General features: G+C 53.4%; 51 protein-coding genes, 1 tRNA gene and 1 riboswitch (1 of these 53 running past the window's edge). Of the genes, 17 read left to right on the top strand and 35 right to left on the bottom strand.

The window, feature by feature from the left end; genetic code table 11:
* Positions 1-188: 188 nt before the first annotated feature.
* The 12 genes from L215_RS0101800 to L215_RS0101855 all read right to left on the bottom strand — a co-directional run bounded on the left by L215_RS0101800 (position 189) and on the right by L215_RS0101855 (position 11,186).
* Positions 189-662, bottom strand: a complete 474-nt coding sequence (locus L215_RS0101800) for a DUF1896 domain-containing protein (protein WP_025884269.1) — start codon at positions 660-662, stop codon at positions 189-191.
* Positions 663-689: 27 nt separating this feature from the next.
* Positions 690-1,931: a site-specific integrase gene (locus tag L215_RS0101805; protein ID WP_025884268.1), complete on the bottom strand. Its 1,242-nt coding sequence runs from the start codon at positions 1,929-1,931 to the stop codon at positions 690-692.
* A gap of 360 nt (positions 1,932-2,291) precedes the next feature.
* Positions 2,292-2,376 (bottom strand) — tRNA-Ser (locus L215_RS0101810).
* Between the two features lie 141 nt (positions 2,377-2,517).
* A complete protein-coding gene (rsxA, locus tag L215_RS0101815) occupies positions 2,518-3,099 on the bottom strand; it encodes an electron transport complex subunit RsxA (protein ID WP_025884266.1) in 582 nt (193 codons plus the stop codon).
* Positions 3,100-3,163: 64 nt separating this feature from the next.
* Positions 3,164-3,754 (bottom strand): RnfABCDGE type electron transport complex subunit E, encoded by a 591-nt coding sequence (locus tag L215_RS0101820; protein WP_025884264.1) that lies wholly within the window; start codon positions 3,752-3,754, stop codon positions 3,164-3,166.
* Positions 3,755-3,763: 9 nt separating this feature from the next.
* Positions 3,764-4,909 carry an RnfABCDGE type electron transport complex subunit G gene (locus L215_RS0101825; protein WP_025884263.1) on the bottom strand — a complete coding sequence of 382 codons (1,146 nt, stop codon included), beginning with the start codon at positions 4,907-4,909 and terminating at the stop codon, positions 3,764-3,766.
* On the bottom strand, positions 4,906-5,895 hold the full coding sequence (locus L215_RS0101830) for an RnfABCDGE type electron transport complex subunit D (RefSeq protein ID WP_025884262.1): 990 nt from the start codon (positions 5,893-5,895) through the stop codon (positions 4,906-4,908). Before L215_RS0101830 ends, L215_RS0101825 begins: the two co-directional genes overlap by 4 nt.
* A 52-nt stretch (positions 5,896-5,947) precedes the next feature.
* Positions 5,948-7,300 carry an electron transport complex subunit RsxC gene (rsxC, locus tag L215_RS0101835; protein ID WP_027451251.1) on the bottom strand — a complete coding sequence of 451 codons (1,353 nt, stop codon included), beginning with the start codon at positions 7,298-7,300 and terminating at the stop codon, positions 5,948-5,950.
* 9 nt (positions 7,301-7,309) lie between these two features.
* Positions 7,310-8,239 (bottom strand): Fe-S cluster domain-containing protein, encoded by a 930-nt coding sequence (locus tag L215_RS0101840; protein ID WP_025884259.1) that lies wholly within the window; start codon positions 8,237-8,239, stop codon positions 7,310-7,312.
* Positions 8,240-8,255: 16 nt separating this feature from the next.
* On the bottom strand, positions 8,256-8,678 hold the full coding sequence (locus L215_RS0101845) for a SoxR reducing system RseC family protein (RefSeq protein ID WP_081780333.1): 423 nt from the start codon (positions 8,676-8,678) through the stop codon (positions 8,256-8,258).
* Between the two features lie 140 nt (positions 8,679-8,818).
* A complete protein-coding gene (locus L215_RS0101850) occupies positions 8,819-9,847 on the bottom strand; it encodes an aminotransferase class I/II-fold pyridoxal phosphate-dependent enzyme (protein ID WP_025884256.1) in 1,029 nt (342 codons plus the stop codon).
* A 28-nt stretch (positions 9,848-9,875) separates the two neighbouring features.
* Positions 9,876-11,186, bottom strand: a complete 1,311-nt coding sequence (locus tag L215_RS0101855; RefSeq protein WP_025884255.1) for a glycoside hydrolase family 3 protein — start codon at positions 11,184-11,186, stop codon at positions 9,876-9,878.
* Between the two features lie 447 nt (positions 11,187-11,633).
* Positions 11,634-11,911, top strand: a riboswitch (cobalamin riboswitch).
* Between the two features lie 249 nt (positions 11,912-12,160).
* Between L215_RS0101855 and L215_RS0101860 the strand changes: the two genes are divergently transcribed.
* The 12 genes from L215_RS0101860 to L215_RS0101915 all read left to right on the top strand — a co-directional run bounded on the left by L215_RS0101860 (position 12,161) and on the right by L215_RS0101915 (position 26,515).
* A complete protein-coding gene (locus tag L215_RS0101860) occupies positions 12,161-13,636 on the top strand; it encodes a 4-hydroxyphenylacetate 3-hydroxylase family protein (RefSeq protein ID WP_027451253.1) in 1,476 nt (491 codons plus the stop codon).
* A gap of 12 nt (positions 13,637-13,648) precedes the next feature.
* Positions 13,649-13,942, top strand: a complete 294-nt coding sequence (locus L215_RS0101865) for a NifU family protein (protein ID WP_025883674.1) — start codon at positions 13,649-13,651, stop codon at positions 13,940-13,942.
* Between the two features lie 143 nt (positions 13,943-14,085).
* The gene (locus L215_RS0101870; RefSeq protein ID WP_027451254.1) at positions 14,086-15,372 is read left to right on the top strand and encodes an acetyl-CoA hydrolase/transferase family protein; all 1,287 of its coding nucleotides are present in this window, start codon (positions 14,086-14,088) and stop codon (positions 15,370-15,372) included.
* Positions 15,373-15,387: 15 nt separating this feature from the next.
* Positions 15,388-16,503 (top strand): 4-hydroxybutyrate dehydrogenase, encoded by a 1,116-nt coding sequence (locus L215_RS0101875; RefSeq protein ID WP_025883675.1) that lies wholly within the window; start codon positions 15,388-15,390, stop codon positions 16,501-16,503.
* Positions 16,504-16,542: 39 nt separating this feature from the next.
* Entirely contained in the window at positions 16,543-17,901 is a 1,359-nt protein-coding gene (locus L215_RS0101880) for an aldehyde dehydrogenase family protein (protein ID WP_025883676.1), read from the top strand.
* Between the two features lie 271 nt (positions 17,902-18,172).
* Entirely contained in the window at positions 18,173-20,050 is a 1,878-nt protein-coding gene (gene mnmG, locus L215_RS0101885; RefSeq protein WP_027451255.1) for a tRNA uridine-5-carboxymethylaminomethyl(34) synthesis enzyme MnmG, read from the top strand.
* A gap of 27 nt (positions 20,051-20,077) precedes the next feature.
* Entirely contained in the window at positions 20,078-21,886 is a 1,809-nt protein-coding gene (uvrC, locus tag L215_RS0101890) for an excinuclease ABC subunit UvrC (protein ID WP_025883677.1), read from the top strand.
* Positions 21,887-21,898: 12 nt separating this feature from the next.
* Positions 21,899-22,351, top strand: a complete 453-nt coding sequence (gene dtd, locus L215_RS0101895; RefSeq protein ID WP_025883678.1) for a D-aminoacyl-tRNA deacylase — start codon at positions 21,899-21,901, stop codon at positions 22,349-22,351.
* Entirely contained in the window at positions 22,351-22,725 is a 375-nt protein-coding gene (locus tag L215_RS0101900; RefSeq protein ID WP_025883679.1) for a nucleotide pyrophosphohydrolase, read from the top strand. Before dtd ends, L215_RS0101900 begins: the two co-directional genes overlap by 1 nt.
* 24 nt (positions 22,726-22,749) lie before the next feature.
* Complete coding sequence (deoC, locus tag L215_RS0101905) at positions 22,750-23,616, top strand: deoxyribose-phosphate aldolase (protein WP_025883680.1); 867 nt, start codon at positions 22,750-22,752, stop codon at positions 23,614-23,616.
* A gap of 147 nt (positions 23,617-23,763) precedes the next feature.
* Positions 23,764-24,918 (top strand): DegT/DnrJ/EryC1/StrS family aminotransferase, encoded by a 1,155-nt coding sequence (locus L215_RS0101910; RefSeq protein WP_025883682.1) that lies wholly within the window; start codon positions 23,764-23,766, stop codon positions 24,916-24,918.
* Positions 24,919-24,928: 10 nt separating this feature from the next.
* Entirely contained in the window at positions 24,929-26,515 is a 1,587-nt protein-coding gene (locus L215_RS0101915) for a peptide chain release factor 3 (RefSeq protein ID WP_027451256.1), read from the top strand.
* Positions 26,516-27,033: 518 nt separating this feature from the next.
* Here the strand turns inward: L215_RS0101915 and L215_RS0101920 are convergent.
* From L215_RS0101920 to L215_RS0101980, 13 genes are all read right to left on the bottom strand, one after another.
* Entirely contained in the window at positions 27,034-27,978 is a 945-nt protein-coding gene (locus L215_RS0101920) for a hypothetical protein (protein WP_027451257.1), read from the bottom strand.
* Entirely contained in the window at positions 27,979-29,130 is a 1,152-nt protein-coding gene (locus tag L215_RS0101925; protein WP_025883683.1) for a glycosyltransferase family 4 protein, read from the bottom strand.
* A gap of 15 nt (positions 29,131-29,145) precedes the next feature.
* Complete coding sequence (locus L215_RS0101930) at positions 29,146-29,646, bottom strand: RNA-binding S4 domain-containing protein (protein ID WP_025883684.1); 501 nt, start codon at positions 29,644-29,646, stop codon at positions 29,146-29,148.
* Between the two features lie 7 nt (positions 29,647-29,653).
* Positions 29,654-30,214: an aminoacyl-tRNA hydrolase gene (gene pth / locus L215_RS0101935; RefSeq protein WP_025883686.1), complete on the bottom strand. Its 561-nt coding sequence runs from the start codon at positions 30,212-30,214 to the stop codon at positions 29,654-29,656.
* A gap of 54 nt (positions 30,215-30,268) precedes the next feature.
* Positions 30,269-30,982: a C40 family peptidase gene (locus L215_RS0101940; protein WP_025883687.1), complete on the bottom strand. Its 714-nt coding sequence runs from the start codon at positions 30,980-30,982 to the stop codon at positions 30,269-30,271.
* Positions 30,983-31,246: 264 nt separating this feature from the next.
* The gene (locus L215_RS0101945; RefSeq protein WP_025883688.1) at positions 31,247-32,908 is read right to left on the bottom strand and encodes a leucine-rich repeat domain-containing protein; all 1,662 of its coding nucleotides are present in this window, start codon (positions 32,906-32,908) and stop codon (positions 31,247-31,249) included.
* A 94-nt stretch (positions 32,909-33,002) separates the two neighbouring features.
* Positions 33,003-34,118 (bottom strand): ABC transporter permease, encoded by a 1,116-nt coding sequence (locus L215_RS0101950; RefSeq protein ID WP_027451258.1) that lies wholly within the window; start codon positions 34,116-34,118, stop codon positions 33,003-33,005.
* Between the two features lie 17 nt (positions 34,119-34,135).
* Positions 34,136-35,272, bottom strand: a complete 1,137-nt coding sequence (locus tag L215_RS0101955) for an ABC transporter permease (protein WP_025883689.1) — start codon at positions 35,270-35,272, stop codon at positions 34,136-34,138.
* Positions 35,273-35,358: 86 nt separating this feature from the next.
* On the bottom strand, positions 35,359-35,916 hold the full coding sequence (locus L215_RS0101960; RefSeq protein ID WP_238296499.1) for a DJ-1 family glyoxalase III: 558 nt from the start codon (positions 35,914-35,916) through the stop codon (positions 35,359-35,361).
* A 59-nt stretch (positions 35,917-35,975) separates the two neighbouring features.
* Entirely contained in the window at positions 35,976-36,761 is a 786-nt protein-coding gene (locus L215_RS0101965) for an energy transducer TonB family protein (RefSeq protein WP_027451259.1), read from the bottom strand.
* A complete protein-coding gene (locus tag L215_RS0101970; RefSeq protein WP_025883692.1) occupies positions 36,754-37,203 on the bottom strand; it encodes an ExbD/TolR family protein in 450 nt (149 codons plus the stop codon). The genes L215_RS0101965 and L215_RS0101970 overlap by 8 nt, the downstream gene beginning before the upstream one ends.
* A 31-nt stretch (positions 37,204-37,234) precedes the next feature.
* Positions 37,235-37,909, bottom strand: a complete 675-nt coding sequence (locus L215_RS0101975) for a MotA/TolQ/ExbB proton channel family protein (protein WP_025883693.1) — start codon at positions 37,907-37,909, stop codon at positions 37,235-37,237.
* A gap of 23 nt (positions 37,910-37,932) precedes the next feature.
* Entirely contained in the window at positions 37,933-38,661 is a 729-nt protein-coding gene (locus L215_RS0101980; protein ID WP_025883694.1) for a pyridoxine 5'-phosphate synthase, read from the bottom strand.
* Between the two features lie 160 nt (positions 38,662-38,821).
* Between L215_RS0101980 and L215_RS0101985 the strand changes: the two genes are divergently transcribed.
* On the top strand, positions 38,822-40,036 hold the full coding sequence (locus L215_RS0101985; RefSeq protein ID WP_025883696.1) for a porin: 1,215 nt from the start codon (positions 38,822-38,824) through the stop codon (positions 40,034-40,036).
* A 393-nt stretch (positions 40,037-40,429) separates the two neighbouring features.
* On the opposite strand, the gene L215_RS0101990 is transcribed toward L215_RS0101985, so the two are convergent.
* The 6 genes from L215_RS0101990 to L215_RS0102015 all read right to left on the bottom strand — a co-directional run bounded on the left by L215_RS0101990 (position 40,430) and on the right by L215_RS0102015 (position 48,111).
* Positions 40,430-41,767 carry an MATE family efflux transporter gene (locus tag L215_RS0101990; RefSeq protein WP_027451260.1) on the bottom strand — a complete coding sequence of 446 codons (1,338 nt, stop codon included), beginning with the start codon at positions 41,765-41,767 and terminating at the stop codon, positions 40,430-40,432.
* A 1-nt stretch (position 41,768) separates the two neighbouring features.
* Positions 41,769-42,671, bottom strand: a complete 903-nt coding sequence (rfbD, locus tag L215_RS0101995) for a dTDP-4-dehydrorhamnose reductase (RefSeq protein ID WP_025883506.1) — start codon at positions 42,669-42,671, stop codon at positions 41,769-41,771.
* Positions 42,668-43,246: a DUF4924 family protein gene (locus tag L215_RS0102000; protein ID WP_025883507.1), complete on the bottom strand. Its 579-nt coding sequence runs from the start codon at positions 43,244-43,246 to the stop codon at positions 42,668-42,670. The genes rfbD and L215_RS0102000 overlap by 4 nt, the downstream gene beginning before the upstream one ends.
* 10 nt (positions 43,247-43,256) lie before the next feature.
* Positions 43,257-44,465 (bottom strand): FtsX-like permease family protein, encoded by a 1,209-nt coding sequence (locus L215_RS0102005; RefSeq protein ID WP_025883508.1) that lies wholly within the window; start codon positions 44,463-44,465, stop codon positions 43,257-43,259.
* A 22-nt stretch (positions 44,466-44,487) separates the two neighbouring features.
* Positions 44,488-44,823: a 30S ribosome-binding factor RbfA gene (gene rbfA / locus L215_RS0102010; RefSeq protein ID WP_025883509.1), complete on the bottom strand. Its 336-nt coding sequence runs from the start codon at positions 44,821-44,823 to the stop codon at positions 44,488-44,490.
* Positions 44,824-45,087: 264 nt separating this feature from the next.
* Entirely contained in the window at positions 45,088-48,111 is a 3,024-nt protein-coding gene (locus L215_RS0102015) for a leucine-rich repeat protein (protein WP_027451261.1), read from the bottom strand.
* An 814-nt stretch (positions 48,112-48,925) separates the two neighbouring features.
* Here L215_RS0102015 and L215_RS0102020 point away from each other — a divergent pair.
* From L215_RS0102020 to L215_RS0102035, 4 genes are all read left to right on the top strand, one after another.
* Positions 48,926-50,971: an HsdM family class I SAM-dependent methyltransferase gene (locus tag L215_RS0102020; protein WP_027451262.1), complete on the top strand. Its 2,046-nt coding sequence runs from the start codon at positions 48,926-48,928 to the stop codon at positions 50,969-50,971.
* Between the two features lie 17 nt (positions 50,972-50,988).
* Positions 50,989-52,116 carry a restriction endonuclease subunit S gene (locus L215_RS10385; RefSeq protein WP_036871901.1) on the top strand — a complete coding sequence of 376 codons (1,128 nt, stop codon included), beginning with the start codon at positions 50,989-50,991 and terminating at the stop codon, positions 52,114-52,116.
* A gap of 5 nt (positions 52,117-52,121) precedes the next feature.
* Complete coding sequence (locus L215_RS0102030; protein ID WP_052343466.1) at positions 52,122-52,982, top strand: AbiJ-NTD4 domain-containing protein; 861 nt, start codon at positions 52,122-52,124, stop codon at positions 52,980-52,982.
* A gap of 158 nt (positions 52,983-53,140) precedes the next feature.
* Positions 53,141-53,593 (top strand): PepSY-like domain-containing protein, encoded by a 453-nt coding sequence (locus L215_RS0102035; RefSeq protein WP_036871904.1) that lies wholly within the window; start codon positions 53,141-53,143, stop codon positions 53,591-53,593.
* Positions 53,594-54,108: 515 nt separating this feature from the next.
* Here the strand turns inward: L215_RS0102035 and tsaE are convergent.
* The 4 genes in view from tsaE to gmd are tightly spaced (at most 26 nt apart) and all read right to left on the bottom strand, a layout consistent with a single transcriptional unit that may run on beyond the window.
* Positions 54,109-54,534 carry a tRNA (adenosine(37)-N6)-threonylcarbamoyltransferase complex ATPase subunit type 1 TsaE gene (tsaE, locus tag L215_RS0102040; RefSeq protein ID WP_004331939.1) on the bottom strand — a complete coding sequence of 142 codons (426 nt, stop codon included), beginning with the start codon at positions 54,532-54,534 and terminating at the stop codon, positions 54,109-54,111.
* A 13-nt stretch (positions 54,535-54,547) separates the two neighbouring features.
* A complete protein-coding gene (gene porX / locus L215_RS0102045; RefSeq protein WP_025883513.1) occupies positions 54,548-56,092 on the bottom strand; it encodes a T9SS response regulator signal transducer PorX in 1,545 nt (514 codons plus the stop codon).
* Positions 56,093-56,118: 26 nt separating this feature from the next.
* Positions 56,119-57,201, bottom strand: a complete 1,083-nt coding sequence (locus L215_RS0102050) for a GDP-L-fucose synthase family protein (protein WP_027451265.1) — start codon at positions 57,199-57,201, stop codon at positions 56,119-56,121.
* Positions 57,198-57,671 carry the 3' portion of a GDP-mannose 4,6-dehydratase gene (gmd, locus tag L215_RS0102055; RefSeq protein WP_025883515.1) on the bottom strand. 603 nt of this gene lie beyond the right edge of the window, so 474 of the gene's 1,077 nt are visible here — the last part of the coding sequence; its start codon lies off the right edge, out of view; it ends in the stop codon at positions 57,198-57,200. The genes L215_RS0102050 and gmd overlap by 4 nt, the downstream gene beginning before the upstream one ends.

A 57,671-nucleotide genomic window follows, 5' to 3' on the forward strand; every position in this document is an offset into this window, starting at 1 on the left:
ACTGTGCAGGTCTTTGTTCATGAGAGATCTATTCATATTCGGAGTCTTTTAGAGTTTTCAAGAGCAGAGCCAAGAGACTATGCGACATAAAGACAAGAGATAGAATATGCTCTTGACGTATGGAGCAGAGAGACTATCTTGGCTCTTGAAGCTCAAAAGGCTCACGAGATAGGGATAATCTACATTGTCTACTCTAATGCACTCACATCGCCTATCGTGGGAAGTTGATTAGCTTCGATAAGAAGTACAACTGTTCCTGTCAGTTCTGTGTAGAGCGTGTCATACTCAGGTGTTGCAACAAATTCATCCGTAAGGTTATACTTGTCAAATAGTTCTTGTATCGCCTTGTTCCCGAGAAGTATCTGAGAGAGTCGTTCGGGGAGTGGAGAGGGGAGTTCCTTTTCAAACTCATTCTCCAAGACGGACACAAGCGTGTCATATTTGGAGAAATGCAGGTCACGATACAGCACTTCACTTGCCATACTCTCTGCTTCGGGATACGAGAATCCTTCTTCTACAGCATCACAGTAGGTGGTAAGAGCTTCATCAGCTCGTGCCTTGATAAATGGTTTGTCTTCCATCTTTTCAGGGAAATGCTCACTAAGGTAGCTCTCCAGCTTTAAGCGGAAGTAGGATAGTTCTTTCTTATTCGTTGTCTTCATCTTTTTATTTGGTTTTAATGGTTACACTTATTGCCAGCTATTCTCCCCGATACCCATTGCCGTATTGAACTTGCCTAGCTTGTCAGCAAACTGCTCCATGTCATGTTCAATCTTCTTATTGGTAATCCGGGCATAGATTTGCGTTGTTCTGATATTGGTATGCCCCAGCATCTTAGATACGCTCTCTATCGGAACTCCCTTGCTCAGTGACATTGTCGCAAAGGTATGTCGAGCTAAGTGGAAAGTCAAGTTCTTCTTGATACCACATATATCTGCAATCTCTTTGAGGTATGAATTGGTCTTCTGATTGCTAAGGATAGGGAAGAGCTTGCCATCACGATAAGTTTGGTGGCTATATTTACTGACAATGCGCTTAGGGATGTCGAGGAGCAGCACATTGGTCTCCACACTTGTCTTCTGTCGCTTGGTCATAATCCACTCTTTGCCACCAAGCATCACGATATTGTCAGGTGTAAGATTAGCCACATCAATGTAGGCTAAACCTGTAAAGCAGGAAAAGATGAAGACATCTCGTACCAGCTCCAATCTTGAGACATTCAACTCCTTGTTGACAATCTGTAAGACCTCTTCATCAGTCAAGAACCCTCTATTCACTGGTTCTAAGTGAAATCGGAAGTTGACAAATGGGTCGTGATGTAGTACGCCCAACTTTAGCCCCAAAATGACGACAGTCTTGAAGGTCTTCATCGTCTTAGTGGCTGTATTAGGATTTTGCCCCACCACCGTGCGTAGGTATAGGTCAAAATCATGTATAATCATATAGGTTAGCTCCGTGAGCTTGAGGTCTCTACGTCTGAGTTTATCTTTTAGGAACTCAGAAAAGCGTCTTTTGCAGACCTTATACTTTTGAAGAGTGGGCGCAGAGACTGAGATGCCAACTCGAGCTGCAACATCTTCATTGTGTTTGTCGAAGAGTTGCATGATGGTATCTATATCTTGTTTTTTGCCAAGATGTTCTGACTTGATACGCTCTAACGAAAGCTCATCAGTCATTTCTAACTTGCGAAAGATGGCTTGTAAACCACTTTGGATGTTATCCAATTGCAAGTTCGTATTCAGAGCTTCGGTGTGACGCCCTTTTACTCGCTCTTTTTCGCGATCCCATTGGGACTGCACGATGGTGATGCCAGTGGAGCCTAGTGACATCCGCTCATTGTTGAGATAGATGCGTAGCATTACTGGTGTTTTTCCTTCCTTGTTCACATAGTTGCTGCGAAGGTAGAATGCTGTTCTGAAAATTGATTGCATACATTGTCTGTTTTTATTGTAGCCAAGCATAGAAAGTTTGCGACCAGAAAAGCTACACATTTACGGTGCTAATAACTCTCTACAACTCGCCTACAAAGTTGCACATAATTGTTTGAACTACAGCAATCTACAAGTACTCTAAACAGACTCTCTACATACTCTTGGCTACAATTATTTTTTGCGAGAAAAAAGTGTAGCCAGATTGTAGCCATTGGAGAGTATTTTGAGCGTTTCGGCTATCTCTGTAACTACTCTGAAGAGGTAGAGGATTATAAAACAAAAGTATCGTAACTCGTTGGAATTACGATACTTATACTTTTTCGACAGTGCTCTCTGGCGGTGCTGCCAGAGTACTTAAAGCGGAGAGAGAGGGATTCGAACCCCCGGACCCGTGAAGGTCAACGGTTTTCAAGACCGCCGCGATCGACCACTCTGCCACCTCTCCTTGCTTGCCGACTGAAGGGATATTCCCCGTCTGTAAGCACGCATCTCAATCAATGCGTTTGCAAAGATACGACATTTTCCCCAATAAACAAGCCCCCTGGCGTCAGCTCGGCCTCGCTAAAGAGGTGGAGGCTATGGGATACTAGATAGCTGCTAGACCAGAGAAGCCCATGAAGGCCATCGCTAGGATACCAGCGGTGATGAGGGCGATGGGGGTGCCTTTCATAGCTCGTGGCGTGCTACCCGTCTTGGCTAGCTGCTCGCGGATACCAGCGAAGATGACCATGGCGAGGAGGAAGCCGATACCGATGGAGACGGCATAGACGAGTGACTCAGCGTAGGTGAACTCCTTCTGGATGACGAGGATAGCGACACCGAGTACACAGCAGTTTGTCGTGATCAGCGGGAGGAAGACACCGAGCGCCTGATAGAGCGCGGGAGAGATCTTCTTGATGATCATCTCGATCATCTGCACGAGTGTAGCGATGACGAGAATGAAGGCGATGGTCTGCAGGAATTCGAGTCCCAGGGGAACTAATATATAAGTCTGTACGAGCCAGGTAACCATCGTCGCTAGGAGCAAGACGAAGGTGACGGCAGCGCCCATGCCTGTGGCGGTGGAGACCTTCTTAGATACGCCTAAGAAGGGGCAGATGCCGAGGAACTGGGAGAGGACTACGTTGTTGACAAAGACCGCAACGATGAATATGATGATAAATTCCATAGTAGTAAGTGTCTGTGTGATGAGCTGTGGCTAGGGACTAGCCGTTACGTCTCATGGGTTTGACCTATTGCTTCTTGGTGATAGCGTGATAGATGCCGATGAGTAGTCCTAGAGCGATGAAGGCTCCTGGAGGCAGTACGAAGAGTAGTGCTGAGAAGTCATTGGGATAGGCCGTCATGCCAAAGAATGAACCGCCTCCGAGCATCTCACGTACGGTGCCTAGGAGGGTTAGTCCGATGGTGAAGCCTAATCCGATGCCGACACCGTCGAAGAAAGATATACCGACGCTACTCTTGGAGGCAGTCGACTCGGCACGTCCGAGAACGATACAGTTGACCACGATGAGCGGGATGAAGATACCTAAGCTCTGATCGAGGGCTGGCATGTATGCCTTGATGACCATCTGCAGTACGGTGACGAAGCCTGCGATGACGACGATAAAGGCTGGGATACGTACCGCATCAGGTATGAGTCGCTTCAGGAGGGAGATCATCACGTTGGAGCAGATGAGCACGAAGGTGGTGGCTAGTCCCATGCTGAGTCCATTGATGGCTGACGTAGTGGTCGCCAAGGTAGGACACATACCGAGGAGAAGCACGAAGGTGGGGTTCTCCGTAATGATACCATTGGTAATTGTCTTGATATACTTATTCATGGTCGTGCATTACTTAGTTGATTCGTTAGCATTGGCCTCTACAAAGATGCGCTGCGCACGGGCGATGCCCTGGAGGACAGCTCGCGAAGAGGCCGTAGGACCTGAGGTAGCGTCTACAGATCCGCCGTCCTTGCGTAGCTTAAGGCTAGAGGGAGTGACCTTCTTGCCGATGAGTGACTTCTTTGAGGGCTTGACGGTAGCGGGGTCTTGGTTGCCTCCGTACTCTTTACTAATAGAGACGAGCTGATCCGCAGCCTCGACATCAGCTACAGCAAAGGCTGTCAGTGTACCACTATTGTCAAAGCAGACGAGCATTGGTGCGCAATGCCCCTCGTTGTCATCGCCACTGATGGTGACGACGAGCAAACCGGTCGTCTCGCTCATATCGTTGGTGCCGTAGCTCTGAGTTAGCCAAAGAGAGCCGTCTTCAGAGGTGCCGTTTTTCGCCTTATCCACCAGACGATAGGCGGGGAGTAGCGTATTGAATAGACTGTCGATGACCTCTCGCTCGGGGAGCTCACAGTTGCTCGCAGTGGGCTGTGCCGTGGGGGCACCCTCGCCGATGACGCTCTGATAGACTCGGTAAGCTCGCTCGATGGCATCGATGAAGGCTCTACTGGAGATGGTCGCAGCGGTGATGGCGTCGACCTTACCTCCATCTTTGGAGACCTTGAGTGGCGAAGCTTGGCTCATATCAAGCCCGCGAACATCACGAATGAGGTCAGCATTGGGTGCGGGAGAGGTGAACCACTCCTGTATCTTAGCGCCTAGACCGGGGGTCTCCTCGTGCTTGAGCACCTTGAAGCCGACGATCTGGCTCTGCATATCAAAGCCTACCATAATATCTATGTGACCAGCGAAGCCCTTATCTGTATAGGTCTCGATAGCGTAGCCTACGGGCTGACCACCCTGCGTGGCGGGATAGACGGTGATGGGGTCTTCGCCCTCGAGCGTGACGGTGTCTCGCTCTTCGTAAGGGTTATTGTCAAAGGCAGGGACGATCTCTTTGATTGCCTCGACCTTAGCTTTCGTCTCGGCCTGCGCGATGGTATCTTTTGTTGCCACATTGACCAGGGCTAGGATACCAGCGATGATCAGACAGATGATCCCGAGTGAGAGGATCATGTTAGGAAGTGTAGAGGGTAGCTTCTTCATCTTTTAGCCTCCTTTCTAGATTTGACCACATGACCAAAGTGACGTGGCTTGATGTAGGTGTTGAGTAGTGGGGTGAGCGCATTCATGATGAGGATGGCAAAGGACATACCCTCAGGGTAAGAACCCCACAAGCGAATGATGACGGTGAGCAGTCCGATCATACAGCCGTAGATGAGCTGTGCACGGTGCGAGATGGGCGAGGTGACGTAGTCGGTCGCCATAAAGACTGCACCAAAGAGTAGACCACCAGTCAGTAGGTGGAAGAAGGGACTGGCGTACATCGCTGGGTTGTAGAGGTGCATGATGCCACTCAGTACGAATGCTGAGACGATGATAGCCACGGGCGTGTGCCAGGTGATGATGCGTCGGATGAGTAGATAAGCTAAGCCGATGAGAATGGCGATGGCACTCACCTCTCCCATGGAGGAGAAGTTGAAGCCGACGAGGAGCTGCAGCGAGTCGGGGAGCTTGTCGATGGCTCCTGACTTGAGGATGCCTAGAGGTGTCGCTCCTGTGACGGCATCGGTAGCTTGCTCAGCAAGGCGAGCGGGGAGCTTCCAGGTGGTCATCTGCGCAGGATAGGAGATGAGGAGGAAGACACGCCCGACGAGTGCGGGGTTGAATATGTTGTTGCCCAGACCTCCGAAGGCCATCTTGCCAATGCCGATAGCGACGACGCCACCCATCAGGACGAGCCACCAGGGGAGCGAGGCGGGGAGATTGAAGGCTAGGATGACGCCCGTCAGCAGTGCCGAGCCGTCCAGCAGACGACAGGGGCGGTGCAAGAAGAATCGGGTGATGACCCACTCCGTGAGCATACAGGAGGCTACGGAGATGGCGGTGATCAGTAGAGCGTCTGTCCTAAACTGGTAGAGCATGACGAGGAATGCTGGTATCAAAGCAATCAGCACCCCATACATATTCTTGCTAATGGTGTCACCGCTATGAATATGCGGTGAGGGTGATACGATGACTTGTTGTGCCATAAGCTATATATCGTAGTCGATGATGAGGATCGGTGATCTATCTCAGTATGTATTACTTCTTGCGGGCTCGCATGATGCCCATGACGGTCTGCTTGCCCACACGTATGTAGTCAAGGAGCGGACGACCTGCTGGGCAGGTATAGCTACATGAGCCGCACTCGATACAGTCGGCGATGTAGTTGTGCTCGGTACTCTCCCAGTCCTTGTAGATGGTGTCACGCATGAGGAAGGCGGGGTTGAGACCCATCGGGCAGACCGATACGCACTTACCACAGCGTATGCAGTCGTGCATCTCGGGACGTGTCGACTCCTTGGCGGAGAGGATGAGTAGTCCTGACGAACCCTTCGCAACGGGTATGTCGGTGCTGACGAGTGCTCGGCCCATCATAGGACCACCGCCAATGATCTTGCCTGGCTCCTCAGCATAGCCTCCTGCAGCGTCGATGAGCGTCTGCATAGAGGTGCCTATACGCGCCTTGAAGTTGGAGGGATGCGTGATAGCTTGTCCCGTGACGGTGATGATACGCTCGATGAGTGGCTTGTGCTTCATGACCGCCTCATAGATGGCGAAGGTCGTTCCGACGTTCTGCACGATCGCTCCTGTGGAGATAGGCAGTGCGCCTGAGGCGACCTGCTTGCGAATGAGCGCATCAATGAGTTGCTTCTCACCACCTTGCGGGTAACGCTTCTTGAGCGGTACGACGGTGATGCTTTGTCCTTCGGGCAGGAACTCCTTGGCACGCTCCGCTGCGTCACGCATGATGCGGATAGCGTCTGGCTTATTGACCTCAATGCCGATGAGCGTGCGGGGAGCGTTGGCAGCCTTCATGATGATGGAGCAGCCTACCATGATCTCCATCGCCTTGACACGCATGAGCGCATCGTCGCTGGTCAGATAAGGCTCACACTCGACGGCGTTGATGATGACGTAGTCGGCACTTTGACCAGGAGGAGGCGACAGCTTGACATGTGTCGGGAAGGTCGCGCCACCCATACCGACGATCCCCATTTCAGCGATGCGATCGATGATCTGCTTGGCGTCTAGGTCGGTCTCAGTGATGAGCGTATCGGTCTGGTCGATGTACTCCTCCCACTCGTCGCCCTCAACCTTGATAAAGATGGCGGGCTTCTTAAAGCCACTGGCATCCGTGATCTGGTCCACCTTGGTGACCGTACCAGAGACGGAAGAGTGAATGTTTGCCGAGACAAAGCCTCCTGCCTTGCCTAGGAGCGTACCCACACGCACCTTGTCGCCCTTGTTGACGACTGCAGTGGCCGGCGCTCCGATATGCTGTGCTAATGTGATGACCACCTCATCTGGAGGAGCGACCACGGTGATAGGTACCCCTGCGCTGATCTTATGGTCGTGGGGATGGATGCCCCCTATTCTAAATGTCTTTGCCATAGCTTCGTATTAATCTTTCTGAGGTACAGATGCTGTCGAAGAGGTCTCAGCTGCAGGCGCTGCAGGTTCAGCCTTAGCAGGCGCTGGCTTTTCGGCAGGCGCTGGCTTTGCTGCGGGTTCCTTGCGTGGCGGGAGGTTGACCTCGTGGATAGCTCCCGTCGGGCACTCGGCCGCACACTTGCGACAGAGACGACACTTCTGATGGTCTATGTAAGCCAAGTTATTCTCAAACGTGATCGCCTCAAACGGGCAGACCTTAAAGCACTTGCTACATCCGATACAAGCATTCGCACAAGCCTTACGAGCCACGCCACCCTTGTCCTTGTTGACACAGCTGACGTAGAGGCGGCGACCCTTGGGCCCCTTCTTGCGAAGCTCGATGATCATCTTCGGACAAGCCTTGACACAAGCCCCGCAGGCAGTACACTTATCCTCGTCCACCTCGGGTAGCCCCGTCTCGGGATTCATATGGATCGCATCAAAGTCGCACACAGCGACGCAGTCGCCATTGCCTAGACAGCCGTAGCTACAGCCCGTCTCGCCACTGTACAGCGTCGACTCGATCTTGCAGCTGCGAGCTCCTATATAAGTATTCGTCCGAGGGCGTGCCTCGCAGGTACCATTGCAGCGTACGACTGCCACGAGTGGATCGCTCTTAGCGACGCTCTGACCGAGTATCTCTGCGACCTTCGTCATGACGGGCTCTCCGCCCACGGGACACCAGAGCCCCTCGAGCGTGGAAGCCTCGCAACAAGCCTTCGCAAAGCCCGCGCAACCCGGGTGACCGCAGCCACCGCAGTTCGCCTGTGGTAGGACCTCAGCGACCTCGCCGATGCGTGGATCTTCTTTGACTTCAAACTTCTTAGAGGTGATAAAGAGTAGGATGGCACTCAAGAGCGCTATCACTACGAGGACAAGTATGGTGGATAGTATTGTCATAGAAGTGTGTATGAACTTACTTTTTTCGCACGGTAAAGGTAAAAGTGCGCTCAAACCGATCACGTAAGAGCCATAGCAGGAGCATATATGCGGCGGCTACACCTAAGGCGATCAATATCTGAGCCAGCGTACCTACCTCTAGGTAGCTGAGGAGGATAGTTACAGCGATGATGAGTAGCGTAGGGACAATCATCGTGAGGAGTACAGCACGCATGCCCAGCGAGCTCCGCATCTCTAGAGAGACTTGGTCACCGAGAGCTATATCGCTAGGGAACTGCGAGCGGTCGAGTGTGATCGTCTCCAGGCGACTCTCCGAAGCGTGGCAATGCCCCGCCACCTCACAGTTACTACACGCTGATGGACGTAGTACCGTGAGGCACACCTCTCCGCCATTGATGGCTGTTATGGTGGCACTTCGCTCTATACACTCAGATTGCATCGACACTATAAATTACATTGCAACAACCTCCGCATTCGCAAAGGTAGCAATAAATAATTAGTCTTAGTTCGGTATCGGGGTATGAATTTCTCCAAAGACCCCCTCCTTAGCGTGTGCCTCGTGCTCGTTATCAGGGAGTTTTACCGTCCTGTGCAAAAGGTTGTGATAGCCTCCAGAAGCTTTGCATTGTCTACCGTGTCACGAGCGGTGATACGGATCATCTCGCCCTTGACACCTCGCTGCGTGGTCGCATCGTAGACCGCAATATTGTGCTCCTCCAGCAGATACTTGATGAGCTCAGCTGCTGTAGCGCAGTGGATCTGCACGAGGAAGAATGGTGCATCGCTCGGCATCACCTCGATACCGTCTATCTGGCGCAGCTTGGTCTCTAGCTCGAGCGCGTTACGCTGCCACTTGCGTATCGGCAGGGTAAACTGCGCGGGGTGGATCAAGATATACTTCGCCACCTCGACCGCCATCGTGCTGACCGACCACGGGTCGATCACCTTCTGGATCTCCTTGACGACCTTCTTGTCGGCCGTCACATAGCCGATGCGCAGACCAGGCAGACCGTACGTCTGTGTGAACGAACTGACGAAGATAATGTTGGGATGATTCTTCACATCGCTCAGCGTAAGCGTCGGCTGCGTCGTAAAGGTCGCATAGGACTGGTCTACGATGAAGGAGACCTGAGGGTGCGCTTTGATAAGCTCCAGCAGCTCAGCCCGTGAGCGAAAGCGTCCCGTCGAGCTATTGGGCGAGCAGATCCAGCAAAACTCCTCTCCCTCGAGCTTGATCTCCTGCGTCTCTACATCCTCAGGGATATAGGTCAGCTGCCAGCCATAGCGCTTGGCGGCTAACTCATAGTGCTGATACGAAGGCACCAGGATAGCACCACGCCGCCCCGCAAAAGCCTCCGCAATCGTGTAGAAGCCAGCCGTACGTCCTGGGGTGATGACTATATTATCCGCATGTAGCCCATTACGCTTGGCGATCATCGTGCGGAGCGTCTTGTAGTCTGGCTCAGGATAGTAGCGCATCATCTCGACCATCTGGTCGTTGAGGTGCTCAGCAAGCTTCGTCAGCTCGGGAGCAAACCATGAGGCAGTGTCAAACTGTAGGGGTAGACAGGCTGTATTTGTCGTCTGGGTGGGATTCTTCTTTATCATACTACGCTTGTTTAGACAGCTGTGAATGTTATTTCTTAGATACTTTGTTCTGTAGGTACTCGGCAAAGTCGACTAGCTCTGGCGTATGCAGCGCCTCGTAGAGCTCCTCCTTATTATATAGTGGTCTCTCGCTAGTCTCGCCCGCATGGAGTAGGAGCTTGTAGCAAAGGACGCGCAGACAGCGATCCTGGATCGTCTCCGCCGAGAGCGTGCCCGCACGATAAGCCGAGAGTAGCTCCTTGTAGCTCGCTAGCGGGTCTAGAGGTCCTAGAAGCAGATCGTTGCCCGCTAGGATGGCAGCTACAGATATAGGTAAACCCTCCGCACGCTGCACCCCTCGCATCTCTAGTCCATCAGTGAAGATGAGCCCCTTGAAGCCCAACTGCTCACGCAGTAACCCTGTCACGACGGCGTGGCTCAGTGAAGTGGGACAGGTCACGTCAGGCTCCAGTGCTGGCACCGACAGATGCGCCACCATGATGCCCCCAAGTCCAGCCTCTATGTAAGCGCGAAAGGGGGCTAGCTCCACCCGTTCGAGCTCCTCTAGACTACCCGACACGGTGGGGAGAGTCTTGTGCGAATCCTTGTCCGTATTGCCATGCCCCGGGAAGTGCTTAGCGACCGACAGCACCCCGCCATCCTCCAGCCCCCTCGCTAGGGCTAAGCCGTGCGAGATGACAATGTCAGGCGTAGCGCCTAGGCTGCGGGTACCGATGACCGGGTTCTTCGGATTATTATTGACATCCAGCACTGGCGCAAAGCTCACGTGAATGCCCATCACACGGCACTGCTGCGCCATATGCTGCCCGAGCGTGTACATCTCCTCAGGCGTGCAGTGGTCCGCCAGCAACTTCATACGCGGATAGCGTATAGTCCCCTGCAGGCGCATCGCCAACCCCCACTCCGCATCGGCCGTGATCAGTAGTGGGATGCGAGAGCGCTCCTGTAGAAGATGTGTAAGCCGATATTGATCGTACGGCTCCCCCTTGCGAAAGAGGATGCCCCCAGGATGAATCTGGTCTATGAGCCGCAGATAGCGCTCACGCGAAGCCGAATCATAGCGAGGCTCCCAGATCGGGATGATCAGTTGACCGATCTGCTCCTCGATGGTAAGCGTGCTGAGCCAGTCACTAGCCGCACGAACGAGCGAGTCCGAGGCACGCTCGCTCATCGGGCCAAGGTGCGTAGGCAGCTGCTGCGCTGTGGTACTCCCCCCAGCACAACTGACCAGCAACCCCAGTGACATACCGACCACGGCAAGGCGCCTCATCAGCCCCCGACCTCGTAGCTGCTCGCTGAGCGAAACGAACCACCGCTCTAACCGCTTCGTATACTTCATACTGCAAAGATAAGCTTATCTCAGCAAAGGTACACACTCTTGAGTCACCCAATTAGGGCTGATACGTTATAATCAGCCACTTAGGAGCTGCTCAGGTCGAGAACTAGGAATAGGCCGTTCGATGATCGCTACAGAGTGGCTATGAAAACTCTCTGATTACGCCTTCCTCCCGAAGAATCGAATTCCTACCTAGGAATTTGCCAAATAGCTACCTAGGAATTTGCCAATTCCTAGGTAGGAAATGAAAAATTCTTCGGAGGAATCAAATGAAACTTCGGAGGAATCAAAAAATAAGTCCGAAGAATTTGCCCATTTCCTAGGTAGCAAATCAGAAATATCTACGGAGGAATTTGGGAATTCCTAGGTAGGAAATGAAACGAGCTCATTTTTATCATACGTCAGCCCTGTCTCTTATGGCACCTATGAGTTGGAATTAGAATATATTATGTACCTTTGCGGTGCATAGGTGCACGAGGAACAACCAATCTTTGTCACCCCGTCTGAATAGGGAACTTGGTGCGAAGCCAAGACTGTACTCTCAGCTGTAACTCCTGAAGTGCGACCCTGCATTATGATGTCACTGTAGCGCCAGCCTACCAGCATTCTAGCGAATGTGCCGTAGGTAGCTATGGGAAGACCCAGGGTATCGCCCGTTTTGTACGACTCAATGTGAGCTATACGAACTAGGGAGAAGTCAGAAGACCTGCCTGTGCCATAGGACTTTTGTTTTCAGAGCTAGGAAATAAAAAGAATGACAGCGGGACATATATGGCTTCACATAGTGCGTATACTAGAGTCCATAGCAGCGAGACTGACTATGAGGCTCCCTCTCGTTGTATCTACCGTCATCAGCCACACCCTACTGCCAGCTTCAAGCTGTAGGAGAGTGACCTCGCCCGTGACTTCTGCTCTGTATCTCGAGGGTCCTACTCGGACACACGACGATTCTATTCACTTTATACAGAAAAGAAGTTATGAAAACACGCGAAGAGTACATCGAGAGCCTTAGAGCTCTCCATCTAAACGTCTACTTCATGGGCAAGAAGATCGACAACCCTGTCGACCACCCCATGATCCGCCCATCGCTCAATTCGCTAGCGATGACCTATGAGCTGGCTCAGCAGGAGGAGTACAAAGACCTGATGACCGCCACCTCCAACATTACGGGCAAGACGATCAATCGCTTCTGCCACATTCATCAGAGTGCCGAGGACCTCGTCAAGAAGGTCAAGATGCAGCGTCTCCTCGGGCAGAAGACCGCTAGCTGCTTCCAGCGCTGTGTAGGTATGGATGCCTTCAACGCTATTTGGTCTACCACCTACGAGATGGATGAGGCGTGCGGTACCAACTACCACCAGCGCTTCAGAGACTATGTCCAGTACTGCCAGGACAACGACCTCGTTGTGGACGGTGCTATGACCGATCCTAAGGGCGACCGCAGTCTCTCTCCCTCACAGCAGGAGGATCCTGATCTTTACGTACACATCAATGAGATACGCCCTGACGGTATCGTCGTCACGGGTGCCAAGGCTCACCAGACGGGCTCGGTCAATTCACACGAGCACCTGATCATGCCGACCTGCTCGATGCGTGAGGAGGATGCGGACTACGCCGTTTCCTTTGCTATCCCTAGTGACGCTGAGGGTGTTACCATCATCTACGGTCGCCAGTCTTGCGACACGCGCAAGATGGAGGAGGGTGCCGACATTGATCTAGGTAACTCAACCTTCGGAGGTCATGAGACGCTCTTCATCATGGATCACGTCTTCGTACCTATGGAGCGTGTCTTCATGTGCCGTGAGTACCAGTTCTCCAACATGCTCGTCGAGCGCTTCGCTGGCTATCACCGTCAGTCTTATGGTGGCTGTAAGGTAGGTGTGGGCGATGTCCTCATCGGTGCGGCCGCACTAGCTGCTGACTACAATGGCGTACCTAAAGCTTCGCACATCAAGGACAAGCTGATCGAGATGGTTCACCTCAATGAGACGCTTTACGCTTGTGGTATCGCTTGCTCGGCTGAGGGCAAGAAGACGAAGTCGGGCAACTATCTGATCGATATGCTCCTCGCCAACGTATGTAAGCAGAATGTAACTCGCTATCCTTACGAAATAACTCGTCTCGCTGAGGACATAGCTGGCGGTCTGATGGTTACGATGCCTAGCCAAGCTGACCTGCAGCACGAGGAGGTCGGCCCGCTCGTACGTAAATACCTTGCTGGCGCTAAGGGCACGGACACGGTGAATCGTATGCGCATCCTACGTCTGATCGAGAACCTCACACTCGGTACCGCTGCCGTAGGCTACCGCACGGAGAGCCTACACGGTGCTGGATCGCCACAGGCTCAGCGCATCATGATCTCGCGTCAGTGTAATATGGAGGCAAAGAAGGAGCTGGCTCGTCAGATAGCTCATATCGACACCTCTCTGGACAAGAAGCCTCAGGGCAAGTAGTCCTAGCCGATTATGACAGATCTATCCTCTAGGGTAGACGAGATCACTACCATCATCAGTAGCTATGTACGTCCCCAGCTCCAGGCACACGGGGGCGACATAGCTCTGCTGAGAGTAGCTGGCGAGCAGGTCTTCGTCAAGGTCTCGGGGAGTTGTCAGGCCTGCCCCTCGCTGAGTAGTACGATCCAAGAGGTCGTGCAGGAGACTCTGCGCAGCGAGCTCGCGCTCCCCACCCTAACGGTAACTGTAGACGACAGCGTCAGCGACGAACTCATCGCCGAGGCGCTTCGGATCATACGAAAGTGACTCTTGCTGGCCATTGGCTTTTGGCTCTTGGCTCTTGGCCGTTGGCTAAAGTCACTAGAGCTACTAGCTAACAGCTAATAGCCAACGGCCAACAGCCAACAGCCAACAGCTAACCTCTAATTTCTAATCTCTAACCTCTCTATATGTCTATCCCATTTAGCAGTATCACTCCCGACGAAGCGGTCTCTCACATACAGGACGGTGACTTCGTCGTCCTATCTCATGCGGCGGCTGTACCGCAAGCTTGCGTCGCAGCCTTAGCGCGAAACTATGAGCGCTTTCACAACGTACGCATCTTCCACATGGTCACTCTCGGCGAAAGCCCCTACACAGCACCCGAGATGGAGGGACACTTCAGACTCGTGACCAACTTCGTCGGTGCCAACACGCGTCCCGCTGTCGATGAGCAGCGCGCGGACTTCGTCCCCTCCTACTTCTACGAGGTTCCCTCGATGATGCAGCCGGGGGGAGTCTTTCATCCAGATGTTGCCATCGTGCAGCTCTCCTATCCCAACGAGGAGGGTTACTGTAGCTTCGGAACCTCCTGTGACTATAGTAAGCCTGCCGCAGAGCAAGCGCGAGTCGTCATCGGAGAGCTCAATAAGCAGATGCCCTTCGTCGGCGGAGACAACCTCATACATATCTCGCAGCTCACGCATATCGTCGAAGCTGACTACCCGCTCTATGCACTCGACCTGCCTCGCATCGGAGAGGTCGAGGAGGCTATCGGACGCAACTGCGCAGAGCTCATACAGGATGGAGACACGCTCCAGCTAGGCATCGGAGCTATACCTGATGCTGTCCTGCTCTTCCTCAAGAATAAGAAGGACCTCGGCATCCACTCCGAGATGGTCTCCGACGGTGTCGTCAAGCTCATCAAGGCTAACACCATAACGGGCCGGCGCAAGACGCTACATCCCAACAAGGTGGTCGCTACCTTCCTCATGGGTACACAAGAGCTCTACGACTTTGCGCACAATAATCCAGCCATTGAGATGCGCCCCGTCAACTATGTCAACGATCCGCGCATCATCGCCCAAAACGACCACCTCGTGAGCATCAATAGCTGTATCGAGGTAGACCTCATGGGACAGGTCGTCTCGGAGGCGATGGGCTTACGACAGTTCAGCGGTCCCGGCGGACAGGTAGACTTCGTACGTGGTGCCGCCTGGTCTAAGGGCGGACGCAGCATCATCGCTATCCCCTCCACAGCTCGCCGAGGTACCGCCTCCCGCATCGTACCCCTACTCACAGAGGGCGCAGCCATCACCACCTCTCGCAATGACGTAGACTACATCGTCACCGAGTATGGCGTGGCGCACCTCAAGGGCAAGTCGCTCCGTGAGCGAGCCTTAGCACTGACTGCTATCGCTCATCCCAATTTCCGCCCCGAGCTAGAGGCGGAGTGCAAGAGAAGATTCAAACTATAACAATACATTCTTACTATGCAACTATTCAAGCTCAAGACGGTCATCGACCAGTTCGAGACCTTTGCAGACTTTGCCAAAGCCTTTGCACTCGGGGAGCGGGACCTAGTCATCACCAATGACTTCCTCTACGAGCCCTTTATGAAAGCCTCTCAGCTACCCTGCCACTTCGTCATGCAGGAGCACTACGGCACAGGAGAGCCATCGGAGGAGATGATGAATCAGATCCTCCACGACCTCCAGGGGACGGACTACGATCGTGTCATAGCCGTAGGCGGTGGCACGGTCATCGACATCTCCAAGCTCTTTGTGCTACGTGGCTTGACAGACGTGATGGACGCTTTCGACAAGAAGATCCCGCTCGTCAAGGAGAAGCAACTCATCATCATCCCCACAACCTGCGGTACAGGTAGCGAGGTGACCAATATATCGATCGCTGAGATCAAGAGCCGCCAGACGAAGATGGGACTCGCCGACGATGCCATCGTAGCTGACAATGCGGTCATCATCCCTGAGCTGCTGAGGGGGCTACCCTTCAAGTTTTACGCCTGTAGCGCCATCGATGCGCTCATACATGCTGTCGAGTCCTTCCTCTCGCCCAAGTGCAATCCCTACACCGCTATCTTTAGCGAAGCAGCTTGGCAGATCATCATCCCGGTCTTCCAGAAGATACGAGACAAGGGCCCCGACTACCGATTCGACTGTATGGGCGAGATGATCATGGCGAGCAACTTCGCGGGCATCGCCTTTGGCAATGCGGGTGTTGGTGCCGTCCATGCGCTCTCTTATCCGCTCGGAGGTACCTATCACGTACCCCACGGAGAGGCAAACTATCAGTTCTTCACCGAGGTCTTTAAGGCTTACGAGCGCAAAGCTCCAGCTGGTCAGATGCAGCTCCTCAAGGAGAAGCTCGCCAAGCTAATGGATTGCACACCCGCCACGCTCTTTGACGAGATCGACGCACTACTCTCAGCTTTGATTGCTAAGAACCCGCTTCACACTTACGGTATGAAGGAGGCGGAGGTCGAAGGCTTTGCCGATGCGGTCATCGCTACGCAGCAGCGCCTCCTAGCAAACAACTACACCCCCCTCACACGGGACGAAATCAGAGACATCTACAAGGCTCTCTACTAATAAAGCTATCACTCAATTCAATCTATAAACAACCATATCATGGATATCAAAGAAATGGTCTCTCTAGCACGAGAGGCACAGAAGGATTACCAAGCACGCTTCGACCAGGACGCTGTAGACCAGGTGGTCAAGGCTCTCTGTCGTGTCGTCTATGACAATGCTGAGATGCTCGCTCGTGAAGCTGTCGACGAGACCGAGATGGGCGTCTATGAGGACAAAGTAGCTAAGTGCCGCAACAAGTCAAAAGGCGTATGGAGCAACCTCCAGGGCAAGAAGAGTGTGGGCGTACTAGACATCGACGAGAAAACCGGTCTTATCAAGATCGCTAAGCCCGTAGGTGTCGTCGCGGCTATCACCCCGACGACCAATCCGATCGTCACTCCGATGGCAAACATCGCCTTCGCACTCAAGACACGCAATGCGATCATCGTATCTCCACACCCTCGCTCTAAGAACTGCTCTGCACATACCATCCAGCTCATACTGGAGCGCCTCAAGGATTTCAACGTACCCGAGCACCTCATCCAGTGCGTCACCGAACCCTCCATCCAAGCCACGCAAGACCTCATGGCAGCCGTCGACGTCGTAGTCGCTACGGGTGGTATGGGCATGGTACACTCTGCTTACTCTTCGGGCAAACCTTCCTTTGGTGTCGGTGCCGGCAATGTACAGGTCATCCTCGATGAGCATATCGACTACAACGAGGCTGCCGAGACCATCATCCGCGGACGTATCTTCGACAACGGCATCATCTGCTCTGGCGAGCAGTGCTTCATCTATCCTGAGCAGCATAAGGAGGAGATCTTCCAGGCTTTCAAGGATCACGGAGCTTACTTCGTACCTGCTGAGGAGCATGACAAGATGGTCAATACGCTCTTCGTCAATGGCACCATCAGCCGTGACGTCGTCGGCAAGAGCGTACAGCACATCGCTAAGCTCGCTGGCATCTCCGTACCTGAGGGTACCCGCATGCTCATCGTGCCTGCCAAGGGCGTCGGTACTGCCGATCCTATCTGCAAGGAGAAGATGTGCCCCGTGATGACATGTCTGCCTTACCGTCACTTTGACGAGGCTATCGAGCTGGCTAATACCAACCTCAAGATGGAGGGTCGTGGCCACACAGCTGGCATCCACTCAAACAATCAGGGTAACATCATCAAGGCTGGCGACGAGATCACCATCTCGCGTCTCATCGTCAACGCTCCCTGCTCGATCACCGCTGGTGGATCTATCCAAAACGGACTCTCCGTGACCACAACCCTAGGCTGCGGTAGCTGGGGCAACAACTCTATCTCAGAGAACCTCACTTACAAGCATCTACTCAACATCTCCCGCATCGCTCGTATGTCGCCACACGTCCACGTGCCGACCGACGAGGAGATCTGGGCGATGGACTAGATCCGCACATCCATAGACTTTCTGCGCTCATCCTAACCTAGAGCGCACACACAGACACGCTCCCGATGAGGCATCGCCCCGTCGGGAGCTCGTTTTTTATTCTGGCAATATGGCGACCCCTGCAGATCCTTTCAGACTTCCTCAGAGGTGGAGGCTGGCACGCTGCATTTGATCGTTGAATCTACGCTAATCTCTAGCTTCTAATCTCTAACCTCTAAATTCGTACCTTTGCATGAGGCTGACGTGCGTCGGCCGTGGCTACGGATCTACAATGACTACTCACTTTGACATTATCGTAATCGGCGCAGGGCATGCTGGCTGTGAGGCGGCGTGCGCTACGGCTCGCATGGGCGCCTCGACGCTCCTCATCACGGGAGACATGAACAAGGTGGCGCAGCTGAGCTGCAACCCCGCCATGGGTGGCATCGCCAAGGGACAAATAGTGAGAGAGATAGACGCACTCGGCGGCTATACGGGTCAACTATCCGACGCGGCTACCATACAGTGGCGCATGCTCAACCGAAGCAAGGGCCCGGCCATGTGGAGCCCACGAGCGCAGCTAGACCGCATGCGATTTATGGAGCTGTGGAGAGGTCAGCTAGATAGGACGGACGGGTTGGATCTTTGGCAAGACTTCGTCGTAGACATAAAGTTTGGCGCAGCGGATGGCAAACATCTGGTAGTGACGCAGTTGGGCATGACCTTTACCGCTGCGAAGGTGGTCATAACGGCTGGGACTTTCCTCGGAGGGCTGATGCACTTCGGCAGGACGATGATCCCAGGCGGACGCATCTCGGAGCCGGCTAGCCACGGCCTCACGGAGTGTCTCGTAGCGGCGGGACATCATGCCGACCGCATGAAGACGGGTACGCCAGCTCGTATCGACGGTCGCTCCGTAGATTGGTCGCTCGTAGAGGAGCAGCCAGGCGACGACGAGACGGGACACTTTAGCTTCCTCCCGATGCAAAGGCCCCCGCTACGACAGCGCTCCTGCTATATCCTCTATACGAACGAAGCTTGCCACGACATACTCCGCGCTTCGCTCAGCGACTCGCCACTCTACAACGGACAGATACAGAGCATTGGCCCCCGCTACTGTCCCAGCATAGAGACGAAGATCGTCAACTTCGCCGACCGCACGCGACATCAGCTCTTCCTCGAGCCGGAGGGCGAGGAGACGAACGAGTACTACCTCAACGGGTTTAGTTCGTCACTCCCTATTGATACGCAGATCAGAGCTTTACAGACGATCCCTGCACTGCGGCATGTGCAGCTTTACCGCCCTGGCTATGCGATTGAGTACGACTTCTTCGACCCTCGTGACCTGCACCACACGCTGGAGAGCAAGGTGGTCTCTGGCCTTTACCTAGCTGGTCAGGTCAACGGCACCACCGGCTACGAAGAGGCGGCTGGTCAAGGGCTCCTCGCAGGCATCAACGCCGCCTTATCGCTACGTGGTGAGCAGCCCCTTGTCCTACGTCGAGACGAAGCCTACATAGGCGTCCTCATTGACGACCTCGTGACCAAGGGGGTCGACGAGCCATACCGCATGTTTACCTCACGCGCTGAGTACCGTATACTCCTACGCCAGGACAATGCCGACCTGCGACTGACACCCTACGCGGAGCGGCTGGGACTAGCGACCGCAGAACGACTACATCGCCTCAAGCAGATCAAGCAAAGGATGGCCGAGCTAGAACAGCTCTGCGCCGACTATTCCGTTAAGCCTGAAGCGGTTAACAGCTACCTTACTACTCTAGGCGAGAAACCACTAGACTTCGGCACCAAACTCACGACCCTACTCCTTCGTCCGCACGTTTCGCTCAGCGACTTGACCGCTCAACTAGACGATTTCGCCACGCTGGTGAGAAATATCATTGGCGACGACACGGAGGCTCTGACCCGCACCGAAACCGCCATCAAGTATCGGGGCTACATCGAGCGAGAAGAGCAAGCTGCTCAGAAGCTTCATCGCTTGGAGTCGCTAACGCTAGGCGACAAGTTCGACTATCAGCAGATCTCTGCACTCCCCATAGAGGCTCGCGAGAAGCTCTCTCGCATTCGCCCCGCCACCATCGCTCAGGCTGCCCGCATCCCTGGGATCTCCCCGAGCGACATCAACATACTCCTCGTCCTGCTGGGACGATAAGCGTCCGTTTCACGTGAAACAGTCGAAATGAACCGAGACGAAATCAAAGCTATCCTCCCAACCATTCCGCAAAGTCCGGGATGCTACCAGTACCGCAACAAGAACGGGACGATCATTTACGTGGGCAAAGCGAAGAACCTACGTAACCGTGTCTCTTCGTACTTCAACAATTCGCCAAAGGATCCGAAGACGACGAGACTGGTCAGCGAGATTCGCCAGCTAGAGTACTTCGTGGTCAATACCGAGGCGGAAGCTTTGGTCTTGGAGAACAACCTTATCAAGACCCACCTGCCGAAGTACAACATATTACTCAAGGATGACAAGTCCTATCCACGCATCGTTATCACGGACGAACCGTTTCCCCGCATCTTTGCCACTAGAAAAGAGGTGGGCAAGGGGGACTACTTCGGCCCCTACCCCAACGTGGCGATGGCTCGCACCGTGATTGATCTAATTCACCGGGTTCTTCAGTTGCGTTCGTGTCGCTATGCTTTGACTCCTGAGGTAGTTCGAGAGCGACGAGTGGACCTTTGCCTGCAGTACCACATTAAAAAGTGCGGAGGCCCATGCCAAGGCTTGGTATCTGCGGAGGAATATGCCCACTCTGTGCAACTGGCACGACGTATCCTCAAGGGAGAAATCAGCATCCTCATAGAAGAGGAGGTAGAGGAGATGAATCGCATGAGCGAGCGCCTGGAGTTCGAGCGAGCTGAGCAGCATCGTCAGAATATTGAGGTGCTACGTCGCTATTCGGGCAAGCATGTCGTCGCGCCAAACATTCGCGAGGCCGATGTCTTTGCTTACGACGAGGACGACGTCAACGGGTTCGTCTGTATGATGCAGGTACGCCACGGGGCGGTCGTCCTGGCGCACAACTTGACCTTCAAAAAGACAGTCGACTCCTCTCGGAGCGACCTGCTCGCCTACCTGATCGAGGAGCTGAGGCAGCGCTTCGGTAGCACGGCTCGTGAGGTGATTCTTGCAGAGCCTGGCGAATGGGAGAGCGACAGCTATCGAATCACGGTGCCACAGCGGGGCGAAAAGAAGCATCTCCTCGAACTAGCCCAGGTCAACGTCTCAGGTTATCGCTGGGACTGCTACAAGCGTCAGGAGAAGCTCAACCCCGAGCAACGAGCCACACGCCTACTCACCACGATGAAGAAGGACCTCGGCATCGATCGCCTGCCCCGCCATATGGAGTGCTTTGACAATTCAAACATTCAAGGCACGAACCCCGTGGCTGCGTGCGTGGTTTTTAAGAATGGTAAGCCAGCGAAGAGCGAGTATCGTAAGTTTCATGTGAAAACAGTGGTCGGCGCTGACGACTATCGGACGATGCGTGAGATCATCTACCGGCGCTATCGGCGTGTGCTGGACGAGGGGCAGTCGCTCCCCGACCTGATTATCATAGATGGTGGCAAGGGTCAACTGCATGTTGCTTGCGATACGCTCAAAGAGCTGGGCATCTATGACAAGGTGTGCGTCTTCGGTCTTGCGGAGCGCTTCGAAGAGCTCTATCGTCCGGGCGAGTCGGAGCCGTTGGTCTTGGATCGTCGGTCGGAAACGCTCAAGGTGGTCTGTCATATACGTGACGAAGCGCACCGCTTTGGCATCACTTTCCACAGAGACAGTCGCTCGAAGCAGCAGACGAAGAGCATCCTGGACGAGATTCCTGGGATTGGCGCACGTAGTAAGGAAGCTTTGATGCGAGCCTTCAAGACGCCTCAGCGGGTCGTCAAGGCTAGTCGCGCCGAGCTGATCGAGACCCTCGGAGCTAGCAAGGGAAGCAAGCTATACAATCACCTACATCCTGACGAAACCACAGAAACAACCTAGAGAAGAAACAGTATGAAAGCACTTTTACAGCGAGTCACCCATGCCTCTGTGTCGATCGACGGCGACTGCGTCGGGAGCATTCAGCAAGGCATCGTCCTCCTCCTCGGCATCGGTTACGAGGATGGTCCCGAGCAGATCGAGAAGCTCTGCCAAAAGGTGTGCAAGCTACGCATCTTCGACGACGAGGAGGGCGTGATGAACCGTTCGCTGCTGGATATTGGAGGCGAAGCGCTCGTCGTAAGCCAGTTTACGCTCATGGCAAACTGTCGCAAAGGCAACCGTCCGAGCTATATCGAGGCTGCCAAAGGAGAGGTCTCGGAGCCACTCTACGAGCAGTTTGTCGCTAAGATGCGCCTTCTCATGGGCGCAGATTCAATTAAAACCGGTAAATTTGGAGCCGATATGCAGGTGGAGATACATAATGACGGACCTGTGACCATCATCCTAGACACCGATACGCTCTAATGGAAGCTACTGACAAAACAAAAGAGACGACGCTAGACGAGCTGCAACAGCTTGTCGACGAGTGGATACGTACCTACGGCGTACGCTACTTTGACCCGCTGACCAATATGGCAATCCTAACGGAGGAGACAGGCGAGGTGGCGCGTGTTATGGCGCGACTCTATGGCGAGCAGAGCGCCAAGGCGTCCGATCATCTCGATCTTGCGGACGAGTTAGCAGACCTTCTTTGGGTACTCACCTGCATTGCCAACCAATGCGGAGTTAACCTGCAGGAGGCGCTGGAGAAAAACCTCCAGAAGAAGACAAATCGCGACGCTACTCGCCACTTAAACAACAGCAAGCTGACCGCTCGCCCCTTAGATACAACAGAATAACGAACAATCAAACAATAGAAACTGATGCATCAGATAGACAAGTATCATAAAGCAATCTCTCTCTACGAACCTATCGAGGGAGATGTTACCGCCAAGGTACAAGCAATCATCGACAAGCACTATAAGGAGTGCTACACACCAGAAGTCCTCAAGCTACTCTACAGCTGTATCGACCTGACCACGCTGATGGGTGGAGACACCGACGAGAGCGTCACCAAGATGGTCGCAGGCGTCAACGACTTCGAGACCGATCATCCCGACATCCCCAACGTAGCCGCCATCTGCGTCTATCCCGCTCTGGTGCCTACGGTCAAGGCCACGCTCACCTGTCCCGATGTTCGCATCGCTTCGGTAGCTGCAGGCTTTCCCGCCAGCCAGACCTTCCCAGAGATCAAGGTCGCTGAGGTCTCTATGGCAGTAGCCGAAGGAGCCAACGAAGTAGACGTTGTCCTCAACCTAAACCGCTTCCTCTCAGAGGACTACGACGGTGTCTGCACCGAGATCGAGGAGCTCAAGGACGCAGCCCGTGGAGCGCACCTCAAGGTGATCCTCGAGTCCGGTCTGCTCGCTGACCCACGTCAGATACAGATCGCATCGATCCTGTCGCTCTACTCAGGCGCTGACTTCATCAAGACCTCCACAGGCAAGGAGTACCCAGGCGCTTCGCTCGAGGCTGCTTACGTTATGTGTCAGACACTGCGCAAGTATTACGAGCTCCACGGTGAGCGTCGAGGCTTCAAGGCTAGCGGTGGTGTCCGCACGCCAGAGGACGTGGTCAAGTATTACTGCATCGTCAAGGAGCTCCTTGGCGAGGAGTGGCTCAGCCCCGAGCTCTTCCGTCTAGGAGCCAGCAGTCTTGGCAAGAATCTCCTCAAGGCGATCGAGGGATAAGAGACCAATTAGGAAGCTATGCCCCGCCACACGAATGAAAGTGGAGAGGGGCATAGCTTTTTTGCCAGATCTCCTCACCGCACAGCTCAAGAGAGTGCCAAAAGAGCCAAACGGGCCGAAACTAGTCCAAACGAGAAACTATAGAAGATGCCTCCAATATCGACAGAACAACTTAACTATCAAGGCGTTTACCCCTCACAAGAGGCGATTAAAGCGCAAATTCCTGACGATTTTCTGACCGACTCGGGACTTTGTACGGGATTTGAGCAAGCATTGCGCCGTTTGTTGGGGGTCGAGCGCACGATCCATCTGACCTCTTCGCCACAAGTGGCACTTACCGCCGCACTGCGCATGCTGCAAATGCGGGAAGGCGAGTCTCTTTTCGTACCAGCTTACTGGCGCAAGGAGTATGTCGACTGTTTGCTCGCGATGCGGCTACGTCCGATCTTTGTAGAGGTCACCTCCTTCAATATGGCGATGGATCCGCTCCTCCTTGGCAAGCATCTCGAGCGCATGACCAATGCGGGCACTCCCCTACCCCGCGTCATCATCGTGGCGCACGCTCACGGCATCCCCGCCAATATGGAGCTCCTCTGCGAAGTGGCACAGCGGTACAATATGACCCTCATCGAGGACTGCTCGCAAGCGCTTGGGAGTTCTATCGACGAGCGAGCCTGCGGCACGTGGGGTCAGCTCTCCTTCTTCTCCTTCTCCACGGGCGAGATCATACAGGCTGGCATGGCAGGCGCTCTCACGTGGTCGGAGAATCGTAGCCTCTCCCTCACGGCACCTTACCATAGCTGGAGTGCTCAGGAGAAGCTCTCCATCGAGGCCTGGCTACGTCCCTATCCGCTAGCTCCTCTGCAGGCAGCAGTCCTACTACCTCAGATCGCGCATCTAGAGGAGGCCATAGATAAAAAGCGCCTCATGGCTAAGCTCTACCGCAAGTACCTCACGCAAGCCTTCGGACTCCGCTACCTAGGCTGGCCAGAAGACGCACCGCACCGCTATCGCCCTAATTATAGTAGTCAGCCGATACATATCGAGCCCACGATGCTTCACTTCTCTCACCTCGAGCTCGGGAGGGCTCTGCAGGAGGAGCGATTCGTCCCGCTCCTACCGCCACTCGAGAGTCTCAGCGAGCTCCCCGCACTCCACACTTACAGCAGTGTAGTCAGCGGCGTAGCTCAGAGCATGGCGCCCGATATGCTCTACCTGCCCAACGATAGTACGCTGACAGGCGCCCGCACCTTAGCGGTTGTCGAGGTCATCCGTCAGCTCGTTTACAAGTACAATAGCTAATCATCCTACGATGTCCACCCCTTTAGAAAAAGAAATAAGCAGTCGTCGCACCTTTGCCGTCATAGCGCACCCAGATGCTGGTAAAACAACCCTCACCGAGAAGCTACTCCTCTACGGAGGCGCCATCCACGTAGCTGGCGCCGTCAAGAGTAACAAGATCAAGAAGAGCGCCACCAGTGACTTTATGGAGATAGAGCGTCAGCGTGGTATCTCCGTGGCAACCAGTGTCATGGGCTTCAACTATAAGGACTACAAAGTCAACATCCTCGACACCCCTGGTCACCAAGACTTCGCCGAAGATACCTACCGCACGCTCACCGCTGTGGATAGCGTCATCATCGTCATCGACCATGCCAAGGGCGTCGAGCAGCAGACCCGTCGCCTCATGGAGGTGTGCCGTATGCGCCACACGCCCGTCATCGTTTTCATCAACAAGCTAGACCGCGAGGGACTAGACCCCTTCGACCTCCTCGATGAAGTTGAGCAAGAGCTCGGCGTCGTGACCACACCGATGGTTTGGCCTATAGGCATGGGCGACCGCTTCAAGGGCGTGTACAACATCTTCGACCACGAGCTCAACCTCTTTACGCCCAATAAGCAGCACGTCGTCGAGGACCTCCACCATATCGAAAGCCTCGACTCGCCAGACCTCGTCCAGCATATCGGAGCTGCCGCTGCCGAGCGACTCGCCGAGGAGGTCGAGATGGTCGAAGGCGTCTACCCCAAGTTCGACCACGACGCTTATCTTGCTGGTGATCAGGCACCCGTCTTCTTCGGCTCAGCGCTCAATACCTTTGGTGTGCGCGAGCTACTAGACACCTTCGTGCGTATCGCACCCTCGCCCCAGCCCGTACAGGCCGAGGAGCGTCAGGTGAGTCCTTACGAAGAGAGCTTTACCGGCTTCGTCTTCAAGATCCACGCCAATATGGATCCCAACCACCGCAGCTGTATCGCCTTCGTCAAGGTCTGCTCAGGGCGCTTCGAGCGCAATGCTTACTACCGTCACACACGCCTCGACAAGCAGGTCCGCTTCTCCTCCCCCACCGCCTTTATGGCCAACAAGAAAGAGGTCATCGACGACGCCTATGCAGGCGACATCGTAGGACTCCCCGACACGGGTCTATTTCGCATCGGCGACACCCTCACTTCAGGCGAAATGCTACACTTCAAGGGGCTGCCAAGCTTTAGTCCTGAGTTCTTCAAGTATATCGAAAATGCGGACCCGATGAAGCAGAAGCAACTCATCAAGGGTACCGACCAGCTGATGGGCGAAGGCGTAGCGCAGCTCTTTGTCAATCAGTTCAACGGCAGACGCATCATCGGTACCGTCGGTCAACTTCAGTTCGAAGTGATCCAGTATCGACTGCTCCACGAGTATGGCGCCGAGTGTCGCTGGGAGCCGCTGCACCTCTACAAAGCGTGCTGGATCGAGAGCGATGATGCCGAGGAGCTGGCCAACTTCAAGCGTCGCAAAGCTCAGTATATGGCACTAGACAACGCCGGTCGAGACGTCTACCTAGCGGAGAGCAGCTACATCCTGCAGATGGCACAGCAAGACTTCCCGCACATCCGCTTCCACTTCACCAGCGAGTTCTGATGCATTATAAAAAACGAGCTCGTCTGATTTCCTACCATTCCCTAAATAGCTACCTAGGAATTTTGGAAATTCCTAGGTAGGAAATGGCCAAATTCTTCGGACTTATTTTTTGATTCCTCCGAAGTTTCATTTGATTCCTCCGAAGTTTCATTTGATTCCTCCGAAGTATTTTTTATTTCCTAGGTAGGAATTGGAGGAATTCCTAGGTACTTATTTGGGGAATTTCTAGGTAGGAATTCCATTCTTCAAATGACCCGTGTACCATCTCAGTAACACCTTCCCCAACTGTGTACTTTTTTCAGGAAGAGGACAGGAGAGTTCCTCCCTTGGAACTGAAAAGTTCCTCCGCTGGAACTGAAAAGTTCCTCCGCTGGAACTGAAAAGTCCTTGGAACTAAAAAGTTCCAAGAGGGGAACTATTTTTGGAACTCGTATATACTACTAAGACAGGACGATAGGAGCGATGCTTATGATATCAGCTTCGCTCCGCTAAGTGGGGCACGACAAACTAAGTTGGAGCTAGAGGACGACGAGGCCGGCGAGGAGGAGCTGCAGCGTCGTGACGAGGAGGACGAGGAGCGGGAGCAGGTAGCGCCACGCATAGCGGGAGAGCTGACCCGCCCAGGGAGTGATCGGTATGATGACCAGCGGCACGGCCAGGAGAAGCGTGGAGCGCATCGTCTCTGCCTGTACCAGTGCCAGCAGGAGGACGAAGGTAGTCATCAGGAGTAGCGCTCTCTGTCGGTACCAGGTGACGACGTGACTGCCTCCACGAATGCTTTCCAGCCCGATACGCGCTATAATAAGCAGCAGGGCTATGACGCCCCACCCTATCCACTCGAATGGCGTAGCAGGGCTCAGAATGATCTGTAGCTGTGCGTAGAGGTTTAGTAGTGGCGTAGCACCTCTCCAGAGATAGAGCGTAGGCAGTACGAGCCAGAGTATCGCCATGAAGCCACAGAGATAGGCGAGGTAGGCGCGCAGGCGACGCACCTTCATCAAGGCAAGGAGCGACAAGCTCAGCGGTACGATCAGAAGCAACGGGGGGTAGAGTAGTACGGCAATGCCCATCATGAGTCCTGCGAGGGTGAGCGTCTGGCGCCGGTCAGGACGATTGTAGCAGAGCATCTGCAGGTATAGCGATATGAGCAGCACGGGGAGCGCCCAGACAGACCAGCTGAGCGTAAAGAATGTGGTCAGTGGCACCAAGAGCAATGCCTGCAGGAGCAGTAAGAGCGATCGCTGACGGGGCGTGATGAGGAGGAGCTGTATGGCTATGCGGTCTGATAGTACTAGGGTAGCTACGAGTGCCAAGGAGTGAGAGACAAAGCCCACAAGCAGTGCTGTACTATCAAGCTCTGGAGCGAGCAAGTACCACTGTATCATGGCACAGAGTAGCCAGACGACTACCATCGTAAGGAGTGCCAGCGGTGCGGGGAGCGAACTTCTATAGCGTTGTATCATCTACTTATAGCGCTCAGCGATCAAACTATCTAGATAGCCATCTAGCTGCGACATGTATTGGTCGAAAGTGTAGGGCAGTAGCGAATGCCTCGTGACTCCATCACGCCGCTCCCCTATCAATTTATAGAGATGCCGCAAAGCTCGTGCTATATCCTCCGTATCTAGTGGGTTCAGCTGGTACCCCTCCCGCTCAGAACGAATGAGTGTGCAGGAGCCAGCCACCTCGCTCACCGCTACGGGCATACCAAGCTCGAGCGCCTCGGCGACCGTCGCGCCAAAAGGTTCGTACGTACTAGGCAGTACCAGCGCATCCCCGAGGCCGTAGTGCGCATAGAGGTCTCTCCCCTGTTGCTTTCCTGCGAAGGTAATCCGCTCCTCTAGCTTGAGCATCGTAGCTTGCTGACGTAGCTCTGCGTCCATCGGTCCATCGCCCACCATCAGCAGCTGGAGGTCTAGCCCTTCGTCGATAAGTAATTTGAAAGCGTCTAGCAGGCGCGGCAAGTTCTTTACCTTATCGAGCCGCCCCACGTAGAGGATTATCGCCCGCCCGTCAGGGATAGCGTAGCGAGAGCGCAGTGCTGCGGTCTCTGCCTGCGCTAGAGCCACCTGTCGCTGCAAGTATTGCTCATCTTGGACGATCGGCAAGTAGTGCCACTTCGATAGCTCCCCACGGCACATATCTCGGTATAGATCTTTCGCTTGCTCGTTGCAGAGTATCACCCCATCAATGCGATCTAGGAGCCAGCGCTTAGACCAAAATGATGAATCCCGCAGCGTAGCCTCAGCCATGACCATATTGTCATCGCACATAGAGACGAGACGTGGTAGGGGACGTGCGGAGCGTCCACGCAGTAGGTAGAGCATCCCCGTCAGGAGATTGAACTCGCTACAGAGGATCAAGTCATACGGCTTGCGCAAGATGCGCAGTAGCTCGGGGCGCAGATTGGGTAGGAGACGGCTCCCAGGGGCTAATAGCTTATAGTCAAACTGTATTCGCCCGCCTTGCAGTGAGAGGTTGAAGTCTTGTTCCAACGGCTGACCATACTCCAAGTATAGCTCAGCGTCGTACCGCTTCGTCAGGTGAGAGAAGAGGTCTATCCGATAGGGAGCCAGCGCTCTGTGGATGATCAGTATGCGAGGCGTGTGCTGCATCTTGTCCTAAGGAGCTTACCAGTTGTCCCAGTCGAGGAGATCTGATGAGGGATTGTCTTGCTCCTCATCATAGTCGAGAGACTCATCATAGTCCAGAGGCTCATCGCTCCAATCCTCTAAGGGTTCTGTCTCGACGACAGGCGCCTGGAGAAACTGCTCTAGATCACGTCGCTCACGCTTGGTCGGTCTGCCGAGCCCTTGAGCTCGATCCACATAGCCCGACATGCGCTTGAGCTCCAGTAGCTCATATTGCTCAGGTGGCGTCACATTGAGGATATACTCAGGGACGAGCTTGGCACCCATACGGTTGGCTGTGGTCTGTAGCACCTTAAAGGATAGCGTCACCGGAGGCTTGCGCACCGATATGATGTCGCCCATCATGACCATCTTGGCGGGCTTGGCGGTCACATCATTGATCGCCACACGACCTTTCCGACAGGCGTCCTGAGCTATGGAGCGCGTCTTGAAGAGGCGCACCGCCCAGAGGAAGCTATCGATCCGTACAGGTCTGCTCATAGCTTGACTAGTTAAAGCTATTCATCGTCCGCTCCACACCTATCAGGCAGAAGCTCTGAATCATCTCATCGGTACGCTCTAGGAGGCGAGGCATGTCGGCCAGCTCCCCCTCGGGAAACTGCGCCAGCACATACTCTATCTGCTTACCCCTCGGGTAGTCATGTCCTATGCCAAAGCGTAGTCGTGGATAGCGATCCGTGCCGAGTAGCTCGGTGATATGCTTGAGACCATTGTGCCCGCCTGCACTACCGCCCGGCTTCATACGAAGCGTGCCGAAGGGGAGTGCCAGATCATCGAGACAGATGAGTATGTTTTCTATCGGCAAGCCTAGCTCCCGCATCCAGTAGCGCACAGCTGTGCCACTAAGGTTCATATAGGTAGATGGCTTGAGGAGCGTCAGCTGGACATTCTTAATGCGTCCCGAGGCTATCTCCCCATGGCGAGCCGTAGACCAGGTCCATCCCTGCTGGTCAGCAAGATGGCTCACCATACGGAAGCCTATGTTGTGTCTCGTGCCACGATACTCCTCTGTAGGATTACCGAGCCCGACGATTAGATATTGATTCATATTGCGATAGATATCAATGAGCGCGAGACCGCATCGCTCAGTCTCACAGAGAGCCTATCTGCGCCACTGCATAGGGCCACCTACAGGTATCTCTGGTAGGAGGCTCTCGCGGTCTATATCTACGGGATTGATATTATGGTTAGGCGCAATGGGTGAGAGCTTTGGCTCGGGCACCATAACCGACCCCTCCTCGATCAGCTTATTCATCTCAGGCACACGCCCAGCACTGAGATAGCGACTAGAGAAGTAGGCACTACGTCCGAGCCGCTCGATGATGATACCACGGCTATTGGTACTGTGCATCATGACAAGATCGCCATCGACGACATCGATAACCATCGCCACATGACCCACACGACCGCTACCACGATTACGCCCTGTGAAGAAGAGCAAGTCTCCTGGTAGTACATCCTCCTTCTTAACTGGCTTGACATATTTAGCCTGTGTAGCAGAGCCACGTGGCACCGTGATGCCATATCGTGAGTAGACGTATGATACGAAGCCCGAGCAGTCCATCCGCCAGGGCAAATTGCCTCTATAGCCGTACGGCTTACCTAGTAGTTCTTTGCCTGTGTCGATCAAGTCAGCGACCAGTTCATCGTGAGCCGTCTGAGCCTTGCTCCCCACCACACGCTGTATGGGAGGGCGCTTCAGTATAGGGCGCTTAGAGGTCGTACCGCTGGGACTCTTGGCTGCGCATTGACTTAGGAACAATGCGAGCAGGAAGGTGCTTAGGAGCAGTCTGATAGATCTAGGTTTATAACTCATCCAGTATGTTTTTGTAGCTACGGATAGCTATACATTCGGGACAAAGGTACTAATTTCCCCCAGCAAAAACAAATGAGCCGTTACCAATCGCCCGCGAAATCTCACGAGGAGACTGTTGACTTTTGCAACAGTCTCACGAGGTAATGGCCATTTTCTCGGTGGAAAACGAAAAGGCACCACCGAGGAATTGTTCGATTTCCTCGATGGTGCCCTCTAGAGAGCTAGTGCCTATGGTGCGACTGGCACGATAGGCGGTGCGGGATGTTACCTCTTGACAAACTTGTAGGTGGCGTCTCCTAGCTGTACGATGTAAGCGCCTTGAGGCAGATAGCCTACGTAGATTGAGCTGTCCTCATGGTCGTACACTTCGCTCATAACCTCCTCGCCTAGCAGATTATAAACTTTGAGCATAGTAGCGGGAAGCTCCTCAGCGAGACGAATATGGAGGCACTGATCCAGGACGCTGTAGTAGACTGCTGTCTTAGCCTTGACTGGTTGCGCTACGGGGTATGGCTGTGGGTCACCTGCATTACCAGTCATAAGCACCCATCCCTTGCCGGTTGCTATATTTACTTGATCGTCTGTGATGATGTTCTTCTCATCGACCTCCATAGTGTCAATGGCGATGAATCGACCAGCTGCGAGGAAGCTTGCATCCAGTAGCTCGAACTTAGGGATAGACTCCACAATCACCTGCATAGCTGGCTCAGCGATTTCGTTGACAGAGATGTCAGCGTACTGAAGCTCCTTACAAGCTGAGAAGTCTAGCTTGGTAAGTTTGTTCTCAAAGGCGATGAAGTCTCGTAGCTTGGGTGTCTTCGTCAGATCTAGCTCGGTGAGCTCATTCCTCTCGCAGTAGAAGCGACGTATCATCGGATTATGAGAGAGATCTACCTTCTTAAATCCACAGCGCGCTAGATTGATATACTCCAGCTTGGTGTTCTTCGAGAAGTCTGGATCCTTTAGCCCGCTGATGCCCTTGATGGTAAACATCTTTAGCTCGGGAAGACCCGAGAGGAAGTCAATTGAAGAGATCTTCTTGTTGTTATTGAGGTTCAGCTCCTCTAGTAGCGGATTCTTAGACAGATCTAGCGTGGTCAGCTTATTCCCCCCGAGGTGTAGCTTCTTGAGCTTAGGGTTTTTAGTGACGTCTAGTGACTCCAGTCCTATTAGGTCAGCCTTGAAGACCTCTAGATTAGGTAGCATAGAGAGATCTACGGTCTTGAGATCATAATTCTGACTGCACTGTATGAAGGTAAGCTCGGGACACTTAGAGAGGTCTAGTGCCTGGATGTCTGTCTTCTCACAGAGAAGCTCCTTTAGCTTGGGATTGTGTGTTAGATCGAGTGTACCAAGCTTATTGCCTGAAAGCACTGCCACCTCAAGCTCTGGTAGCTGAGAGAGATCGATGGATGTGAGTTGACAAAGCTGTACGCCAAGCTGTTTGAGCTTAGGATTCTTAGAGAGGTCTAGTCTTGAGATCAGGGTTGAGTAGCAGAATAGCATCTCGAGGTTAGGCTGACCAGTTACGTCGAGCTTCTTAATGACCGTCTGGTAGCACCATAGCTCCTTGAGCGTATTGATCTTGGAGAGATCGATGGATGTGAGAGCGGTCTTACTGAGATTGAGATAGGTGATAGGACCGTAGATCGTTGTCTTGGTTAGACTCTTGGGAAAGTTGATAATGCTCTTCTCAACTCCCTTCGGAATCTTCTCGTTGTCTTGGCACTGACCGTCACCATTGAGGTCTATCCAGCAGCCGTCTTCGGGAGCTGTGACGCGCATAAGCAGAGCGGCGTTTTCGTCTTCGGTGGTGAAGGTTAGATCAATGCTTGGCGCAGTCAGAGGTGCCTGAGCTTTCGTCTGTGTGGCTACTCCTAGCAGTGCCATAGCGAGGAGTAGGAGCAAAGTGTAGTTTTTCTTCATATGATTATAGTGTCTGTAGTAATTAGTCTGTATCAGAGTTAGCCTTCCAAAGATACAAAAAGAAAGTGGGATAGAAACTCTTAAGCCTCGGCGGCTAGGCGCGCTTGCGGTAGGTGAGGATGGCGGCGGTGGCGTTGACCACGGCAAAGACGGAGAGCGCCGTCAGCTCGCGCCACAGCTCGGTGAAGCCGACTGGCTTGAGGTAGTAGGTGCGCATCAGGATACTGTAGTGCGTGAAGGGGTGCGACACGGCCAGGGCGCGTGCCCACGACGGCATTCCCTCAATCGGTGTGAAGAGCCCGCCGAGCAGGATGAAGAACATCAAGACGAAGAAGAAGGAAAACATCGCCTGCTGCTGTGTATGCGCAAAGTTGGTGATAAAGAGTCCGAGCCCACTCATAGCGAGGACGTAAAGCATGGTGCCGACGATCATCATCCCGACATTGCCTTGAGGCCACAAGCCGTACAGCAGTCCGACGATAGGGTGCGCTAGGAAGACCATGAATATCGATATGACGATATAGGGGAGCGCCTTGGAGAGCATGAAGATGAGCGGGTGGATCGGCGTGACGTTCATCTGCTCGATGGTGCCGACCTCCTTCTCCTGCACCATATTAAGCGCTGGGAGGATGAATGCGGTCATCGTAATGAGCATGGCGACGAGGCCTGGGATGATGTAGTTCTTGTAGTTTATCTGAGGATTGTAGCGATTGACCTCGACGATGCGGATCGGTATGGTGGCTAGCTCCTCTATTCCCGTTGACTCGTTGAGCTGGGTGACGAACTGCTGTACGATCTGCTGCGTGTAGCCTCCTGCGACGGCACCTTTTGTAGCGTTAAAGGCGTTGATCCTTGCCTCGATCTGAGACTTTTGATAGCGCATGAGCTGCTCCTCAAAGCGTGGCGGGATGGTGATGATGAGATCCGCCTGACCGTCCTCTATGAGTTTCATACCTTCCTGAAGGGTGGGGGGAAGCTTTCCCTGCCAAGCATTGACAAAGTAACCCGAGCTGAAGAACTGCTCTTGCAACCTCTGCGACAGCGACGTGTGGTCGTGGTCGATGACGACGGTCTGGAGGTTCTTGATATCCGTAGTCGTGGCAAAGGGGAGGAGCATCAAGACGACGATAGGGTACATGACGACCATCCCGAGTAGCAACCTATTGCGGAGGAGGTTGTATATCTCTTTGCGTATGAGAGCTAGTAGCATAGGATATCAGGGAGGGTTTACTCTAGTTTCTTCTTAAAGTTGAGCAGAGCTAGGATGACTAGCACGACGCTCATGCCGATCATGATGAGAGCTTCCCAAAGGATCGAGGACCAGCCGAGCCCTTGTATCATCAGTTTCTTGACCGCTATGGAGTACCAGGTGGCGGGGATGGCTCGTGCGAAGTATTGTAGCAGTATCGGCATGCTCTCAATCGGGAAGAACATGCCCGAGAGCATCGCCACGGGGAGTAAGAGTCCAGCGCCGCTGATGAGCATGGCGGCGGTTTGATTGTCCGTGATGGTGCTGATGAGCATACCGAGGAGGAGCGACACGAGGATGAAGAGGAGCGACACGAAGAAGATGGCACTCACTGACCCTAGCAGTGGTACTCCCAGCACGAAGCGTGACAAGAGTAAGATGGTGACCACGTTGAAAATGCTCAGCGTGAAGTAGGGAACGGTCTTGGAGAGCAGGATGGTGATCGGATTGACGGGCGAAGTGAGTAGGACCTCCATAGAGCCAAACTCTTTCTCACGAACGATCGATACGGAGGTCATCAAGGCGCAGATAATCATCAGGACCAAGCTCATGACGCCTGGCACGAAGTAGTAGGGCGCCCGCATCTCGGGGTTGTAGAGTAAGGTCGTAAAGGTCTCTATCTGGTAAGGTCTTCGCTCTGCCATGCGCATAGCTATGAGCGCACCAAACTGCTCGAGGTACTGCTGCACGGTCGTGTAGATGATCCCCTGTATCTGCGCACTGATAAGCGCCGAGGTATTGGGATCGCTCGCATCTAGGCGGAGCTGAACCGTAGGCTCGGTGCCTGCGAGCAGCTCTTTGTCTATGTCGTTCGGAAGGACGACGATGACGTGCGCTGCGCCTGTGCGTAGCGCTTCGTCCATATCTTTGTGCGGAGTGATCAAGCTGACGGAGCCTACCGCGTCGCTCTCGTCAAGGTGCGTGAAGAGACTCTCAACGAAAGGGGTGCGCGTCGGGGTCGCCACGACCACATCGATCTGCTTCACCTCGGAGGTGAGCGCAAAGCCGAAGGCTAGCACCAAGACGATGGGCATGCCTATCAAGAGCATCAGCGTGAGCGGATCCCTGAAGATGTGGATGAACTCCTTACGGACGAACTTGAAGAAGACGCGCATGATTGGCTGTTGGCCGTTAGCTGTTGGCTGTTAGCTAGTGGCACTAGTGCTCCTAGTGACACTAGAGCCACTAGGAGACTAGATGACTAGAGTTTGTACAGAAAGCCGGCGGCGACTTGCTCAGCGGCCTTACGACCCGCTACCTCCTCGAGTAGTCTGAAGGCAAAAGGTAGCGCCAGCGCTGGACCACGTCCCGTGACAATGTGGCCGCACACCTCTACGTCGGCACCAGTCAAGACGAAGCCAGTCACCTGCTCCTCAATGCCTGGATAGCAGGTCGCACGCATCTTGCCATCGCCTATGCCAGCAGCGCCTAGTACGCGTGGGGAGGCGCAGATAGCAGCGATCGTACCGCCAGCCTTGTGCTGATGACGTATCAACTCGAGCAGAGGTTCACACTCATTGAGCTTGGTCATTCCGCCAGGTAGTGCGATAGCCTTGGGGAGCGCTCCGCTCTGTAGCTCCTCGAGTAGCATATCCGCTTGGATAGTTACGTCATGTGAGCCTCTTACAGCGAGAGAGCCTGTGATAGATACCGTGGTAACGGGTTGATTGCCACGTCTTAGTACGTCAATTATGGCGAGTGCCTCAACCTCTTCGAAGCCTTCTGCGAGGAAGACTAGTATATTGTTCATGTTACTCATACTGTTTGTTCTAAAGTTCCTAGGTAATTAAGAGTTTCTTGTCCAGGTTGCTCAGGAAGCTAGCCCTTGACATCAAAGTGATAGGTGATCGTCCCCTTTTGGTCAGGGACTCCTCCCACAGCGTTAAAGCGAGTCTTACGAGCCGCCTGAAGAGCTGCCGAGCGAAGCTTGCTATCCACCACGTTGGTACCACGCAAGCGCACCTCAGCGTTGGTCACCTTCCCAGCGGCGTTCACCGTAATCTCGACGACGACCGTACCACGTATGTCGGGTACGCGTGTCGGCATGACAGGTCGTCCGCCATTGCCTACGATCGAGCGCCCTTCCAGCGACCATCCAGCCGAGGAGCCCGCATTTCCCTTGTCAGCGACACCACTACCCGCGTCACTCTTGCCCGTACCAGACTCAGAGCCAGTCGGCTTCTTGCGGTCAAATAGCCCAGCCACCTTGTTATCCACCTCACGCTCGGAAGGAGCTGCCGGCTTCTGCACAGGCTTTGGCGTCTTCTTGGTCGTTATAGAGCGGACAGGCGTAGGCGTAGGACGTGGCGTAGGCGTAGCCTCAGGAGCTTTGGGTGCTTGTTGCTGCGGAGGCGTAGGCTGTGCGCTCTCAGAGGCGGCAGAGGCTGGACGAGCCGAGGTCGATGCTGCGACTAGGTCGCCCTGCTGCTCGATCTTGTCGCCAAAGTCTGGATCTACGCCGACGGAGATCCATATCTCCTTGTCTCTCGTACGCTCTTGCTTAGAGGCACCCATACTGAGCCAAAAGAGCAAGCCCACGACGAGTAGATGTAGCAGCAATGCTACACCTCCAGCGATCCATCTATCATAGCGCACCTTAGACATCTGTCTCCGTACTATTATCTTGTAAAGCTTCCGTCGCCAAGATCATACGTAGCCCAGCGGTAGCCGAGGCGTTGAGTACCTTGACGATCTCACCATACGACACTGATTTGTCGGCATAGAGGACTACGTAAGGATCTTCCTCCTCGTCGTGCGCAGCCCCTATCTCGTAGAGTCTAGCCTCCAGCTCCTCGACAGGTAGTAGCGTCGCCTCAGGCGCACTCTCTGTGGATATGTAGTAGTAGCCCTCCGCATCGATCGTGACGCGCGCTACAGGCTCTTGCGTTGTGGCGGTAGACTGCGAGGAGGGTAGGTTCACCTTGATCGCATTGGGTACCACCAGCGTGCTGACCACCATAAAGAAGATCAGCAGCAGGAAGATGACATCGGTCATCGATGCCATGCTAAATACAGATATATGCTTACTGCGTCTCTTGATACTCATGAGCTTAGATTAAGGGGTGTAGCACGATCGCTTACAGTTCGTTGATTACGTCCATAAAGTCTAGCGTGTTAGCCTCTAGACGATTGACGATGCGGTTGATCTGTCCGACCAAATAGTTGTAGAGGAAGAGCGTCACGATACCGACGATCAGACCGCCCACCGTCGTGACCAGCGCTTGGTAGATACCGCTCGAGAGGAGCGACACATCGATACCGCCAGGTGCATTAGCTAGGTCAAAGAAAGCCTGCACCATACCAGTCACCGTACCGAGGAAACCGATCATCGGAGCCCCCGCAGCGATCGTCGCTAGCAGAGGTAGTCCACGCTCGAGACGTCCCACCTCGTAGGAGCCTACGTTTTCGATAGCGGGGAGTACCTCAGAGGCAGGTTGACCGAGACGCTTGAGTCCCTTTTCGATCATGTGCGCCTCGGGGGTGTTCTTCTCTTTGCAAAGAGCTATTGCACTATCTTTGCGCCCCATATGGAGATAGTCTTTGATGCGTGCGATAAGAGAGTCGTCAGGACGATTGACCTTGCGCAGCTCAATATACTTAGCTACAAAAACGTAGATAGCGACGAGCGAGAGGAGCAGAAGGACGATCATAATCCATCCACCAGCGCACGCCAGCTCCCATAGAGACATCGTAGCGGGTTCGGTAGCTGTCTGATCAACTACTGTATTGGCAATCTGAAGTATAGGATACATAAGTGATTCTTGCAAAGGTATATTTATGAGTTAGAGTGAGCTTGTTTGAGATACTGTGCGATGGTCTCCTCGAGGCCTAGGTAAAGGGCATCGCTCATTAGCGCATGTCCTATGGAAACTTCATCTAGTGGTGTCACATGCTGGACGAAGTAGGCGAGGTTGTCACGACTTAGATCATGCCCCGCATTGACTCCTAAACCAACACGGTGAGCCACCCGGGCAGCCTCTGCAAAGGGAGCGACAATCACCTTCGGATCGCCACTCTGCGCCATCTGCGATGCGTAAGGCTCCGTATACAGCTCCACACGATCGGCACCAATCTCTGCGGCAGCCTCGATGTGTCGTGGATCAGTCCCGACGAAGAGCGAGACACGTATGCCGGCCTGCTTCAGACGCTCGATGATCGGCTTGAGGAAGTCACGACAATCAGCCACAGCCCAGCCACTATCGGAGGTGAGCGCATCAGGCTTGTCAGGTACGAGCGTCACCTGCTCAGGACGTACCGAGCAGACTAGATCGAGGAAGGAGTCGGAGGGGTAGCCCTCGATGTTGAACTCTGTGGTGACCACCTCTCTGAGGTCTCTCACATCTTGATAAGTGATGTGTCGCTCGTCAGGTCTAGGGTGTACTGTGATCCCCTCAGCACCATACTCCTGACAGCGTCTTGCTGCCAGTACTACATTGGGCGTATCACCGCCACGAGCGTTGCGGAGGGTCGCTATCTTGTTGATGTTAACGCTTAGTCTCGTCATCTATCATGTCAATCTATAGTTCCGATGCTACAAATATATAGCTTTCTAGCGAAATGGTCGCTTTAGACCAAACGCCAACTATCGATTAAGCTTCCATTTAGTAGCAGTCAGTCAATGCGAATATCCCTACCTTTGCACAAACTTCTAATCTCATAGACTTATGACTTCGAAAAAGCAGCAAAGACTTTTCTCTCTACTCGCTCTCGTTCTACTCCTCAGTAGTACGACTACTTACGCTCAGGAGCAGGTACGCTTTACCTTCACAGGCTTCATCCAGGCTATCGCTCAGTATGGCTCCGAGGGCGACTATATCAAGGTTGGCAATGTCACACCTCCTTACGACCAGCCCATCACGAGGATGGGAATACGTCGTGGACGACTCGCTACTCAAGCAACTTATGGTGACCTAGGCGCCAAGATCGAGATCAATGCTAGCGACCAAAAGATCTCTATCTTCAACGTCTATGCCGAGTACAAGCCCCACTGGGCTGAGGGAGCTTTCGTCAAGGGGGGACTAGCAACGATCGATTTCGGCTATGAGCTACCTTATAGTTCTAGCAAGCGAGCAGCCTTCGAGCGATCACTCTATATGGCCGATCTCTTCCCTGGAGATACCGACATGGGACTGATGGTCGGATACAAAGGAGCTCTAGACCCGAGCAAGCGGTGGCAACTTGAGTCGACACTCTCTATCCTAGCCGGCAATGGAGGCAAAGGAATGATGAAAAACAGCCCAGACCTAGCTCTACGCCTAGCTCTGACCGAGCAAGGTAGTAACCACAACATCAGCTTCGGACTATCAGGATATGGTGGATATCTACCAGCGACGGATGGATACTATGCCTTTGACAAGAAGACGGCTACCCTTAAGAAAGATCGCATGCTACGTGCTTACGGCGGTGCCTTCCTCACGAGCACGATCAAGCATCGAGGCGGGCAACTGATGATCACGACTGAGGGGATCATGGGTCTACAGCCTGGATGGCAAAACGCTAACCTAGCGGTGGGTCCCAAGGCTCCTGCTACTTTTGAAAACAATATCTTCGTACAGCGCCCCTTCATCGCTGGCATGGCACAGCTCGTGGAGCGTATCAAACCTGTGGACCTAGAGCTCTTCGGTCGGTACGCTTACTATGACCGCAATAGACACTTTGACCCAAAGGCTGAGCAAGATCTCAAGTTGAGCAATCTGACCGCACTGACCGAGGGACGCTCACATCAGCTTTCGACTGGGGTCAACTATTTCCTCCAGCAGGATCACCTGCGTCTGTCGCTTCAGTACGACTGCTTCCTACGTCAGCAGATCGAGCAGCAGGCACTCGTCGCTGCCAAGCCACTACACATGGTGACCGTAGGGGCGCAGTACAAATTCTAGCGACGCTCTCGACAGCCCATATATCATCATCTATATATGATATCTGTATAGCTTATTATCTATATCTACTCATGATGATGATGATGGTGCGTCAAATCTGTTCATAACTCCCACTGTGCAGGAGTTAATGACGCTAACATCTGATCCTCTCTAGCTGGCTCTGCTGGCTACTTAGAGGATATAAAAGAGCGAGACGATCGTGAGAAGTTACGGTCGTCTCGCTCTCTATCTGTACCTGTTCATAACTTGATCAAAACTGGTTGATAACTCAGCGGTAACTTATTTGGATAATTGAAATCTTTTCGTAGCTATACAACTTTCCGAGATAAGCAAATAAGTTAGCAGTGAGTTATTGACGAGTTATGAACAACTTTTTCAACAGGAAAAGGGGGGTTATGAACAGCTTGTTGACACCCTCATCGGACGCCCGTACCAGATCCCTGTGAGGATCCCCGTACGTACGAGTAGATAGCTGTCGAAAGCGATCCACAAGGCGGTCATACCGAGTGAATTATAGAGCAGATAGTAGAGGGCGAAGAAGACAATACTCGAGCCGATCATGGACCACTTGAGACCTGCTGAGCGGGTCGTGCCGGTGTAGATACCATCCCAGAGGAAGGCGCCGAAGCCTACCAGCGGGATTAGCGCTGCCCAGATATGATACTGCCTAGCGTAAGCGACGATCTCGTCATGACTGCTCAAGAAGCGGAGCAAGCCATCGGGATAGAGCGCGAAGAGGATGGTGGCGAGGAGTGATAAGACGATGCCGATGGCAAAGAGACGAAGGATAACCGCCCTGAGTAGGTCCATACGACCGGCGCCGTAGAAGCGTCCCGAGAGCGATTCACCTGCATAGGCGAAGCCATCCATAAAGTAGCTGAAGATGCTGAAGAACTGCATGAGCAAAGCATTCGCTCCTACGGCTATGGCACCTTCACGGACACCTGCATAGGTGAAGAAGAGCGTGATACTGCTGATCAGCAAGGAGCGAAGCATCAGATCCCGGCCGAGGATGAGGTAGCGTCCGTAACCTTTCGTATCGGTGAAGTGACTGAACCGCAGATGTCGCACGAGATAGCGATACTTAATGAGTAGGGTAGTGAGGAGTATCAGAGCCTGACTATACTGCGCCACGCAGGTACCGATAGCAAGTCCCTCGACACCCATCTGGTAATGGACGACGAGGGTATAGGAGACGAGGAAGTTGACCACCAGTGCGCTCATGGAGGCAATCATCGGGACACGACTGTTTTGCATTCCGATGAACCAGCCGTTGAGGGCGTAGATGAGCATTACCGCAGGGGCTGCGTCGAAGATGATTTGGATATATTGCTCTGCCTCTACGCCTAGTCGCTCGGCAGCACCGCCTGTGACGAGACCGCTCAGGAGCGTGGCAAAGGGGGAGATGATCAGTACGACGATGGTGCAGAGGAGAGCCATCGTGATGCCACGAGCCAGCTGACGATTGATGTCAGAGCTGTCTTGTCGACCATAAGCCTGAGCCACGAGTCCCGTCGTGCCTAAGCGTATGAAGCCAAAGAGCCAGTAGATCGTGTTGGTAATCGTGGCGGCTACGGTGACTGAGCCGATAGCTTCGGGGTGAGCCATGTGTCCCGCCAGTCCTACATCGATGAGCGAGTGCAGCGGGACGGTGATATTGGAGATGATGTTTGGGATCGTGAGCCACAGGATCTGGCGATTTAGACTTTGATCCTCTACCTTAGCGTGCATCTCAGTCTATAGCTATCTGTAGTTCGTCTTGCCACCGAGGAGGCGTGATGCCGTAACAAGCGGTAATCCTGTCGGTCGCTAGCACGCTGTAGGCGGGGCGCTCGGCTGCGGTGGGGTATTCAGCCGTTGGGATCGGAGTCAGTTGCGACAAGTCGTACGTAGGAACGTGCGTAGCGATCGCCTCATGGGCCAAGTCGTACCACGAGCAGATACCTCGGTCGGCATAGTGGAGTAGGGAAGTGCGAAAGCTTCGCTCCTTATCGTAGCAAGCAATGATCTCGCAGATGGCTCGTGCCAGCGAAAGTGCCGAGGTCGGCGAACCGATCTGATCGTTGACGACACGTAGCGCCTTCCCCTCGCGAGCGAGTCGTAGCATGGTGCGAACGAAGTTGTGTCCCCAGGGAGCCCAGAGCCACTGCGTGCGAATGACTAGATGCTGCTCAGCGGGATGCGTCGGGTGCATCAGGAGAGCCAGCTCACCCTGACGCTTGGTGCGACCGTAGAGGCTACGAGGATTGGTAGCGTCCTCCTCATGATAGGGTGTCCCTTGGCACCCATCGAAGACATAGTCGGTGCTGATCTGTATGATCGGCAGATGACTCTCCGCAAGCTGTGCAGGCAGTAGCGCATTGAGCGCTAGAAGGTCACGGTACTGTGCTTTGTTTTCGGCAAGATCCACCTGTGTGAAAGCAGCGCAGTTGACTATCATGGTCCAGTCGTGAGCTATAGCTTGCTCTTCCCAAAGCTTGATCGCTCGGGCTACAGACTCCGTGTCGGTATAGTCGAGCTGCTCGTGCGTATAGCTGACCAGTTCGTAAGGATTGCCCCGCTCTGCCAGCTCTCGTGTCAGACTTCGTCCCAGCTGTCCCGAAGCTCCGAGTAAGATGATACGCCCTCTGCTCATGACCGTGGCTTCTCTTGTGACTCCTCCTTGTGATGCTTGCGATGATACTCCTGATCAAGTAGTGCAAAAAGTGCGCTAATCTGCTGATAGATACGAGTATCGGTAGGGGAGTGTTCAGCTCCCTCTCCACTTCCCTGAGCCAGTCCACGTACCGTTGCATTATATAATATGGTGCAGAGGATCTCTACCTCGCCCATCTCCTTGGCGTGTGGATCCTTCGCTCTAAAGGCGACGATCGTCGGCAGGACTAGTATGTAGCACCCTTGGTAGACGATGTTGCGCTCGTCCTGGCTCACCTTCTTGTGTATCGCTTCGCACTCAGCCATCAGCTGTTTCGTGACAGGAGCGTGCTGACCGCTGAGGATCTGCGCTACCGACGCCTCGCTGAGTAGCTCTTTCATCAAGTTTTGTCGCCAAGGGTCTGACTGCATCAGATGCTGTTGCAATAGTTCGAGCGGTTGCTGCTGGCGAGTGAGGATACGTACACTCTCCTCGGCGATCCATAGATGTATGATCTGAGCGGTGTACTCAGGTACGTCAGGTAGTAGCCCAGGAGTGTTGGCTTCGTTGGTCATAGTATCGGAGTTAAGCTTTACGGTGAGCGATCAACTTGCGTACGGGGTAGACAGCGGCTAGGTAGCCAACGGCAAAAACCAGCAAAAGCACGACGAGTAGATCCGTCAGACGTACAGCTACTGGATAAGGCTGCGACTCCAAAGCTAGATCCATCGTAAGCCACCCATAGCGTATCTGTAGCAAGCAAAGGGTGATGCCGATAGCTATGCCCGTGACGGCACCAATGAGCGTGACCATCAGCCCCTCCAGCTGGAAGGTACGTCTGATCTCCCGTGGAGTCTCGCCGAGAGCGTGTAGGATCGCTATATCCTCCTGCTTCGAGATGAGGAGCATCGAGATACTTGCCATCACATTGTAGGCAGCTAGTAGGAGGATAAAGGCAAAGATAAGCGACGTGATCCACTTCTCGATAGATACGAGGCGCATCAAGTGCGGTTGCTGCTCAGGTCTGTTGCGAACGATGTATTCATCGCCCAGCGTCGTCGCTATGGCTTTCTGTACGGCTCCTTCGTCGGCTCCCTCAGCTAGCTGCAGAGCCAGACCGTGCGCTTGGTTTTCGTCCAGCATCAGCAGCGAACGTAGCTCAGAGAGCGGTACGAAGATAGAGTTATCGTAGACTACATTGTCCGTAAAAAGCACCGAAACGGGCACCCCCTGCGACCGCCTCAGCGAAGTCATAGGCATGATCGGGTTGATGTATCCCTTGCGCTTAGGGAGCGTGATGACGAGCGGATCTGTGTCGTGCGCTATCGCGTTTAGGTTGATCGCTATCGAGGCACCCAGATTGTATTGCCCAGGATGTATCGCTATGTCGCCACTGTAAATATATTTGTCCATCTGAGAGATGCGCAGATAAGAGCTGTCGACACCGTAGAGATGCGCCGCCGAGAAGCTCTCTCCCTCACTACGGCTCACCAGCCCCTCGCCCCATACGAGCGGAGCGATGGCCTCTATCCCCTTTATCGAAGAGATCTCTTTGGTCACCACACTCTGGTCAAAGGGCGCTTCGTTCCCCTTCGTGATCAGTAGCTGAGGATCCAGCCCGACCACCTTGTCGAGGATCATCTGCTCATAGCCATTGTATATGGATAGCACGCAGATCATCGTCATCGACACCACGGCAATCGCCAGCACGCTCACGCGGGTGACGATATTGATGGCACCGAGCTTCTTGTGGGCAAAGAGGTACCGCCAGGCGATAAAGAGGGGCAGACGCATCGTGTGGAGCTAGCGAATCAATTTATTGCTCTAGTAGCTTGTCGATGCGCTCCAGATAGTCTAGCGAGTCATCTATATGGTACTCCATCTCGGGGATGACACGTAGCTGCTTGCCCGTGCGCTGACCCAGCTCGTAACGGTAGCTACCGGCGTTGTCCTGTATGTACTTAAGTAGCTCGTCAGCACGCTCCGAGGGAAAGATGCTCAGGTAAATGTGAGCTCTGCTCAGGTCGGAGGTAACCCGTACGAGGGTGACGCTCACCAGTACGCCACGTAGCTGCTGCGTGAGCGGACGAAAGATCTCTCCCATCTCCTTCTGTATCAGTCGTGCTATCTTTTGTTGTCTTCTTGTATCCATAGTCATCTGTCGTTATGCATACAAAGATAGCAATTAGTGAGGAGAGAGGTGAGATGTTAGACTTTAGAGGTTAGAAATTAGAGATTAGCTAGTTTTTCTAGTGGCACTAGTGCCTCTAGCTAACTGCCAACCGCGCTCTATACGGACGCTCGAAGAGTGTAGGGATACACGTTTCGCTTTGATACACCTTATATATAGAGAGAGGGGACACCCAGCAGTGGGAGCCCCCTCTCATAGTGTATTGCGCTAGCCTAGTAGTGTCGCTTATCTAGCTATGTAGATACGCTCAGCGTGATCGCCCACGATGACGATGTAGCCACCTGCGGGGTAGTCGCTTAGAGAGAGCGTACAGCTACCCTCGGCACTGCATAGACCACTGTAGAGGAGTCCTCCAGCTAGATCGTATAGTCTGACGATCTGGCCATCGGCAGCACCCGTGATCTGTAGCATAGCACCCTCCACGATGAGGCGTAGAGCACCCGTCAGAGGCTGTGGCTCGATAGAGGTGTAGACGACACCCTTGCCCTCGTTGGCACCCCCTGCGTAGTCGTAGACGGTCCAGTTCTTAGACGTGGTGACGCTGAGGAAGCGGTCCTCAAAGCGATTGCCCTCCTTGGCGTTCTTCGTATCGATCGCCATAAAGTCTGCCTTGTCCTCAGGATTGCGCTGAGGCAGTGCGTTGACGATCTGCTCCATAGCGTTAGCTCCGATCTGATTGTTGTAGATATGTAGTGAGGTCAGCTTTGGCATACCCGTCACATCTACAGAGGTGAGCTCATTGTCATAGAGGAAGAGAGCCGTCAGGTTCGGCATCTTCGTCCACTCAATAGTGTTAAGCTTATTATGAGCTAAGATGACCGACTCGAGGAGCGCCGACTTGGAGAGGTCTAGCTTGGTGAGTTGGTTCTCTGGTAGGTATAACGTCGTCAAGTGAGGAGCTCCCGTCACATCGATCTTGGTGAGGTGACACTGAGTAGCCATGAGCGTAGCAATGTCGCCACGTATCGTGATCGTAGGCTGCTCGACGATCATATCCTTGCCCTCGATACGTACACCCTCGATCTTGGAGGCGTTGTTGTCTACGTTGAGCGCGACGATGAAGATCTTCTCTCCTGCTGGTATCGTAGTCGTCATCGTGATGACACCCTCAGTCACAGGTGTATCACCCTCCATGATGGTGCCAAAGTCACTCCACATAGCTGCCTTCTTGTAGTTATTAGCTGAGCCAACAGGTACGACCAGCGTAGCGAGCTTGAGATTGATCTCTCCAAAAGGACTCTCGCCCGTGTAGTCTGCGCTGACAGGCTCAGACATCAGAGCGACCACCTTGCGTAGGTTAGCACAGTGGTAGAAAGCGTAGTCGCCCAGCTCCTTCAGATTGGCGGGCAGGATCACCTCCGTGAGCGACTCATTGCGCTGGAAGGCACGTGCAGCGATAGCTGTCACCTGCGCTGGGATAGCTGCAAGAGGGCTAAGCGCCTCAGGATATGCCACGAGCGTCTTCAGATCAGCCGAGTAGAGCGTCTTGCCCTGTACAGCATAGTGCGTATTGCCTGTAGCGACCGAGTACTCCTCGAGCGACTTGCAGCGCATGAAGGCACCTGGTCCAAAAGTCTCTAGCGAAGCAGGCAGGTCGACCTTCTTTAGCTTGCTCGACCCCTGGAAAGCACTCTCACCGATCTCTTTGAGTCCCTCGGGCAGCGTCAGCGTCACAAGACCTACGGCACCAGCGGCCGCGTCCTTCTCGATCTTCGTCACACTCGTTGGGAGCGTGTAGCTCTCACCACGCAGTGCTGCGTAGCAGACGAGACGCGTACCATCGGCTGAGAGGAGGACATTGTCCACCACCTTGTAGTACTCATTGGCCGAAGCCATGACAAACTTAGAGAGCCCCGTGCAGTAGCCGAAAGCATCGCTCGCTACCGACTCAATGCTCTGCGGGAAGGTGAAGCTCTGTAGCGCAAAGTTGTTCCAGAAAGCACGACTGCCGATAGATCTGAGGCGCTTGTTAGTGACCACCTCCGCAAGATTCTCACAGTTTTGGAAGGCACCCTCTTCGATCGTCTCTAGAGCTTCCGGGAGTACGACACGCTTGACATCTTTATTGAGGAAAGCAAACGACTTGATCGTCCGTACGCGGTTCAGCACTTTGTCGTGAGACATATCTATATCCGTCTCAGGGCCACTCCAAGAGACCAGAGTGCGACCCTCATCCTCGAGCTTGTAAGAGGTAGGGTTGATCTGACTATTATCCTCTAGAGGGAGGTAGTTCTTGAAGGCATTCCACGTGGTAGTCTGAGCTTTGTAGGTCTCGACCGACTCAGCAGGGACATAGAGCGTCGCATTGTACTTCTTTGTTTGATAGAAGATCATACGTCCCCCTAGTGGAGTAGTCATATGATTGCGAAACTCTAGGAGCGAGTTCATATAGCTAAAGCAACCATCCCCGAGCTTCGTAATGGTAGACGGCACAGAGACTTTCGCAATGCTGGCACAGTGGCTGATGGCATCCTGGCCGATCTCCTCAATGCCCTCCTCGAAGGTCACCTCCGTGATGTAGTTAGACTGGTAGAATGCAGAGTCAGCCACCACGCGGATAGTGCCGGGTATCGTGATGGAACCCGCTAGAGCCTTGCTCTCAAAGAAAGCCTTGCGACCCATCTCAGTCAGCTTCTTGCTAAACTTGATAGACTTTAGATACTGTGAGTAGGCAAACGCGTAGTCCCCGATGCGGGTCACGCTCTCAGGGATCGTAAAGCTCTCGCCACTTGTCGCGGAGGGGTAAGCAATCAGTGTCGTGCCAGTAGCGTTGTAGAGGACACCGTCCACCACCTTGTAGTAGCTATTGGACCCCGCCAGTTGATAGCTCTTGATTCCCTGACAATTGACCACAAAAGCCTCACCAATAGACTTTACAGAGGCTGGCAAGCGCAGAGTCTGTAGCTGAGGACAGCGGTAGAAAGCCTCCGAAGCAATCTCCTCGAGACCCTCCGCAAAGACGATCTCTGTCAGCCCTGCACACTCATAGATCGCATTGAAGCCGATCTTGCGTAGTGATGCAGAGAAGACAATACGCTGTATTTGTCCCTTGTAAGCGAATGCGTTAGGCGCGATCTCGGTCACCTGACGCAGCTTAGCATCAGAGGTGAAGTCGATCTCCTGCTCATTGCCTAGCCACTTGACGAGGCAGGTACCCTTGAGCTGGTACGATTCGGCTGGATAGTCAGCCCGTGCACCGACGGCGCAGAGCAGAGCCAGCAAGGTGAATAGAAGTAGTTTTGATTTCATAAGATATAAGTGATTTGTTTAGTCTGTGTACTTGCCTAGTGTGTATGCAGCGATGCTGTACGTACAGCGTCGTCACGTACGGTACCACTGCGTGATGCCAAATGTACCAAAACTTGTCCAACTAAGCAAAGCCCTTGCCCCCACCTCAACTCCGTACACCGCTTACTCGTCTCATCTAACCTCTAATTCCTAATCTCTAATCCCCAACCTCTAATCTCTAATCTCCCCCCCAATCTCTAACCTCTAATCTCTAATTTCTAACCTCTAATCCCCCCCCCAATCTCTAACCCCCAACCTCTAATCTCTAACCTCTAATCTCTAATTTCTAACCTCTAATCTCCCCCCCCCTAGGAAATGGCCCAATTCCTACCTAGGAAATGACCAAATAGCTACCTAGGAAATGGCCAAATTCTTCGGACTTATTTTTTGATTCCTCCGAAGTTTCATTTGATTCCTCCGAAGAATTTTTTCTTTCCTACCTAGGAAATAAAAAATTCCTAGGTAGCTATTTGGCAAATTCCTACCTAGGAATTCGATAGCTAGGTAGACGTTAGAAATTAGAGACTAAAAATTAGACGAAACGACTAGCCCCATGTATGGACGCACGGGACGTGTAACGGCTGTAGGGACGCACGATCTGTGCGTCCGTTGTAGTACAGCAAGACGTGAGTCTCTACAAGCGGTTACTCGTCTCGCTTTTGACACATCCACAGAGCCCTCGTCACCCACCGTCTGCTCCTTATTTATTAGTACCTTTGGGGCTCGAGGTGAGGCACGCCTCTCGCTACTCAACAATCAACCGAACACACAACCTATGGCACTGGTAACACAATCTGTCGAACCCAATATAGCTAAGCTCCTAAATGGTCAACTCGAGGAGTATGGCTTAGACTACAAGCCCGAGCAGGACCCGCTCAATAGTCAGATAGACAATGCCCTCAAGCAGTATGCCTCCAAGCAAGGTGGCGCAGGTGGTAATCGCCCTGATGCGAAGCTACTCCTACAAGACAAGTACGGCACGACCTATCCAATACTCATTGAGTACAAAGGCTATAAGGACAGGCTCGTCAAGCTCAACGCCTCGGGACAGGTGGACAACACGAAAGGTAAGGGAGAGCCAAACTATAAGAACATCAACGACTATGCCGTCAATGGTGCCGTGCACTATGCCAATGCCCTCCTACACTATACAGATTATACTAAGGTCATAGCCATCGGTGCCACAGGGTACAAAGATGGGCAGGGCGAGCTTCACGACCAAATCGGGGTCTACCTAGTCTCTAAGGACAACTACGGTGCGGGACAGGAGGTAGGCTCCTATACCGATCTCTCATTCCTGAGCCGAGACTACTTCGATGACTTTATCGAGCGTGTCAAGACGCTGAGCTTATCGCCCGAAGAGCTCCAGAAGATCAAGGAGCAACGAGAGCGAGAGATCGAAGTCAGCCTCACAAAGCTCAACAACGACATCTATCAAACCGAAAAGGGCCTAGGCGAAAACGACCGCATCTACCTTGTCGCAGCAACGATCATGGCAACCCTTGGGGTGCCAGGCCGTGTGAAGCCACTAGAGTCTAGCGAGCTCCAGTGCTCCAATGAGGTGGGCAATCGGGACGGCGACATTATGATTCGCAAGATAGAGGCCTTCCTCAGAGAGAAGAGTATCCCACAAGATAAGCAGGAGTACATCGTACGCCAGTTGCAGAACACGCTCACCACAGAGCAGATCAATAAGATAGACAATGACGAGACCCAGCTCAAGCGTGTCTTTAATAAGATCGTAGACGACCTCGGCATATACTACAAGATAGGGTTGACGACCGACTTCACGGGCAAGCTCTTTAACGAGATGTACTCTTGGCTAGGATTCTCCCAAGACAAACTCAACGATGTCGTCCTCACCCCCTCTTATGTTGCTCAGCTCCTCGTACGGCTCACGGGGGTCAACAAGGATTCCTACGTCTGGGACTTTGCGACTGGATCGGCTGGACTACTAGTAGCCGCTATGAATGAGATGCTCCGAGACGCTCGTAACACTATCTCCTCACCCGAAGAGCTAGCTCGTAAGGAGCGACATATCAAGGCGGAGCAACTACTCGGACTAGAGAAGCTCGCCAACGTCTACATGCTCGCCGTACTCAATATGATACTCATGGGCGATGGTAGCTCCAACATCATCAACAAAGACTCTCTCAAAGACTTCAACGGCAAGTATGGCTATGGCAAGACCGACGAGTCGTTTCCCGCTGACGCCTTCATCCTCAATCCTCCCTACTCAGCAGAGGGGTGTGGTATGGTCTTCGTAGAGCGTGCCCTCAAGATGATGTCGCATGGCTATGCAGCGATCATCATACAGAGCTCTGCAGGGAGTGGCAAGGCGCGAGAGTTCAACGAGCGCATCCTCCGCCACAACACACTCCTCGCTAGTATCAAGATGCCGATAGACCTCTTCCTAGGCAAGTCTAGCGTACAGACCAATGTCTACCTCTTTCAGGTAGCCAAGCGACACGACCCCAAGTCCATTGTTCGCTTTATAGACTTTTCCAACGATGGCTATACACGAACCAATCGCAAGAAAGCGAGCAATAACCTACGTGACACCGATAGAGCCAAGGAACGCTACGAGGAGGTGGTCAACCTCGCACTCCATGGCAAGCAATACCTCAAGATCTTTACCGAGGAGGAGTACTACGAGGGTACCATAGACCCCAAGAGCGGAGCCGACTGGAATCAGTCCGCCCCCATCGATACCCGCCCCACACTCCAAGACTTCAAGAAGACTATCTCCGACTACCTCGCCTGGGAAGTCTCTAATCTCATCAAGAACCAACCCACAGACGAAGAGACGCTGGGAAAATAGACGCCCCACTCAACAAGATGCTCTCAGGCGTTGAGTGGGGCGAATATAGGATCGGAGACCTGTTTGAAAGAGTAAGTACTTTAAAGTTACCCTACAAGGCGAAAGACCTACCAAGCAGTCCCGAAGGAGAGTTTGATCTCCCATGCTTGACTTCTAGCTTTATGAACCAGGGGTTGAACTATTATGTTCCTAAGAGTGGGGCTACAATTTTGCAAAGCGTCATTTCGATACCATCGAATAGCGATGTGTACAGAGCCTATTATCAGTCTGCCCCTTTTACTGTCCTTTCCGATGCTTATGCGATAAGGTGGATTTATGAGGAGGGACACCCTTCTAGTGAGTTATATTTGTTTTTGGTGAGTTGCATCAATAAGGTCACAGATCTACCTATATACTCATACAAAAACAAGTTAGGAGGATGGAATGTTGTAAGGAAGAAGTATATCCAGCTCCCCACCCGAGATGGGAAGATAAACTTTGAGTTTATGGAGCGATTTGTGGCTGAGCTGAAAGCTCAGCGGGTGGCTGAGCTGAAAGCGTATCTTACTGTCACTGGTCTATCCGACTACACACTCACTCCCGAGGAGCAACAAGCTATCCAACACTTCCAGGAGGACAACCTACAGTGGCATGACTACCGACTAGGTGACCTATTTGAAGTCAAGGGAACTTTAAGCTTTAACAAAGAGGCTCTTGTATCTGGAGCTGAGTATGACTACGTCACACGCACATCTCAAAACCAAGGAATACTACAAACAACAGCTTTTGTGAATAAGGAGAACCTAAACGAAGCTGGGACGTGGAGCCTAGGTTTGCTTCAAATGGACTTCTTTTATAGAAAACGACAATGGTATGCTGGACAGTTTGTACGGAAGGTAGTCTTCAAAGAACAACTCCCGAGCGGGAGCATTCACTTCTTCACAACAGTATTGAACGCATTGAAGCCTAAGCTTCTGTCCGTATTAGTTCGAGACGTCAATAAAACGTTTTTAGACTCTTACATCCAGCTCCCCGTGAGCTCAGACAAGCCAGACTATACTCAGATGGAGACTTTCATTCGAGCTATCGAGAAGCTCGTGATCCGAGACGTAGTCCTCTATGCCGATCGAGAGCTAGCCGCCACCCAGCAAGTAATCAACCAGTAGTCCCTATGAAAACAAAAGAACCTATGCCACACTTTTCAGAAAGAAATGGCTATGTAATCCCCTCTAAAGTACTCATACGAGAGACCATAACTACTGAGATAGAAAACTGTATCTATAACTGCTATAGTGCACTGGAAGAGGATATGGAGGAGTATCATTACTCATATGAAGAGTTAGTGATGCATCTATGGACTAAGTTTTTGAACCTAAAAGTCTTGGGATTCGAACGAAATTCGCCTTCCTTCATTATATCCAAATACATCTCACTTAAAAACATTCAGTGGTACAAGAAGCTTGACTTGATAGAAGAGACTATTGAATTTTTAAAGGACAACTGTAGCTATCCTCAGCCTTTAGATAACTTTGTCCAGAACATCAACACTGAGTTTGAGCGACTAGCTTACGGCTATCGGATTGTAAACCTCCAAGTCACGCCTATTCTAGATGAAGTTCAGATCTCTGCGATTCAAAAACCGCTAGAGAGCCCTACTGTTCATGAAAACATTCGTAGGCATCTCAACAATGCACTTCGCCTATATTCACAACGACCTCAAGCTGACTATCAGAACTCTATCAAGGAGTCCATATCTGCCGTGGAGTGCTTATGTCGCAGTATTGCTGAAGAGAATACCCTTGGTAAAGCGCTGTCTAAGTTAGAGAGGAGTGGAGCTATAATCCATCCTCAACTGGAAGAAGCTTTTAAAAAGCTGTACTCCTATGCTAACCAAGGAGATACTGGCATAAGGCATGCTTTAATGAGCCCAGAAGACAACTATGTTCCACAGTCAGAGGAAGCTTTCTATATGCTCGTATCTTGTTGCTCCTTCGTCACCTACATTTGCGAGAAGCAAAGTCGAATTCAGTAGTTTCGGGGTACACGTCACGGGCGTTGCATACTGCTACTCGTGAGATTTTCGGAATAGATGGCCTGCCGAGAGCTGTGGAAAATTAGTCCTATCTTTGCGGTTGGGGGGAGGATCTTTCTTTCCTCCACTGCGAATCTAATAACCCTATAAATGAACCTATGAAAAGAACTCTATTTATGGCGCTACTGCTGACTTGCAGTGCTGCACTTTTTGCCGCTTGTGGACCAACGAAGGATTGGCACCTTAGTGAGCAGTGCTCGAAGTTCCTAAATGAGCGCTACGCCAACGCTCGTATCCTAGATGTGGACTACGACGATGGCATGGTCGAGGTGGAGATACGGCACGACAAGAAGGATAAGGAGGTGCTCTTCACTAATTCCTGCGAGTGGGTCTCCACGAGCTGGGATGTCGCCCAGAGAAATGTCCCCGCCGTCGTCATGCAGGCGCTCCAGAAGAAGTATCCCAATGCACGCATAGACGATATCGACTTCATCGAGATGCCTCAGGGCTCTTACTATCGCTTTGAGATAGAGCGGAGAGGTCAGCAAGATGAGTACGTCTACATCACGCCTCAGGGGGTGATCACCGAGGTACGTGTCTATCACAAGTAGAGACTGTTGCATAAAGGCGAATCGCTGCGTTGCTTTCGGGATTCGGCTTCGGTCACATACGGAGGTATGCTCCCTTCAGACCTCACCCTCAGCGCCTTGCGCTTCATCCTTTCTGCAAAGTCAGGACAATCTTGCAAGCAAGATGGTGAGACTGTTGATTTTTGCAACAGTCTCAAGTAATCCGCTAGCTACTACATAGCAACAACGCACAAGGCGGGTCCGCCACACGCCATGCTCGGATATGTACCCGAAAACGCCAAAACGGGTACATGTTGTGTCCGATAGACCCTTGGTTAGCCCAGAAGATTTTACTCTACTATTATATATAATAGGAGAGGGTGTAGCGCAACGGTCTTTGCTCTTTTCGGGATATTAGCTCTTCGGGATAGTGGGTTGTCATCGAGGCTTGCTCACAACCTTTACAGCAGTAGGGGAGGAGCTCCCGTGGTGCGTGCAGTACCTTTGCAGCGACTCCTCCCCTAGCTCTAGTGAGCAGAGCCGATGTGAGTGCGAGCTTACTCGGTGAGGAGGGTCAGGAGGCGGGAGCCGTCGGGTTGCGCCTCGATGTGGATGACGGCGGTGTCCTCGGGGAGTAGCGGAGCGATGACGTCGGGCCACTCGATATAGCAGCGAGCACCTGAGCGAATATACTCGGCTAGCCCTATTTGGTCGGCATCGGCGAGGTTCTCCAGACGGTAGCAGTCTATATGATAGATGGTGTCGTCGGACTGAGTCGTGTAGACATTGACAATGGCAAAGGTGGGACTATTGACCACCTCCTCTTCGCTGGCGCCATCGAGACGGCAGAGCTCGTGAACGAGCGTCGTCTTGCCCGCTCCTAGGTCTCCCTGGAGGGCGATGACGGGGTAGTCGGCTAGTCGTGTGTGCACCTCCTGGGCTATGCGTGGGAGGTCGGCGAGAGATTGTAGTGTGAGACGCATATAGTTAATGGTATTAGCGAGGCGTCAGCGTGATGCAGGGCACGAGCATCTCCTCCATAGAGATGCCCCCGTGCTGGAGCGTGTCACGGTAGTAGTTGACGTAGTAGTTGTAGTTGTTGGGATAGGCGAAGAAGTTCTGCTCGTAGCAGAAGACGTAACTGTCTGTCAGATGGTTGACAGGAAGACCTATATCCTTAGGTTTGCTGGGTGCGTAGGCCTCCTTGGCGTCGAAGGTGAGACTTTGGCCTAGCTTATAGCGCAGATTGGTCGAAGTGTTGCGATTGCCGATGATCTTGACTGGTTTGCGCACGCGGACGGAGCCGTGGTCGGTGGTCAGGATGATCTTGGCGCCCATCTGCGCAATCTGCTCGAAGAGGCGATAGGTGGTCGAGTGGCGGAACCAACTCTGTGTCAGGGAGCGGTAAGCGGCCTCACTGCTGGCCAGCTCGCGGATCATCTTGCTCTCGGTGCGAGCGTGCGATAGCATATCGACAAAGTTGAGGACGATGACGTTGAGCGGGTTGTCCTGTAGCTCGTTGAGCTGAGCGAGGACTCGCTCTCCGAAGGAGGTCTCGTAGACCTTGCGGTAGGCGAAGCTATAGGGTTTGCGATAACGCTTGAGGAGGCTTGCGATCATGGGCTCTTCGTTGAGATTCTTGCCCTCTTCGCTCTCCTCATCGACCCACAGCTCGGGAAATGTTTTCGCAATTTCAAGGGGCATGAGCCCTGAGAAGATCGCATTGCGCGCATACTGTGTGGCTGTAGGCAGGATGGCGGTGTACATGCCATCGTCGAAGGTGAAGAGTCCGCTCAGCATCTCCTGCACGGCAAGCCACTGGTCCCAGCGGAAGTTGTCGATGAGGATTAGGAAGACACGCTCACCACGATCGAGCAGGGGGAAGACCTTGTCCCGCATCAGCGTATGGCTCATTAGCGGAGCGCGCTTCGGATCTTGTATCCACCCTTCGTACTCCTTGATAATGTACTTGGCGAAGAGTCTATTCGCCTCGTCACGCTGCGACTGCAGCGTCTCGGCCATGTCGGGAAGGTAGTTGTCCACCTGCATGACCCACTTGGAGATCTCCTTATAAATAGCCATCCACTCGTCGATGGTGCCAGCACTATTGATCCGTAGAGATAGCTCCCGGAAGGCTTGTATGTAGTTTTGCTGTGTGGCCTCGGTGACGATCTGCTCTCGGTGCAGTACTTTCTTGAGCGAGAGGAGCAGTTGGTGCGGATTGACTGGCTTGATGAGGTAGTCGGCTATCTGACGGCTGATGGCTTCATTCATGAGGTGCTCCTCCTCGCTCTTGGTGACCATGACGACGGGGAGGTAGGGGTAGAGCGGTGCGATGCGAGCGAGCGTCTCTAGTCCCGACAAGCCAGGCATCTGCTCATCGAGGAAGACTAAGTCGTAGGGCCGCTCCTGTAGCAGGTCGAGGGCATCGGCACCACTCACGCAGGGGGTGACCTGATAGCCGTGCTGCTCGAGGAATATGATGTGCGGTCTCAGGAGATCTATCTCGTCATCAACCCAAAGTATCTGTATTGCGGACATAGATGCGTAGCTTATTGTTGGAGTGATTACTGCTGGCAGTACCAGTCGTAGAGGCGGGGGATGCCGACGGCGAGGGGCGTCGTGGCGGTGTAGCCGAGGGAGGTGAGACGCGTTAGGTCGAGAAGCTTGCGGGGGGTGCCGTCGGGCTTTGTGCTGTCCCACTCAATGCGCCCCTCGTAGTGCGTGGCCTCAGCAACGAGCGTGGCGAGGGTGCGGATGGATACCTCTTCGCCCGAACCAATGTTGATGTGCGTGTTGCGGATCTCCTGCTCGCCAGCTGGGTATAGCTCAGCAAAGGAGACCCGCTCGGCAATAGTTATGCAAGCCTCGGCTAAGTCGTCGCTCCACATGAACTCACGCAGTGCCGACCCCGTACCCCACAGCTGCAAACTGGTGGGCGTGATGTCGTAGCGTGCTAGCTCTGACGTGAACTCTGCCAGACTACTTTGCTCTGTCAAGCCCGCCAACGGACGCTGCGCCACGTCCCGTCGTAGTGCGACTAGGTCGCCACGGAGCAACGCTCCCGCCACGTGTAGCTTGCGAATCATAGCGGGGAGGACGTGGCTGTTGACTAAGTCAAAGTTGTCTCCGTAACCATATAGGTTGGTCGGCATGACCGAGAGATAGTTTGTGCCGTACTGGAGGTTCATACTCTCGCACATCTTCATCCCCGCTATCTTGGCGATAGCGTACGGCTCGTTGGTGTACTCCAGAGGAGAGGTGAGCAGCGCATCTTCACGCATCGGCTGAGGCGCAAGCCGAGGGTAGATGCAGCTACTGCCGAGGAAGAGCAATCCCTCGACCCCATTGCGTAGCGCAGAGGTGAGGACGTTTTGCTGGATCCCCAGATTGTTCATGATAAAGTCGGCACGATAGGTCTGATTGGCCATGATCCCGCCCACATGCGCCGCAGCGAGGAATATGTAGTCGGGTCGCTCCTCACGCATGAACTGCTCCACCGCCACTGCATCCAGTAGGTCTAGCTCTTGATGCGTACGGGTGATCAGCTGTTGGTAGCCCCGGGCTTGCAATTGGCGGAGTATCGCCGATCCCACCAAGCCTCGATGTCCAGCCACATAGACGCGGCTCTCAGGTGTCAATTGTTTCATAGCTTCTTGTGCTCTTCTTTGGCAAATAGCTCTAGATCACTCTCGACCATACGCTTGACCAGTTCTTCAAAAGGAGTCATCCGTGGGTTCCACCCGAGGAGCTGGCGCGCCTTCGTCGGGTCACCCAGGAGCGTCTCCACTTCAGCGGGACGGAAGAAGCTCTCGTCCACAGCGACCAGCACGCGCCCCGTGGCACGATCCACACCCTCCTCGTGAAGCCCTTCGCCTCGCCACTCAAGGTCGATGCCGACATAGCGGAAGGCGAGCGTGGCAAACTCTCGCACCGAGTGCTGCTCGCCCGTAGCGATGACAAAGTCTTCGGGCTTTTCGTTTTGCAGCATCAGCCACATACAGTAGACGTAGTCAGGCGCATAGCCCCAGTCACGGAGCGCATTGAGATTGCCTAGGTAAAGCTTGTCCTGCAGTCCCAGCTTGATACGGGCTGCCGCCATCGTAATCTTACGAGTGAC

It is taken from the genome of Porphyromonas uenonis DSM 23387 = JCM 13868, from assembly GCF_000482365.1.
Lineage (GTDB): Bacteria > Bacteroidota > Bacteroidia > Bacteroidales > Porphyromonadaceae > Porphyromonas > Porphyromonas uenonis.

Coding starts and splice junctions, on each gene's coding strand:
- L215_RS0101800 (WP_025884269.1), bottom strand. CDS start 662: ATGAAGACAACGAATAAGAAAGAACTATCCTACTTCCGCTTAAAGCTG.
- L215_RS0101805 (WP_025884268.1), bottom strand. CDS start 1,931: ATGCAATCAATTTTCAGAACAGCATTCTACCTTCGCAGCAACTATGTG.
- rsxA (WP_025884266.1), bottom strand. CDS start 3,099: ATGGAATTTATCATCATATTCATCGTTGCGGTCTTTGTCAACAACGTA.
- L215_RS0101820 (WP_025884264.1), bottom strand. CDS start 3,754: ATGAATAAGTATATCAAGACAATTACCAATGGTATCATTACGGAGAAC.
- L215_RS0101825 (WP_025884263.1), bottom strand. CDS start 4,909: ATGAAGAAGCTACCCTCTACACTTCCTAACATGATCCTCTCACTCGGG.
- L215_RS0101830 (WP_025884262.1), bottom strand. CDS start 5,895: ATGGCACAACAAGTCATCGTATCACCCTCACCGCATATTCATAGCGGT.
- rsxC (WP_027451251.1), bottom strand. CDS start 7,300: ATGGCAAAGACATTTAGAATAGGGGGCATCCATCCCCACGACCATAAG.
- L215_RS0101840 (WP_025884259.1), bottom strand. CDS start 8,239: ATGACAATACTATCCACCATACTTGTCCTCGTAGTGATAGCGCTCTTG.
- L215_RS0101845 (WP_081780333.1), bottom strand. CDS start 8,678: ATGCAATCTGAGTGTATAGAGCGAAGTGCCACCATAACAGCCATCAAT.
- L215_RS0101850 (WP_025884256.1), bottom strand. CDS start 9,847: ATGATAAAGAAGAATCCCACCCAGACGACAAATACAGCCTGTCTACCC.
- L215_RS0101855 (WP_025884255.1), bottom strand. CDS start 11,186: ATGAAGTATACGAAGCGGTTAGAGCGGTGGTTCGTTTCGCTCAGCGAG.
- L215_RS0101860 (WP_027451253.1), top strand. CDS start 12,161: ATGAAAACACGCGAAGAGTACATCGAGAGCCTTAGAGCTCTCCATCTA.
- L215_RS0101865 (WP_025883674.1), top strand. CDS start 13,649: ATGACAGATCTATCCTCTAGGGTAGACGAGATCACTACCATCATCAGT.
- L215_RS0101870 (WP_027451254.1), top strand. CDS start 14,086: ATGTCTATCCCATTTAGCAGTATCACTCCCGACGAAGCGGTCTCTCAC.
- L215_RS0101875 (WP_025883675.1), top strand. CDS start 15,388: ATGCAACTATTCAAGCTCAAGACGGTCATCGACCAGTTCGAGACCTTT.
- L215_RS0101880 (WP_025883676.1), top strand. CDS start 16,543: ATGGATATCAAAGAAATGGTCTCTCTAGCACGAGAGGCACAGAAGGAT.
- mnmG (WP_027451255.1), top strand. CDS start 18,173: ATGACTACTCACTTTGACATTATCGTAATCGGCGCAGGGCATGCTGGC.
- uvrC (WP_025883677.1), top strand. CDS start 20,078: ATGAACCGAGACGAAATCAAAGCTATCCTCCCAACCATTCCGCAAAGT.
- dtd (WP_025883678.1), top strand. CDS start 21,899: ATGAAAGCACTTTTACAGCGAGTCACCCATGCCTCTGTGTCGATCGAC.
- L215_RS0101900 (WP_025883679.1), top strand. CDS start 22,351: ATGGAAGCTACTGACAAAACAAAAGAGACGACGCTAGACGAGCTGCAA.
- deoC (WP_025883680.1), top strand. CDS start 22,750: ATGCATCAGATAGACAAGTATCATAAAGCAATCTCTCTCTACGAACCT.
- L215_RS0101910 (WP_025883682.1), top strand. CDS start 23,764: ATGCCTCCAATATCGACAGAACAACTTAACTATCAAGGCGTTTACCCC.
- L215_RS0101915 (WP_027451256.1), top strand. CDS start 24,929: ATGTCCACCCCTTTAGAAAAAGAAATAAGCAGTCGTCGCACCTTTGCC.
- L215_RS0101920 (WP_027451257.1), bottom strand. CDS start 27,978: ATGATACAACGCTATAGAAGTTCGCTCCCCGCACCGCTGGCACTCCTT.
- L215_RS0101925 (WP_025883683.1), bottom strand. CDS start 29,130: ATGCAGCACACGCCTCGCATACTGATCATCCACAGAGCGCTGGCTCCC.
- L215_RS0101930 (WP_025883684.1), bottom strand. CDS start 29,646: ATGAGCAGACCTGTACGGATCGATAGCTTCCTCTGGGCGGTGCGCCTC.
- pth (WP_025883686.1), bottom strand. CDS start 30,214: ATGAATCAATATCTAATCGTCGGGCTCGGTAATCCTACAGAGGAGTAT.
- L215_RS0101940 (WP_025883687.1), bottom strand. CDS start 30,982: ATGAGTTATAAACCTAGATCTATCAGACTGCTCCTAAGCACCTTCCTG.
- L215_RS0101945 (WP_025883688.1), bottom strand. CDS start 32,908: ATGAAGAAAAACTACACTTTGCTCCTACTCCTCGCTATGGCACTGCTA.
- L215_RS0101950 (WP_027451258.1), bottom strand. CDS start 34,118: ATGCTACTAGCTCTCATACGCAAAGAGATATACAACCTCCTCCGCAAT.
- L215_RS0101955 (WP_025883689.1), bottom strand. CDS start 35,272: ATGCGCGTCTTCTTCAAGTTCGTCCGTAAGGAGTTCATCCACATCTTC.
- L215_RS0101960 (WP_238296499.1), bottom strand. CDS start 35,916: ATGAGTAACATGAACAATATACTAGTCTTCCTCGCAGAAGGCTTCGAA.
- L215_RS0101965 (WP_027451259.1), bottom strand. CDS start 36,761: ATGTCTAAGGTGCGCTATGATAGATGGATCGCTGGAGGTGTAGCATTG.
- L215_RS0101970 (WP_025883692.1), bottom strand. CDS start 37,203: ATGAGTATCAAGAGACGCAGTAAGCATATATCTGTATTTAGCATGGCA.
- L215_RS0101975 (WP_025883693.1), bottom strand. CDS start 37,909: ATGTATCCTATACTTCAGATTGCCAATACAGTAGTTGATCAGACAGCT.
- L215_RS0101980 (WP_025883694.1), bottom strand. CDS start 38,661: ATGACGAGACTAAGCGTTAACATCAACAAGATAGCGACCCTCCGCAAC.
- L215_RS0101985 (WP_025883696.1), top strand. CDS start 38,822: ATGACTTCGAAAAAGCAGCAAAGACTTTTCTCTCTACTCGCTCTCGTT.
- L215_RS0101990 (WP_027451260.1), bottom strand. CDS start 41,767: ATGCACGCTAAGGTAGAGGATCAAAGTCTAAATCGCCAGATCCTGTGG.
- rfbD (WP_025883506.1), bottom strand. CDS start 42,671: ATGAGCAGAGGGCGTATCATCTTACTCGGAGCTTCGGGACAGCTGGGA.
- L215_RS0102000 (WP_025883507.1), bottom strand. CDS start 43,246: ATGACCAACGAAGCCAACACTCCTGGGCTACTACCTGACGTACCTGAG.
- L215_RS0102005 (WP_025883508.1), bottom strand. CDS start 44,465: ATGCGTCTGCCCCTCTTTATCGCCTGGCGGTACCTCTTTGCCCACAAG.
- rbfA (WP_025883509.1), bottom strand. CDS start 44,823: ATGGATACAAGAAGACAACAAAAGATAGCACGACTGATACAGAAGGAG.
- L215_RS0102015 (WP_027451261.1), bottom strand. CDS start 48,111: ATGAAATCAAAACTACTTCTATTCACCTTGCTGGCTCTGCTCTGCGCC.
- L215_RS0102020 (WP_027451262.1), top strand. CDS start 48,926: ATGGCACTGGTAACACAATCTGTCGAACCCAATATAGCTAAGCTCCTA.
- L215_RS10385 (WP_036871901.1), top strand. CDS start 50,989: ATGCTCTCAGGCGTTGAGTGGGGCGAATATAGGATCGGAGACCTGTTT.
- L215_RS0102030 (WP_052343466.1), top strand. CDS start 52,122: ATGAAAACAAAAGAACCTATGCCACACTTTTCAGAAAGAAATGGCTAT.
- L215_RS0102035 (WP_036871904.1), top strand. CDS start 53,141: ATGAAAAGAACTCTATTTATGGCGCTACTGCTGACTTGCAGTGCTGCA.
- tsaE (WP_004331939.1), bottom strand. CDS start 54,534: ATGCGTCTCACACTACAATCTCTCGCCGACCTCCCACGCATAGCCCAG.
- porX (WP_025883513.1), bottom strand. CDS start 56,092: ATGTCCGCAATACAGATACTTTGGGTTGATGACGAGATAGATCTCCTG.
- L215_RS0102050 (WP_027451265.1), bottom strand. CDS start 57,201: ATGAAACAATTGACACCTGAGAGCCGCGTCTATGTGGCTGGACATCGA.